The following is a 57,671-nucleotide window of genomic DNA, read 5'->3' on the forward strand; positions in this document are numbered from 1 at the left end:
GTTACAGATGGAACCGATCCAAACGATCCTTGTTCTTACGATCCAGCAAATGTTACAGAAACTCAATCAGGAGACTGGTTAGCAGCAGACTGTGATGGTGATGGTGTAACTAATGAGCAAGAAGTTACAGATGGAACCGATCCAAACGATCCTTGTTCATTTACTATAGGAAGTATTACAGAAACTCAATCAGGAGACTGGTTAGCAGCAGACTGTGATGGTGATGGTGTAACTAATGAGCAAGAAGTTGCAGATGGAACCGATCCAAACGATCCATGTTCTTATAATGCAGCAAACGTAACAGTAGTTCAATCAGTAGATTGGCTTGCTTTAGATTGTGATGGAGACGGAGTAACAAACGGACAAGAAGTAATAGATGGAACAGATCCATTAGATAATTGTGATTTTGAAGGTACAAGTCAAAATGCAACACCAGATGCTACATGGTTAGCAGCAGATTGTGATGGAGATGGTGTAACAAACGAAACAGAAGTTATAGACGGAACAGATCCAACAGATGGATGTGATTTCTTAACATCAAGTATCACTTTGACAGCAAGTCCAGAATGGAATGCATTAGATTGTGATAATGATGGATTAACAAATGGAGATGAGATTAATTTAGGAACAGACCCACAAGACCCAGATACAGATGGAGATGGAGTAATTGATGGAACAGAAGTTACAGATGGTACCGACCCATTAGATAATTGTGAGTTCGATCTAGACCATCAAACATTAACAGCAGATTCTGCATGGGAAGATGCAGATTGCGATGGAGACGGAGTAACAAACGGACAAGAAGTAATAGATGGAACAGATCCATTAGATAATTGTGATTTTGAAGTTACAAGTCAAAATGCAACACCTGACGCTACATGGTTAGCAGCAGATTGTGATGGAGATGGCGTAACAAACGAAACAGAAGTTACTGACGGAACAGACCCAACCGATGGATGTGATTTCTTAACAGGAAGTATCACATTAGCAGGAAGTCCAGAATGGAACGCATTAGATTGTGATAACGATGGTTTAAATAATGGAGAAGAAGTTACAGAAGGAACAGACCCACAAGATCCAGATACAGATGGAGATGGAGTAATTGACGGAACAGAAGTTGCTGATGGAACAAGTCCAACAGATGCATGTGATTTAGACATTACACATCAAACGGTAACACCTGATACTGCATGGGAAGATGCAGATTGCGATGGAGATGGAGTAACAAACGGACAAGAAGTAATAGACGGAACAGATCCATTAGATAATTGTGATTTTGAAGTTACAAGTCAAAATGCAACACCTGACGCTACATGGTTAGCAGCAGATTGTGATGGAGATGGCGTAACAAACGAAACAGAAGTTACTGACGGAACAGATCCTACCGATGGATGTGATTTCTTAACAGGAAGCATCACATTAGCAGGAAGTCCAGAATGGAACGCATTAGATTGTGATAACGATGGTTTAAATAATGGAGAAGAAGTTACAGAAGGAACAGACCCACAAGATCCAGATACAGATGGAGATGGAGTAATTGACGGAACAGAAGTTGCAGATGGAACAAGTCCAACAGATGCATGTGATTTAGACATTACACATCAAACGGTAACACCTGATACTGCATGGGAAGATGCAGATTGCGATGGAGACGGAGTAACAAACGGACAAGAAGTAATAGATGGAACAGATCCATTAGATAATTGTGATTTTGAAGTTACAAGTCAAAATGCAACACCTGACGCTACATGGCTAGCAGCAGATTGTGATGGAGATGGCGTAACAAACGAAACAGAAGTTACTGACGGAACAGATCCAACCGATGGATGTGATTTCTTAACAGGAAGCATCACATTAGCAGGAAGTCCAGAATGGAATGCATTAGATTGTGATAATGATGGATTAACCAATGGAGAAGAAGTTACAGAAGGGACAGACCCACAAGATCCAGATACAGATGGAGATGGAGTAATTGACGGAACTGAAGTTACTGATGGAACAGATCCATTAAACAACTGTGAGTTCGATCTAGACCATCAAACATTAACAGCAGATTCTGCATGGGAAGATGCAGATTGCGATGGAGATGGAGTAACAAATGAAGATGAAGTAGCCGATGGTACTGATCCATTAGACCCTTGTGATTTAGTTTATACAAGTCAAACGGAGCCAGTTGGAACTATTTGGTTAGATGCAGATTGTGATGGTGATGGAGTTGCTAATGGGCAAGAAGTTATAGATGGAACAGATCCTACCGATGGATGTGATTTCTTAACAGGAAGCATCACATTAGCAGCAAGTCCAGAATGGAATGCATTAGATTGTGATAACGATGGTTTAAATAATGGAGATGAGATTGATTTAGGAACAGATCCACAAGATCCGGATACAGATGGAGATGGAGTAATTGATGGTACAGAAGTAACTGATGGAACGGAACCATTAGACAACTGTGATTTTGATTTAATACACCAAACCTTAACACCAGATGCAGCATGGTTATTAGCCGATTGTGATGGTGATGGAGTAACTAATGAACAAGAATTAGAGGACGGAACAGATGCGTTAGATCCATGTGATTACGAAGTGTCAAATCAGGATGTTTTAGTTGTAAGTCCAGAATGGGAAGCTATTGATTGTGATGGTGATGGAGTAACTAATGGAGACGAAATAATAGATGGTACTAATCCATTAGATGTTTGTGATTTTGTATTTACTAGTCAAACACTACCTGTAGATTTAGAGTTTACCTCTGCAGATTGTGATGGAGATGGTGTAAGTAATGGTCAAGAGATAGAAGACGGAACAGACCCAACAGATCCTTGCGACTTTATTGTGTCAAGCCAAGATGTAGTAGCGTCTGATGAATTCAATAATAGTGACTGCGATGGTGATGGTGTTTCAAATGGAGATGAAATAATAGATGGTACAGATCCTTTAGATCCTTGTGATTTTGAGTTTACAAGTCAATTAATTGATTATGATACACAAGAAGTATTAGGAGTAAGTGACGAATGGTTACTTTTAGATTGTGATGGAGACACTGTTTTAAATGGAGATGAAATTTCAGATAATAATGGTAACGGAATTCCGGATTATGATGAATTCAATAATAATGATCCAAATTCTCCAGATGACCTTGAAATATTTGATATAATGACGCCAAATGGTGACGGACTAAATGATGTATTTGTTATAAGTGGTATAGAGCAATATCCAGATAATACATTAATTATTTACAACCGTTGGGGAGTTAAAGTGTATGACGTTGATGGATATGGAACAGGTGGAAGATTCTTTAGAGGTGTATCTGAAGGTAGAGTTACTGTTAAAGAAGATGATATGCTTCCTGTAGGTACTTACTATTACGTTTTAACGTACATTAATAAACAAGGTAAGTCAGTACAAAAAGCTGGACCATTATATTTAAATAGAAAATAAATTATCTAATACCAGTAACTCGAAAGAGTTACTGGTTTAAACTTATACAAATATGAAAAATTATTGCATATTCATTTTAGCATTAATGGGTTTAGGATTTTACTCTAACCAAAGTTATGCACAACAAGATGCTCAATACACTCAATACATGTACAACACTTTAAGTGTTAATCCTGCATATGCAGGGTCAAGAGATGTTTTAAGTTTTGTGGGCTTATACAGGACACAATGGGTAGGTCTGGATGGTGCTCCAGACACCTTCACCGCATCATTACATTCTCCTGTTGGAGAGAAAGTAGGATTAGGTCTTAATATTACGCAAGACGAAATATTTATTACTAGCGAAACCTACATAGATCTTTCTTTTAGTTATACTTTAAACTTAAGTAATGATGCAAAGTTAGCCCTAGGTCTTAAAGGAGGTGGTCACTTTTTAAATATTGATACTAATAAACTAAATACTGGAGCCTTTAATGTAGGTGACTCTGATGCCCAAATAAATATTGACAATAAATTCTCTCCTCAATTCGGTTTAGGAGTTTATTATTATACTAATAAATTTTATTTAGGTTTAAGTGCTCCAAATATTTTAGAAACAGAACATTTTGATGAAAATTCAGCAAACAATAATTCGTTTGCAACTGCAACTGAAAGAGTGAATTTTTATATAATGGCTGGTAGAACTTTTGATTTAAATGAAGATTTAAAGTTTAAACCTTCAACTTTAGTAAAATTTGTTGATGGGGCACCATTACAAGTAGATTTATCTGCTAACTTTTTAATTAAAGAGAAGTTAACATTAGGAGCTGCTTATCGATGGAGCGCTGCGTTAAGTGCTATGGCTGGTTTTCAAGTGTCAGATCAAATTATGTTAGGTGTGGCTTATGATAGAGAAACAACAGAATTAAAACAATATAACGACGGTTCTTATGAAATCTTTTTAAGATTCGAATTATTCAAAAGAAATAACCGTATGGTTAACCCAAGATTCTTCTAATTCAAAATACTAATTAACATGAAAAAAATAATTACAATATGTATTAGCTTATTTTTTCTTTCAATAAATGTTTTATTGGCACAAGAGAAAAAAGCTGAAAAAGAAGGAAATAAAGAATTTGAAAATCTTGCTTTTATCGAAGCTAGACAGTCGTATTTAAAAGCTGCTAACAATGGATATAAGTCAGATCAATTGCTGAAAAATTTGGCTGATTCTTATTATTTTAATGCAGATTATAAAAATGCTGCTAAATGGTATGGGCAACTCTTTTATTCTACCGAGAATATGGATCCCGAATACATGTATCGTTATGCCTTATCTTTAAAAAGTGATAAAAGATATTTAGCCTCTGATGAAGTTATGGAAATGTTTTATGCTACTAAAGGTGAAGATTACAGAGCAAACCTTTATATAAACGAAAGAAACTATTTAGAAGAAATTGAAATGCAATCTGGACGTTTTGAGATTATAAATGTCGATTTTAATTCGGAATTATCAGATTTTGCACCTTCGTACTATCAAGGAAGTTTGATTTATTCATCAAATAGAAATGAAAGACATGCAACTAAACGTGTGCATGATTGGAATGAACAACCTTTTTTAGATTTATATAAACTAAATAGTATAGAGGTTTTAGAAACTAGTAGCTCTAAGTTTAATAAACAAATAAATTCGATTTATCATGAGTCTACAGCAGTTTTTACTAAAGATGGTTTAACCATGTATTTTACTAGAAATAATTACACCAACAAAGATTATAAGCAAGACGATAATGGTACCAATAGACTAAAATTGTATAGAGCTACCAGAGTTGATGGTGAAAGTTCAGATTGGAAAGTTCAGGAATTACCTTTTAATAGTGATCAATACTCTGTCGCGCATCCAGCTTTAAGTCCAGATGAAAAAACCTTGTATTTTGCAAGTGATATGCCAGGTACAAATGGATTATCAGATTTATACAAAGTTGCTATTAACGATAGTGTCTTTGGTGAAATTAAAAATTTAGGAAATACAATTAATACGGAAGGAAGAGAAACATTTCCTTTTATAAGTAAGGATAACAAACTTTACTTTTCATCTGATGGACATCCTGGTTTAGGAGGCCTTGATGTATTTGTATCAGAGTTTAATGAGGATAATACTCTAGGTGAAGCATTTAATTTAGGACGTCCTATTAATGGCACTGAAGATGATTTTACTTTTATCATGGATAGCGATACCAGTTTAGGTTATTTTGCCTCAAATCGTGAAGGTGGCGTTGGTGACGATGATATATACAGTTTTAAAATGTATAGACCTTTAATAAGTAAGTGTCAACAATCAATAAATGGTATTGTATTAAATAAAGAGAATGATCAACCTATTGCAAACGCAACAGTGTTTTTATTAGATGAAAATAATAAGGTTATAAATGAAAAAACATCAAGAGCAGATGGTAGTTTTGATTTTGCTTTAGATTGCGGTCAAATTTATTCTATTAGATCAACTAAAGAAACATATTCTCCAGCCGAGAAAGTGTTTAATACACCTAACATTACTGGGTCTGTTGAGCGCACGTTATTTATGAAGCAGCAAGACGATTTACCTGCTCCATTAGGTACCGATATTGCACCTTTATTGGGAATTAATATTATATATTTTGACCTTGATAAATCTTTTATTAGAAAAGACGCTGAAGTTGAATTGCGTAAAGTTATTGACTTTATGAATGTGTATTCTAAGGTGAATATAGATGTTAGATCACACACAGATAGTCGTAACACAAATCAATATAATATTGATTTATCAGACCGCAGAGCTAAATCTACAATAGAATACTTAGTAAATGTTGGAGGTATAAGTAGATCTAGATTAACTGGTCAAGGTTATGGTGAGACTCAATTAAGAAACAAGTGTAGTGATGGTGTTTCTTGTAGTGAATCAGAACATCAATTAAATAGAAGAAGTGAGTTTATAATTGTAAAATAATTATAAAGAAATTAATAAAAAAAAAGCCTTCCTGTTTACGGAAGGCTTTTTTTATACACTAAAACTAATTTAGTTTTTAGGTTGATTCTGCTGTGCTGTTAATGCGTTTTTTGCAATCAATGCCATATTAAATTCAGGCTCAATAGCCAAAGCTTTTTCTAATATTAATAAGGCTGCACTAATATTTGTGTCTTTATTTTTATTTAATAATACTAAAGCATCTAAGTAATATAAACCTGCTTTTAAAGATACAGCATAGGGTTGCTGTGTTTCGTAAAATGTTTTTCCTTGGGTGTCTTTTACAGTCGCTAAACCTAAATCAATATATTTTTTAGCTTCCGTAAGGTTGTTTAAGTTTAAATAAATTTCTGCAATCTCATAAGCTACAGGAGCGTTTGGAGATTTGTCATGCATAGCCTTGAAAAAAGGAATAGACTTATTTAAATCTCCTAAAGCTTTTAAAGCAACAGCTTTAACCTCTAAAGCGATATCAGAGTCTGTAGTCTTTTGCTCAATACCAATGGTGTTTAGGGCTTGAGTGAATTTTCCTTCATTTAAATACACATAAGCTAAGGTGTCTTTTCTTGCTTCTGATGGCTTTAAAAGGTTTAGATGTGTCAATGCATTTATAATACCTTGTACATCACCTTGAGCCTTCATTTGTTTGTAATAGGCTTCATAATGTTTTGATAATGCGTCATTAGTTTGTGCATTTGCTGTAAGACCAAAGCATAAAATTACTAGATAAAGTATGTTTTTCATTTTAAATATTTTAATTGTTCCAAAACTATAATTTTTTTTGAAGTATTTTTCTTAAATAACTAATTATTAATAGGTTGATTTTAGTAGTTGTGTAAGCCTAGTTTTACGTTAAGCTTATTCAATATTGACTATTTAGTTTGTTAATGGTTTAGGTTAAAAGATTAAAAATCAGTAACTTTAAGTAAATAAAAAATTAAAATTATGGGAATTAAAAGTTTTGAAGGTCCAAGAAAAGGACAGCAGTTAGATAGTAATCAATCGTTAAGAGTTAGTGATTATATGACTAGAGATTTGATAACATTTAAATCCACGCAAAGTGTGGAAGACGTTATTGATACTTTAATTAAGTATAAAATTTCTGGAGGACCAGTAGTAAATGATAAAAATGAATTAATAGGTATAATATCTGAAGGCGATTGTATTAAGCAGATTAGTGACAGTCGTTATTATAATATGCCTACTGAAAATAATAGCGTTGAAAAACATATGGTTAAAAATGTTGAAACCATTGATGGTAATTTAGATGTTTTTGATGCTGCAGCTAAATTTTTAGAGTCTAAGCGTAGACGTTTTCCAATAGTTGAAGATGGAAAACTGGTTGGTCAAATTAGCCAAAAGGATATTTTAAAAGCAGCAATGCAATTAAAAGGTCATAACTGGAAATAGATTTAGAATGCTTATTGACGTTTTACTAAAGCATAAAAGTCGTTTTCTAAAGGTAAGTAGCCTTGGTCATAAACAAAGTAATATATTGTACCAGCTTTGGTAGTGTATGTGCTTGTAAAATAGTTAAAATCAAAACCTTTAGCTTCAAGTTTAGTTTTTGTGGTTTTGGTTTTTTGTTCTGGATTAAGACTTTCTAAAATGCGCCAATTTTTACGTAATCGATTGTTAATGTTGCGGATTAAGTTTTTACCATCTTTATTAACCTTGTTGTTGTACGCATTCCTACAGCCATCGCTGCAAAATTTTTTATCTATGCGTCCAACTATTTTGTCTCCACACTCTGGACAGGTTTTAATCATAATTTATTTATTTTCAATTTTGTACCAACGTAAATTTAATTGTTCATGTTCAAAATAAAAATCACTAACGTAGTGTAATCCTATTTTTAAAAGTGCATTATGTGAGGCTTGGTTACCAGCTTCAGTGGTTGCATAAAGTACAGGTAGTTTCATGGTATTAAATGCATAATGCACAGCAGCTTTGCCAGACTCGGTAGCATAGCCTTTTCCCCAATAACGTTCAATTAATCTATAGCCAACATCATAGTATTTTGTAAATCCATTCATGTTGTATTCTGTGTTTAATCTAATACCAGACCAACCAATAAAATCACCTGTTGCTTTTTCAATAACAGCAAATCTACCAATACCACGATCTGCATATTGTTGTTTAACACTGTCTAATATTTTTTTAGCTTCGGCTTTAGTTTTAATGGGTTTGTTACCCAAATATCTATGTACGTTTGGATTAGCATCTAACTCAAACATACCTTCTAAATCCGTAGTTCTTAATTCTCGAAGTAATAATCTTTCGGTTTCTATATTAAAAGTCATTAGTCTTTTTATAGTTAAATTTTACTTCTTCAGTTTGTCCATTTTCTTCAATTACAACGTAGATATTAATTTCGGTATCACTAATTCTTTCAAATGTAAATTGATCAAAATATGCACGATTATTATCTATTTTTATCAATTTAGCATCTATAGTTTCGTCCTTTTCTTCCCAACCTTTAAAGTCGTTACCAAAATGTTTAAGCTGAAAAATTAAGGTGTCATCCACTTGTCTAATTCCGCCAAGTTCGTAAAAAATAACTTTACCATCGTTGACTAGTTTAAAACTAAACATCATGGAGTCACCTAGAGGAGGACTCCATATTTCTTCAGTAATACCACTAAAAGCTTCACCTTTCCAGTGACCAGCTATCCATGAGACTTGACTTAAATTGGCTTTTGGAGACGTCATGTGGTCTTCAAATTTTAAAGTATTAGTTTGTGAGTAGCTTATTGAAATAAACAACAAAAGAAGTATGGTAATTGATTGTTTCATAATGTGTTAATTGTTTTACTAATATACGCTTTTTGCGTTTACAAACGACAACAAACGTTTACAACCGACATTAAATGCGTAACTACCGAATAAAATTAGGGTGTTGTTTCATCTTTGCAGTGTCAAATGGAACTAATGATATTTGGCTTTTTAAAAACCTTATCTTATGAATACGTTAAGAAACAAAGTACAGTTAATTGGAAATCTTGGTCAAGATCCAGAAATTATTAATCTTGAATCTGGTAAAAAGTTGGCAAGATTTACGTTAGCTACTAATGAAAGTTATAAAAACACAAAGGGCGAAAAAATTACTGATACGCAGTGGCACCAAATAGTTGCTTGGGGAAAAACTGCTGATATAATTGAAAAATATGTAGTAAAAGGAAAAGAAGTTGCTATTGATGGTAAACTAACGACTAGAACTTGGGAAGATAAAGATGGTATGAAACGATATACAACAGAAGTGGTTTGTAATGAGCTATTGATGTTAGGTAAGTAATTATAGTACTTATGGGTATAAAAAAAAGGAGGCTAATTAGCCTCCTTTTTAAATTTAAGTTTATTTTTCTTCTTCACTATTTTTCTTCTCTTTCTCTTTTTGTTGCTCTTGTTTTTTTAAAACTCTTTTTTCTTTTCTAGTTAAATCTTGATCGGTAAATGCATCTTTAAATTCTATGTCATCATCAATTTCGCCTTTAAAGGCACTAATCCAACCATTTTTAAATATACCTCCTATTGTAGGTAATATTCCAGATTGTATATTATTTAAATCACCTTCCATAGGTATTTTAGTTGCTATAGTATCTGTGCTTTGGTTTTTTAAAACAAATTTGAAAAAGCCTACGAAACCTTCCCAAATGACACCAAGAACACCATCGTCTTTTCCTATTAATTTAGAGTCTTTTAAAAGCGGTTTCATATAACCTTTAAAATAACCGTCTGCTATTGCAATTTCACTGTAAAGCCCAAATTTTCCTTCCTCAAAATCAATACCACTATAGTGTCTTGTAAATGGGTTAAGACTTGTAACATTTGCATCTTCTAAAGCGAAGGAAATATCCATGTCTGGTATTTCTTTTATAATATTAATATTACCATTTAATTTTACTTTACCTTCTCCAATTGAGGTTGCTGTAGCGGTAATAGGCGAGGGAAGTATGCGGTTATTTTCTTTAACGTTTCTTAAATTGTCTGCTTGAAGATTAATATTATTAAATTGTAGGTCTATGTTAGGCTCTGTGTTAAGCTCTATGTATGCTAATTTACCGTTATTAACCGTTAGGTGGTTAATATTAATAGGTACTAAGTCTGTTAGTGCTTTTGTCCAATCCTCCACGTCTGCATCATTAGCGGTATTGGTTTGATCTTCTTTTACATATATTATTTCAGGATTATACATTACAATCTCACTTACAATGTGACCAGTGAATAATGATTTCCACTCGATGGAAATATCTGTTTTAGGAAATTTTAAATAAGGGACTTGCGTTTTAGCGCTTACTTTATTTAAATACATGTTATTAATTACATAAGCACCTCTAATTAAAGCGATATCAATATCTTCTACCTGACCATAATAACCAGGTATATCTGCTAATACTTTATTGACGTTATTTTTTACTAGTATTGGTAAGTACAACCTAAATGCAATTAATATGACAAGGATAGTTATTGGTACTATATACCGTTTCTTTTTTATACCTCTTCCTTTATTTTGAGTTGTCATTTGCTATTAGTTTATAAAAAAGGCTCACGATTTGCGAGCCTTTATTTGTATTATTTGAATTATGAGATTTAGTCTACTGCATCTTCTACATCATCTGCTGCACTTTCAACAGCGTCTTCAACTTTTTCTCCTGTGGTCTCTTCTCTACACCCTGATAGCGTTATGGCTAAACAAAACATGACTAGAAAGGTATATGATAATTTTTTCATGGCTATATGTTTTATGATTTTTCTTTGGTTTTAATTTCGTCATCAGTAATTTTCACCTTTTTATCTTCGGTTTCCATCTTGATTTTATCGTCTTTGACTTTCATCTTTGCGTCGTCGTCTTTCATCTCTTGTATAACTTCTTCTTTCTCTGATTGCTCTCTACAAGCCATAAAAGAGGTAGTTAATACAGCTAAAGTCAATACGGTATAAATTAGCTTTTTCATAATTTTTGGTTTTTAGTGGTTGTTGTAAAGGGTAGGATTATCCTATGATGTCTTCTAACCTTTTAACTGTATTTAGTGCAGATTTTACAGTGGTTAATTGTGACTGCACAATGGTTTTGATTTCTGTGTCCGAAGCAAAGTTTTCTAACTGATCTTCGTATTCTTTAACACTAGCTTTTTCACCTCTAATACATTCTTCCATTAAGGCTTCGTCAGTGTCTGTGGTTAGGGTAGATTTTACATTAATCCATCCTCTATGTAAATCGCCTTTAATTGTTCCAGAAGCTTTAGGCTCTGCATTATGTTTTCTAATTTGAAAATCTAATTCTGTTGCAAATGTATTACGTTGCAACGCTTTTTGTTGTAACCAATTTTTTAAAGGTTCGCTTTGAGCTTTGGTCATAACTTGTTTGTAACCAGCTTCTGCATCGTAATTTTTTTGTAATAATTCTTGTAATGAATTTACTAAGTCTTGATTATTTTTTGTCGTTTTCATAATATTTTGTTTTTGTGTGTTATTATTTTTTTAGAATCTGTAACGTATCCCTAAAGCGATATCAAAATCTACATCGTCGCTGTAATTATCATCAAATCCTAATTCTGGTCTAAAGTCTAAGGATAGTTGTAAAGGGATATTAAAATTATACTCGATACCAATATCTCCTGCAACTAAGGCAAAAGTTCCGTCGTTGTTACCAGAGTCATAAGATCCGACTCCTGCACCAGCACCTACGTACCAATTAAAGCTTTCGTCTAGAGGCATTACCCATTGGTATAAACCTACTAACTTAAAAACATCTAAGTTGTCTGAGTCTCTCCAACCCAAGTCAAACTCTAGTCTATTATTATCGTTTAAGTGTCTTTGGTAAGAGATTTCTGCACCTAAGCCATCATTATCTCCTAATCTTAAACCTAAAGCATTTTTTGAAATGTCTTGAGCATTTACTGTAAAGGCTGTGATGGTTACTACTATTGCTGATAATATTAATTTTTTCATTCTATTATTGTTAGTTTATATATTACTTTTTATTGATTAATTAAGCTTTGGTTATACGCCTCGTCCACCTATTAATCTTAGTAATATTGCAATTACTGCGATTACTAATAAAATGTGTATTAATCCACTTGCGCTATAGACAAAAAATCCTAATGCCCATCCAATTACAAGTATTACTGCTATGATATAAAGTAGTCCTCTCATGATATTGTGTTTTAGTTGTTATTATTATTTAGTTGATTTAAATGATTCGATAATTTTTGATTTGGCAACTTCAGTGTTTCCCATAAGTTGTACCATTTGATTAGCTTGATCTAAAGATGTTGCTACTCCAGTTGCAAACCCACGATCAGTTACAACTCCCCAAGTATAGATACGGTCTGAGTTTTTGGCACTATTTAGATAAATACTAGAAATCTCTTTTTCCAAAATTTTTGAAGCCTGTGTTAACATAGCTATTTGACTATTAGCGTCTTCTAAACTATCTGCTGTACCTGTAAACACGTCTGTCGATGTTTTTACAGTCCATTGGTATATTTTAGTTTTCGCAACCTTTTTCTTTTCTGGATCTTTATTTATAATTGACGTATTGTTGTCAAATAATTGTGTGTCTAATACATCTAACTCTGCAGCATTTACAGAAAATAGTGTTGATGTTATTATGGCTAGGGTAAATATTAATTTTTTCATAGTTAGTTTGATTTTTTTATTAGCTGTTTGTGTTTAGGACATTTAAAATATTTTTTGTCTTATTTAAGCTGTCATTTATTTTAGAATCGGCTTTAACAATTAATGTTTTAAAGTCTTTACTGTTTGATGTTTCTGATAATTTATTTAATATAAATAATTGATTATCAATTATAGATTTAAGTTTATTTAGCGCTTTAAACTTGTCTTCTTCGGTTAAGTTTATTGTTGATTTATTTAAAGGTGCCTCAGCGTAATTTGGTATTGATATTAATTTATCTGTAGCTACTTCTTGTAAATCCTCTGCAAACTCTACATGTGTTTGCTCTATTTTTTTTGCTAAATCTATAATGCTATCTTTATTAATTACTTCTTGCAACGCTTTGGTTAGGTTAATAACTTCTTGGTTGTCTTTAGATAACATTAAAAGTAATTTAGCTTCATTTTTGTTTTTATTAATTGCTTGATTTGTTAATTCTGATTTTTGATTTTCTGAATTTTTATTTTTTATTAATTCATCACAAGAGTTAAAGCTTATCCCAATCATGATTACAATAAATATGAATAACACTGTAATCTTTCTGTTTTTAAAATACTTCATTTTTCAATTCTTCATTTTGATATTACAAAGATGCAACCGACTTCAAATTTTTACGTTACATCATTTTTTGTTTTGTTTATAGAATTATCATTTTAAATAAATTACTCTATAATTACATTGCAAAGATGAGATATAACAACACTTTTGCTGTTACATCATTTTAAGTGATGGTTATATGATTTCAACCTTTATTAAAATTTTAATTAAAATTGGGCACAAAAAAAACCTTACGTTGGTAAGGTTTTGTAACTAATATTACAGGAGTTTATTAGGCTATTGGTAAGTATACTGTAAATACAGCTCCTTTTTCTGGTTGACCACTAGCAGTAATGTACCCTTTGTGGTTTTCTACTATTTTTTTACAAATGGATAACCCTATTCCTGTACCAGAATATTGATCTTTATTGTGTAGTCTACTAAAAAGCACAAATATTTGGTCAGCATATTGATTGTCAAAACCAATACCGTTGTCTGTAAAAGTTATTTTATGGTAGTGAGAGTATTTAGGTTTTATGATATTATCCTCGTTTTCTGCTTCGACAATTTGATGTGTTATATTTATTTTAGGAATTTTCCCTTCCATTCTGTACTTGATAGCATTACCTATTAGGTTTACAAATAATTGCTGAATTTGAAAAGGTATAACGGTTATTGAAGGGAATGTGTCTGAGGTTATAACAGCATTTTCTGCCGAAATAACTTCTGCTAAATCCTGTTTTGCAGCTTCTAAAAGCAGGTTAATGTTAGACTCCTCAAAGACTTTGTCTGCTTTGTTGGATCTAGAAAATTGTAATAAATCGTCGATTAACAAACGCATTCTAGTAGCAGCGTTTTGTATACGATCAATATATTTGTTTCCTTTTTCAGAAAGCTTATCTCTTTCTTCGTCTTCTAATCTTGATAAAAACGTTTGTATTTTTCTAAGTGGTTCTTGTAAATCATGACTAGCTACATAGTTAAAAGACGATAATTCTTTGTTATTACGTTCTAGCTCTGCATTACGTTCTTCTAAAATTCTAAAGCTAATAATTTCATCGGTAATATCTGCAGTGGTCCCTAGTAATACGGTTTCGTCATCTTCATTTACAACAGATTTTCCGTAGGCTTTTAAATGTTTAATATTACCATTTTTATGTACAACACGGTAGTAAATGTAAGGTAACTCAACGTTTTCCTTCATCTGATCAACTTGCATGGTCAGTTTTTCTACATCATCTGGATGTACATAGGTTAAAAAGTTTTCAATGGTGGGTTTAAAAGATTGTGGTTGCTCGCCTAATAGTCTATATAAATTATCGGAATAAGTAAACTCGTCCTTTTTAATATTATAAGTCCAGCTTCCGTGTTTACTAACAATTTCTGATTGGTTTGTGGATTCTTTAAAAATCTCTAACTCCTCGTTAGTCGCTTTTAGACGTTTAATGTTTTTGTAAATACTATTGTAGGCAACATACATTAAGATTAAAGAGCAAAGTAATAATGAAAATAGTAATAATGGTGTTGCCATTAAGTCGCTTTCATATTCACTACGTCGTTGCTTCAATAAATTGTTTTGAAGTTTAATAATTCCTTTAATATTGTCTCTGATAGAGTCCATTAAGGCTCTACCATTTCTAAAATTTTCAATAAAATTTGGATCCTCAATATCACCTTTTGGTAAAGACCTGTATGAGGTTTGAAAAGCTAATAACCGTTTGTTAATAAGACTGTTTACCTTGATTAAGCTTTCTTTTAATATGGTATCATCTTTGGTTAATACTTTTAGCTCTGCAAAACTGTTATTTATTTTGCTTCGACCAGAAATGTAAGGTTCTAAAAAAACAGAGTCTTTGGTAATTATGTAACCTCGTTGACCAGTTTCTGCATCTTTAAGATTTGATAAAATCTGTTCTAGCTCGACATTTACTTTGTAAGTATGTGTAATTAACTCGGAAGATTTTGTTACTTCCGTAATACTTCTGTACGTTAAGGCTCCAACTACCAAAATTACTAATGCACTTATATATAAAGTGGTCCTTAAAAAAGAAATATTATTTGAAAGCGTCTTAATCATATTTTAAAAACGAAGTAAAAAGTTATCTTTATTCATGCTATTGGTATGATATTGCCAGTTAATGGTAACTACTTCCGAAAGAACTTTTTTTAAAGTTTTAAAATCACTTGGCTTTTTAATGTAAATATTAGCTCCTTGAACAAAAGTGTTTTCTATATCTTCTTCTGATGCTGAGGTAGAATAAATTGCAATTGCAATATCCTTAAATTTAGGATTCTGTTTAATTTCTTTTAAACATTCTAGTCCAGATTTTCTTGGCATGTTTAAATCTAAAAATAGGACATTAGGTAAAGTGGCATCATCGCTATTTAAGTAATCCATTAAATAGACACCATCATTAAATGTTTTAACTCTAGTTGTTATTTTAATTTCGTCAAAAGCATCTGTAAAAAACAATCTGTCATCTTCATCATCATCTGCTAATGTTATATTTATATAATCCTCTTGCATACTATTCTTGGTTGTTTTGTTGGTTAAATTCTCTTCTTTTAGCAATTATCCTTTGGAATGCAGAAGGTGTAATTCCTGTTGTATTTTTAAACTGAGTACTTAAATGTGCAACGCTAGAATAGTTTAACCTAAAAGCAATTTCGGTTAAACTTAAATCTTGTTTGATTACAAGTTGTTTGGCGTATTCTATTTTTTGAAGAATTATAAAGTTTTCAATAGATGTGTAAGTCACTTCCGAAAACAAGTTAGACAAATAGCCATAACTATGACCTAAAGTGTCTGCTAAATAAACTGAGCTTTTAACATTTACCACAGTGTCTTCATTAAAAACCATATCAATAATAGTATCCTTAATTTTTTGTACTAAGATGCTTTTTTGGTTTTCAACAATTTCTATCTGGTATTTATCTAAAGCAGCTTGTAATGTGGCTTGTTTGTCAGCGGTTAGTTTCTCTAACACTTCAATTTCTCCAAATCCAACAAGTTTATATTTAATGTCATTGTCCTTTAAGGTTTGTTCTAAAACAATTTGACAAATGGCATTAAAATCGAATTTAAAAAACAAGGTCATATTAAAAATTTAGTTGCAAAATAAAGATAATACTTATTAATAAACTAATCTATGCAATTTACTTTTTAATAATAATGTTGGTGATTTTAGCAATGTTTGACACGTTATATTTATTGGTGTTTTCAGTTGCTTTTTGATCCAAAATAAAGCTGTGTTTGGTAGTGTTAATAACTACATTTTGATTAGCGTTTGAAGCTACTTTAAAATGTGGTACTTTTATTTTTATGTCAAAATATTGGTCACCAACTTCTAAATCTAAAGTGTTGTTTTTAGTTGTTTTTGTATTTTTTACGGGTTCTAAATGACTCACAATTTCTACATCATTATTAGTAGACATTATTAATAATGGTGTAATACAAATTATTGTAACTATTAAAAGGAGTTTATTAGGTTTCATGTGTATTGGTTTAAAATAAATACTACTCTACTAACTATTTTTATAACCAACCAAGATCAGAATATGAAAATATTCTTAAAGAAGCTTTCAAGTAGTATTAATATTATAATACAAAGGTAAATTAGGACTCTAATTTAACTGTTACATAATTTTGCCAAGTTGTTATATGATTTCACAAAAGCATGAATTTTATATATAATTAAGGACTACCTTTGTCAGCTAAGTGTTATTTACAGAATACTTTACGCACATATGAAAGATGATATTAATTTTTATAAAAGTATTTTTAAAAACAAATTGCCTTTAACCGAGCTTTTAAAGGATGAAAGTTTGTTTTCCAGTGTGCCTAAAAATTGGACTATTGTAGTAACAGATATAAAAAACTCTACAGAGGCAGTTGCTAATGGTTTACATAATGATGTTAATTTATGTGCAACAGGAAGTATTATTACTGTTTTAAATACTATAAAAGGTATTGATAAAAAAATCCAAATTCCGTACTTTTTTGGAGGTGATGGTTCTACTTTTATTATTCCTGATGTTTTATTAACACCAGTTATGACTGCTTTAAATAATTATAGTCAGCATATAACTAATACCTTAAAATTAAATCTTAGAGTTGGTTACCTTCAGGTAGAAGAGGTATATAATAACAAGGTTACATTAAGGATTACTAAATTAAGACATAATAAGTACCTTACAACACCTGTAGTTTTAGGTAACGGAATGAAATTTGCTGAAAATTATATTAAGCAAAGTTTTGAAATAGCCGACACTATTAAAGATAAAAACATTGCGTTAAACCTAGAAGGTATGGAATGCAGATGGGACGAAATCTATCCAAATGAACCTCAAAAAAAAGTAATTTGCCTGCTTGTTAATTGCGAAGATGAAAAAAAGCAAGCTGAGATTTATGGCACAATAATGAATGAGATTAATTACATTTTTGGAGATTTAGATAATCGAAATCCAATTACTACTTTAAAATTAAAATTAAACACTTCGCTAGAAAAGATCCGTAAAGAGATGTATGTTAAAGTTGGTGAAAACCAATCAAAGTATTTAATTAATAATTGGTTAATTACAGTGTTTGGTAAATACTACTTTAAGTTTTTTAAAGCTGGAAAATTATACATTTATCGTGTCAGCCAATTATCAGATACTATTATGTTAGATGGTTCAATCAATACTGTAATTTCTGGTAATGAAAAGCAAATTAAGCGTTTGCAAATATTTTTAGATGATTTGGAGTCTAAGAAAAAAATCATTTACGGTTTACATACCACACATGCATCCATAATGTCTTGTTACATTGAAGATAGGGAAGAAAAGCACATCCATTTTGTAGATGGTACAGAAGGAGGATATACTAGTGCTGCCATTATGTTTAAAAACAAAGTAAACCAATTGGGTTTTAACTAAGTTTTAATTTAGAGATGTAAAACTCCTGTTTAGTTATTAAAAGTTCGTTTTTTAACGTATTTAATAAAGTGTATGCAGGTTTAGATAAAATACCAGATTTAATTTCTTTATTAACTTCATTTAAAAAATACGAGTTAAGTTTTAAACACTCATTAATAATAATCTGACTATCGCTTTTATAAAACTTACGTTTTATGTTAAACCATAACATGTTAAGCTTCATTAATACACTAGGCTTGCTTGGTTTTTGGACGGTAACTGTGTTTAATATGGATAATGACTGCTGTTTAAAAGCGTTTATAAAACTTAGTTTATTATCAATCCAAGATTTAACCATGTCGTTTTTGGTCTCAGATTTTAAATTTTGATAGGACAATTCTATCGTACTACTTACAGCAAGTAGATGCTGTATTGCATTGCTACCAACCTCATATCTAATTATATTATCCATCTTGTAACGTTTATTTTTCTCAAAGTTAAATACATAGTGTATTTTAAACCTTACAAGATTTTTGCCAAACGTTATATAATTTTATTTTTTATTTAAAATCATGTAAACCGGAAAATGATCGCTGTATCCACCTTTATAGCGTTTACCTACATAAGTTCTATAAGGTGTACCTTTATATTTGCCATCCATTTGTTTTAAAAAATCAGCATCATAAATATCTGCTTTTACAAATCTTAAGGTATTGGATTGACGTTCTAAAAAGTTATGTGTTAAAATAATTTGATCAAATAAATTCCATTCAAAGTTATGGCTTGTGGTACCTCTGTCAATAGATAGTAAGGTCTCCATTGGATTAAATAAACCTTGATTAGCTACTAATTGCTCAACACTATTACTTGCAGGATCATCGTTAAAATCTCCCATAATAATAATTTTGGCGTTAGTTATGTTTTCTTTTAAAGTGCCAACAATGGCTTGAAGATTGGAAGATGCTGTAATACGTTTGTATTCAGTTTCTATATCTCCTGTGCGTCTTGAAGGCCAATGGTTAACTAAAAAGTGTACAGGTTCATCCAAAAATAATCCAGATACTAATAAAATGTCTCTTGTGTAATCAGGCGACCCATCTGCTTCGGTAAAACTAAAGGTAAAGCTTTCAGAGTTTGTAACTTTAAATTTAGTCGTATCATAAATAAATGCAACATCAATACCTCGTTCATCTTTACTATCATAGTGTACAAATTGGTATGGATATTCCTTTAAATGTTTAGAGCTTATTAAATCTTTTAAAACAGCTTCATTTTCAATTTCGGCTAGACCAATAATTGCTGGATGCGAGTTGGTTTCTTTTCTTCCAATATTAGATATAGCATAACCAATTTTTCTTAATTTATTATTGTATCTTTTAATGGTCCAACGCTTTTCGGATGTTGGATTAAAATCAGTATCACGTGTTAAGTCATCTTTATAAATATCAAATAAATTTTCGATATTATAAAAAGCTATGGTCTGTATATTTGCTTTTGATTTAAAAAAATTAAAATTCAATGTTGTAAATTTAGAAGGCTAAAAATAGCGATTTTATTATGGATACAATTATGTAACTTTGTAGTATAAATTATTATATGTTAGAAAAAAAAGATATAGAGCTTGAAAAAGCAGTATTAATTGGTGTCGTTACTAAAGAGCAAAACGAAGAGAAATCGAAAGAGTATCTTGACGAGCTTGAATTTTTGACGTTCACTGCAGGTGGAGAAGTTAAAAAACGCTTCACCCAAAAAATGGAAATGCCTAATCCAAAAACATACATTGGAACAGGTAAAATGGAAGAGGTAAGGTTATATATAGAAGAAAATAATATAACCACAGCAATTTTTGATGACGAGTTATCCTCATCTCAAGAGCGTAATATAAGTAAGATTTTAAATGTAAAAGTATTAGATCGTACCAATTTAATATTAGACATTTTTGCACAACGTGCACAAACAAGTTATGCCAGAACGCAAGTCGAGTTGGCGCAATGTGAGTACCTGCTACCAAGACTTAGAGGTATGTGGACACACCTTGAGCGTCAAAAAGGAGGTATTGGTATGCGTGGACCTGGAGAAACCGAAATCGAAACAGATAGACGTATCGTACGTGACAGGATAGCCTTATTAAAAGACAAAATTAAAACTATAGATAAGCAAATGTCTGTCCAACGTGGTAATCGTGGACAAATGGTACGCGTTGCACTAGTTGGATACACCAACGTTGGTAAATCTACTTTAATGAATACCGTTAGTAAGTCAGAGGTCTTTGCCGAAAACAAACTTTTTGCAACCCTAGACACAACCGTTAGAAAAGTAGTCATCCAAAATCTACCCTTTTTATTAACAGATACCGTAGGATTTATACGCAAGTTACCAACGCAGTTAGTAGACAGTTTTAAAAGCACATTGGATGAGGTCAGAGAAGCAGATTTACTATTACACGTAGTTGATATTTCTCATCCAAATTTTGAAGATCACATTGAGTCTGTAAATAAAGTTTTAGGCGAAATTAAAAGTGCAGACAAACCAATAATCATGGTCTTTAATAAGATTGATGCTTATCAAGCAAAACCTTTTGACGAGACCGACTTAATTGCCCAACGTACAGAAGAGCATTATAGTCTTGCCGAGTGGAAAAAGACTTGGATGAATCGTGTAGGAGAGGACAACGCATTATTTATATCAGCATTAAACAAACGTAATCTAGAAGACTTTAAAAAGCGCGTTTATGATGAGGTTAGAGACATACACGTCACACGTTTTCCTTACAATCACTTCCTGTATCCAGATTATGATTACGATAATCTAGGCGAAGAAGAATAAAATAACACTAAAACCCAAACCACTAAGTTTGGGTTTTTTTATAAAAAAAAAAGAACTACTTAAATTTTGGGCAATTTGCTTTTGGCAAAAAAAGCCAAAAGCAACCAGGCTTTACACTAAATCTTTTTTTCGTGCCTCAAAAAAGGATACCGTTTCAATCCTTATCGCAATAATCCGCCAAGTTTAGTTTGCTTCCCAATGTAATTTAACGCTATTAGGTTAGCTAGTAAGTAAGTCTTGTAAATGCAATAAAGTACTTATAAAACAGAATTATTTAGATAATTTTGTAAACAAATAAAACTAATAATTTAGCGTTATAACAACACATGATACAACAAAAACTACACGTGTTATTTAAAAATAAATGGGTAAAAAGGGCTTCAATAGCCATAGTAGCAGCAGTCCTTTTAGCAGTTGTTTTTTACATCAGCATCTATTTTGGTGCATTTGGTAAACTACCAAACACGTCCCAATTAACAAATTTAAGACAAGCAGAAGCGACTCAAGTATTAGATAAAGACAATAAATTAATAGGTAAATATTATATCTACGATAGGCAACCTTTAACCTATAATCAGTTTCCTAAACACCTATTGGACGCACTAATAGCAACAGAAGATGTTAGATTTTATGAGCACAACGGAGTCGATAATATAAGTCTAATGCGTGTTTTTTTTAAAACCATTTTATTTCAGGACCAATCCTCAGGAGGTGGTAGTACCATAACCTTACAACTAGCAAAAAACTTATTTGGAAGAGATAAACATATTGCTTTTAGCACCATAATAAACAAAGTAAAAGAAGCAATAGTCGCAAAACGAATAGAAAAAATATACTCTAAACAAGAAATCCTTACACTATACCTAAATACAGTACCTTTTCCGGATAATACCTATGGTATAGAAAGTGCTGCACGTAAATTTTTTAATGTATCTGCAACAAACTTAACGTTACCACAAGCAGCAACTTTAGTTGGGACATTAAAAGCAAATAATTATTACAATCCAAGACGCAATTTACAAAGTAGTACAACAAGACGTAATGTAGTCCTAAAGCAAATGCTTAAGTATAATTACATAGATCAAAATCAATTTACACAAGCCAAACAAAAACCTATACTATTAGATTATCAATCCTTTAATCACGATTTAGGATTAGCACCTTATTTTAGGGCACAATTAAAAAAAGAATTAGCAACAACCTTACAAGCGTACAAAAAGCCAAATGGAGAGGCTTATGACTTGTATAAGGACGGTTTAATTGTGCATACAACGTTAGACTCTCAAATGCAAAAATATGCTGAACAAGCCATGCAATCACATTTATCAAAATTGCAGCAAGACTATGAAGCTTCTTATGGTGATAAAGCACCTTGGAAAACCAACAAGAAGTTAATCGACAAGGCTATTAAAACACTTCCAGAGTATAAACGATTTGAAGCTTCTGGTTTAGAGCATGAGCAAATTATAGATTCACTGTCTATAAAGCATGACGTCCAATTATTTGATTGGTCAGATACTAAAAAACATAATATCTCTACTATAGATAGTTTAAAACATCATTTAAAGTTTTTAAATACAGGTATGATCGCTTTAGATCCAAAGTCTGGAGCTATTAGGTCTTATATTGGAGGTATAGATTATCGCTTTTTTAAATATGATCATGTATCACAAAGTCAACGTCAAGTAGGATCTACATTTAAACCTTTTGTATATACAGCAGCAATAGATAATGGTATGGAGCCTTGTACCTATTTTTCTCCAGAAGTAGTAACTTACACGGATTATAAAAACTGGACACCTACCAATTCTGGTGTTTCAGACGTAGATCCACATATTAATTATAATCTAGAAAAAGCGTTAAGTCAATCGCTAAACACAATTGCTGTTAAGGTTTTAAATCAAGTTGGTATTGATAAGGTTTTAAAACAAGCAAAAAAATTAGGCATAACTAGTAAACTTCCAAACCAACCGTCTTTAGCCTTAGGTGTTGCTCAAATTAATATAAAAGAATTAGCAGGAGCATACGCTAGTTATGTTAACAATAGCCAATCTGTAAAACCATATTTTATTACTAAAATTGAAGATAAAAATGGTGTAGAAATTGTGTCGTTTAAACCAGAAGTAAATCCCGATAAAGCTTATAACGATTATACTAGACAGGTTATGTTACAAATAATGCAAGCCACAGTTAATTCTGGGACTGCAGCTAGATTACGATCTACTTATGGACTTAGTAATAGTATTGCAGGTAAAACAGGGACAACTCAGGATAATAAGGACGGATGGTTTGTTGGTATTACACCAAACTTGGTAACAATAAATTGGGTTGGTAATGATAATTATAATATAGGTTTTAAAACCACAGGAATGGGACAAGGTGCAAACTCGGCATTACCAATTTTTGCTAAGTTTTATCAAAAATTAAATGCAGATTCAAATTACAATACAATTACAAAAAGTCGTTTTGAATCACCTTCAAGTGAGGTTTTAGAGGCGTTGAATTGCGAAGAAGAAAAACGCGATGGGTTTTTTAAACGATTGTTTAGCAAAAAAGATAACGAGCGTCAATTTAACAAAGACAATTAGTGGTCAACGTAAATGGCTTGTTATGGTAACTTAAACATTTAGCGTTGTTTGATTTTAAGACACAAAAAAACGCGTTTCGATTAGAAACGCGTTTTTTATTTTATAGTGTTTATAGATTATAAGTTGTAGCTTAAACCTAATAACCAATAAGATTGTAATTTGTTATCAACGTTTCCAAAAGTTGGAACCGCTTGTAAAGGTAATGCTAAAGGATCATACTGGCCTAACTCATAGTTTAAAGCTTCTTGTTTGTTGCTTCTTAAACCAAAGTCAAAACCAACACCAATCATTTTCCATAACGTGTAGCTAAAAGAGTTTGTCCAAGTTACATTAGATAAATCTCCACTTTTGTAGCTTTGGAAAGTAGATAAGTTAGATTTAAAACTAACAGCACCAATTTGTCTTGTGTAATCTGCAACTATTTTTGCACCTAAAGAAGATTGAAAAACTGCATCATTTTCTGCAAATACGAAGTTGTAGTTTAAAGGGTGTACAACAACAATTAGATTTTCTAAAGGAGTCCAAGTTCCTCCAACTCCAACGTCTAAATATCCAGGATCGTTAAAGTTGTCTAATAACGTAGTTCTGTATTCTGCTAAACCAGAAACAGCAAAGTTTTTAGTTATGTTTCTTCCGTATAAAGAAGAGATGTTAAATACATCTGTCGTTGGGTTAAAACTGTCATCATCATTTGGATTGTCTTTATTATCTAATTTTACCCAGTTAAGGTTAGATGTTAAAGAGTTTCTCCAGAAAAATTTATCTTCAATTAAGTTAGCATATGCATTTAATGAGATTCCGATGTTTCCAGAAGAGTTGTTTGGTGTTCCTTGAGAATACCAATTGCTAAAGTTAGAAATACTTCCACCAATAGTACCAAAAAGACCTTTTCTCCAACCTGGAAGTGCGTCAATTTGTGCTTGTAATGCGTTAGCTTCGCTTTGTAAAGCATCTGCTGCTGCTTGTTTTTCTGCTTTTTGAGTTTGTAACTCTTCTTTTGTTTGGGCATTCATTGAAACCAATCCTAAAAAGAATGCTCCTACTACTAATAATTTTTTCATAAATCTTAAGTTTTAAATAAAACGGATGCAAATATACGCTTTAGTTATATTTTTTCTAAAATAGACAAATTATGTAATCGGTTAATTGTCAGTATTTTAAATAATAAACAGAGTTGTTAACGTTTGTACAAAGGGACAAAAGAACACGCCTCTCCATACATGATAGATTTAGCATATGGTTTAAGCTTGTTGGTTATCATAACATAAGCGTTTATAGGCACTGGCTTGTTACTACAACCTTTAATTATTACAGGTTTATCTTGGTATATTGTACCGTCAATAGCACTGATTAAGTCCTGGTAAATGGAAGTCTCTAAACCCTCTAGTGTTCCAATATGGCACTTTTCGACAAAAGGTTCTAAATTTACGACCAATAACATAAAAGCCCAATCCGGAATGATAGCATCTGCACTACAAGTGATAGCTACGTATTGATTTTGGTACTGACTCCAATCGTGATTTTTGATATATTCTCTAAAATCTTTTTCTTTTAAAACCAATTCTTGGAACAACCAATCTTTAATATCTAATAAAACACGTTGTCCTTGTGGATAGTAATCTTCAAGGTCTAATGTAATTAATTTACTATTTGCTACGCGATTAATAATTTCTTCAGCCATAATTTAAATATGTTATAATTATTGGTATCCTTCTGCTTGTAGTTTAAATAAGTCAGCATATAATGACTTGTTAGCCATTAGATCCTCATGTGTACCCATTTCTAGTACGCGACCTTCATCCAATACTAAAATTTTATTTGCTTGTCTTACTGTACTAAATCTGTGAGATATTATAATACTAGTTTTGTCTTCGGTTAAGCCTATAAAGCGTTCAAAAACATCGCTTTCGGCTTTAGCATCTAAAGCAGACGTTGGTTCGTCCAAAATCATCACTTTAGCATCTTTCATATAAGCTCTGGCTAATGCCACTTTTTGCCACTGTCCGCCAGACAATTCTTGTCCTTTTGCAAAACGTTTACCAAGTTGTTGGTCGTATCCTTTTTTAAGTTCTGACACCACTTGATTAGCTAAACTTAGTTCGGCTGCATTTTCAATTTTTTCTTGGTTATCAATCTGACTTATATCACCTATTGCAATATTTTCTCTAACTGTAAATTCGTATTTAAAAAAGTCTTGAAAAATAACACCAAAAAAAGCTTGGTATCGCGCTTTGTCAAAACGATTAATATTAATACCATCTAAAAGTATTTCGCCAGAAGTGGGTTCGTAAAAACGTAATAATAATTTGGTTAATGTGGTTTTTCCTGCTCCATTTTGTCCTACAAAAGCTAATTTTTCGCCTGCTTTAATTTTAAAACTGATACCTTTTAATATTTCGTTGTCAGATTCTGGGTAAGAAAATTTAACATTGATAAATTCAAATCCTTCTTTAATTTTTTCAGGAAGAGGTATATCTTCGTTATGTTTTGGTTGAATTGAAATATCTATAAATTCAAAATAATCTTTTAAGTATAAAGCGCTTTCTGAAATACGGGTAAATTTAGAAAAGAAGTCTTGTAAATTTCTAGTTAGTCTATTAAAAGCTCCTGACAAGAAGGTTAATTCTCCTAAAGTTATCACGCCAGATATTACACGATATATAATAAATAGGTAAGCGCCATAATAACTTAAAGTCCCCAAAACATTAAAAGCAAAACCTAAAGCAGATCGCTTTATAGCTAGTTTTTTATTGAGGTCGTAATACTCTTGAGATAGGTTTTTAAAACGATCTACAACAAAGTCAGTTAAACCAAATAGTTTAATTTCTTTGGCTGTTTTGTCATTGGCACCAATAAATCTTAAGTAGTCTAATTCTCGTCTTTCAGCAGTCCAACCTCGAGCTAGTGAGTATTGTTGTTGGCTAAACCAAATCTCGTTGATAAATGCAGGAATAATACTAAGCACTAAAAGTATAATTAAGTACGGTTCAAAATAGATTAAACCTGCGACCAAAGTTGCTATGGATATTAAGCTTTGTACTTCGCCTAATGCGTTAGACATTAATCCAACACGACTTGTAGTTTGTGTTCTTGCACGTTCTAGTTTATCATAAAACTCTGAGTCCTCTAATAAGCTAATATCAATTTGATTAGTCTTTTTAATAATCCTAACGGAAGTGTCAATAGAGTAGGCGTCGCCTAATAAACTATCTGTTAATTGTATGGCACGACTAACTAGATCTGACAGAACAATTAATCCAAACTCAATACCAACATAAGTCCAAAGTTGGGTTAAATCTGTAACTTCTAATTTAGTTTGAAGTATGATTTCATCAATAATTATTTTACCAATCCATAAAATAATTACTGGTAAAACTGCACCAATTAGCCTACAAAACGCTGAGCCTAAAAAAAGTTTTTTGTTGGTATTCCAGATTTCTTTGAAAAAACGAGGAATATAAATTAACGCACTAAACGATTTTTTTAAACTGGTTTTATTTTTTTCTTTTAACGATTTTGGTGCATGTCTAGCCATTTTTTAAGGTATTAAAGCATACCAAGTTCTAGTTTAGCTTCTTCGCTCATTAAGTCTTGAGTCCAAGGTGGATCAAAAGTAATTTCTACTTCGGCATCTTTAACTTCGTTTAAAGATTTTACTTTTTCTTCAACTTCTAAAGGAAGCGTTTCTGCTACAGGACAGTTAGGCGTAGTTAATGTCATTAGGATTTTTACATCATAATCCTCGTTAACAAATACATCATATATTAATCCTAGTTCGTAAATATCGACTGGGATTTCTGGATCATAAATAGTTTTTAAAACCTTTACTATTTTTTCTCCTAATTCTGCTGTATCTATAGTTGTATCACTCATAGTTATTGTAATTGTGTTTGATATGCTATGGCATATAATTTTATTTGTTTTATCATACTAACTAAACCATTTGCTCTAGTTGGTGATAAATGTTCTTTTAAACCTATTTGATCAATAAAATCAGTGTTGGCATCTAATATGTCTTTTGGATGTTGATTAGAGAACGTTCTGATTAATATGGCTATAATCCCTTTTGTTATTATAGCATCACTATCTGCAGTAAAAGTAATTTTATTGTCATCCATTTCGGCATGTACCCAAACTTTACTTTGACAGCCTTTAATGATGTTGTCTTCAGTTTTATACTCTGGTGCAATAAGGGGTAAAGTTTTTCCTAAATCAATCATGTATTGATAGCGTTCTTCCCAATCTTCAAACATTGAAAATTCGTCTACAATTTCATCTTGTATTTCTTTTATCGTCTGCATTTATCAAAATAATTTAGAATGCAAAATTAATCAATATTCAGTGATTAGTTGCTAAATAACTCTTAAAGATAGATTTGAATTTATTGATCTATTTTTTGATATCAGGTTTAGCTACTTCTAATATTTTAGACACTAAATCTGCTATTTGTTTAGGAGGATTACCTGCATCAAAAGTAGGTGTGCTATATTGTTCTCCATTTAATGTTACCGTCAAGTTGGATGAAGCTGCCCCATCGTATTGGTGAGCAGTACTTGGTGGTTCTAGTGTGTTTAAAGATTTGATATCTATAGCTTTAAATAGGGTAGTTATCGTGTCCCAGTCTTGCGTACTACATGCTTTTGTATTTTCCTTTTCTGATCTACTAAACTGAGAGGTTACTGTGGTTTGGTCTATGTTTATCATAGTATAAGTTCCTCTTGAAAAGGCAGTGTATTTAAAAGACAGTGATTGGTCCTGTTTTTGACCTGAAGTAACTATAACAGGTGTTGCATTTAGTACAACTGTGTCATTATTTAAAAGTGAAATAGTATTGTTTGCAACTTTAAAGTTTGTAGTTTTTTCTAAAGCTTTTAAATAATTTTGTTCTAAAGCGTTAGCCTCTTCTTGGCAGAATTTTTTAGTTGATGCTAAATTACTAAAAGTTAAAGTCTCATTATCCAAATTATACGTTCCAAAAAAATTGTTACATCCTGAGAATCCAGAAACGCGTTTATTTGCGTCATCAAACGATAGTGTTATTTCTTGACTTGTTATAGATTGATTGTCTAATAAAGTGACCTTATAATCACCACTTAATGTCTGAGTTGCTTTGTCCATATCTGGATTTAAATTGCTTTTTGAATCTTGAGTTGCACCACAACTATTAAGTAGTATAGAAAATAGAATTATAGTAAATGTTTTCATTATAAATAAAATATTGATTGTTTAACTTAATATTACAAAAAAGACGCCAAAGTTGGCGTCTTTTTAAATAAAAACAATAAAATATTAATTTCCTACTAAAGCAGCTCTTGCTCCTCCAGATTGAAATATGGTTCTCATTCTAGATTTTTGACCTTCTGAAAACATATACATGCAAGCATCATCTACATAATCCATATAATTCATTGTCATGTCTGTAGATCTACAGTTTACTGTAGGGAAAGAAGGACAGCCATAATTTGGTCCATCTGATGAAGGTGTATCTGCAACAAAGTCATCTTGTTTACATCTTCCATCTCCCCAAATATGACGAAGGTTTAAGTAATGCCCAACTTCGTGAGTTAATGTTCTTCCTTGGTTATAAGGTGCTGCAGAACCTCCTGGTAAGCTAGAGTAAAGTACTACTACACCATCCGTAGCTGATGGTCCACCTGGAAACTGTGCATAACCTAAGATTCCACCACTAATATTACAAACCCAAATATTTAAGTGAGTTGATGGTGTTACAGGTGGATAAGCAGCTTTTACTGCATCATTTGTGCTCCAAGCAGAAGTAGAATTTGAGTGTCTAAATGTTCCTGCTAGCGTAAAGTTTATCTCAGAATCTGCTACTAATCCAGCAAATTCAGACGGTACTTGATTTATATCATTATTTGATGCTCTAAAATCATTATTTAGAACATTAATTTGTGAGTTAATTTGTTGATCACTAACATTTTGTTGTGCATTACTATATACAACATGAACATAAACAGGAATATTAACAGCACCTAAATTGTCTACTGGATCACCTCCTCCAGAGCCTCCACCATTTCCGTTTCCATTTCCTCCTCCAGGTTTCCCTTTTGCACTGATTAGTGACCTAGTTTGGTATTCAATATCATACATTTTTTTGTCCAAACCAGGGTTTTCGTTAAGTAGTCTGTTTAAGTTAACCATCGAGTGACATACAGGTCTACCTTGAGCTTGTCTGGAAGTTTCGTCTACATCTGCATCAGTGTAAAGGTAAAAGTCAGACATGTTTATTTGTGTTTGATCTTGTGATAGGTTTTCTGATTTGTCATCACTACATGATGTAAATAGCATTGCAATAGTAGCCATGCATAAAAGTGTTTTCTTCATATGTATTAATATTTTGTTAAACATTTGTGAAATATATAAACTTTTCACTTTTTATTTAAATTATTAAAAAATTTTCGACAAAATACATATGAATATGAAAACGCTCAATATTTCTATTGAGCGTTTTTTAATATAATTTATAGTTGTTATTTTATGAAAGCATCATTTTTGCTTTTTTAACTCCAGAAACTAAAGCATCAATCTCTGCTTTAGTATTATAAAATGCAAACGACGCTCTTATGGTTCCGGGTATATTATAAAAGCTCATTATTGGTTGCGCACAATGGTGACCTGTACGAACAGCGATTCCCATTTTATCTAGTAATGTGCCAACGTCATAAGGATGAATGCCTTCTAATTTAAAAGATATTACAGACGTTTTATTTTTTGAAGTACCATAAATTTTAAGGCCTTCAATTTCTAACAATTTCTCTGTACCATAATCTAAAAGTTCTTTTTCATAAGTGGCTATATTCTCAAAACCAATTGCATTCATATAATCCAATGCTGCTCCAAAAGCAATACCACCACAAATGTTAGGTGTGCCAGCTTCAAATTTATGAGGTAAGCCTGCATAAGTTGTTTTTTCAAAAGTAACTTGGTCAATCATTTCACCACCACCTTGATAGGGTTCCATTTTATTAAGCCACTCTTCTTTTCCGTATAACATACCAACACCAGTTGGACCACAAATTTTGTGGGCAGATGTTACATAAAAATCTACATCTAATGCTTGTACATCAGGTTTAATATGTGGACAAGCTTGCGCACCATCTATCAAAACTGCAGCGCCAAATTTATGTGCTTGGTCGATTATGGTTTTTATAGGATTTATGGTTCCTAAAGCGTTTGATATATGATTTACAAAAACAAGTTTTGTTTTGTCAGACAGTAAAGACGTATAAGCATCCATATCTAATTGGCCTTCCAAAGTCATTGGTATTACCTTAAGTTTTGCTCCAGTTTTTTCGCAAAGCATTTGCCAAGGTACGATGTTACTATGATGTTCTAAAGCCGAAACGATAAGCTCATCATCTTGGTTTATTAATTTGATAAAACCATTAGCAACTAAGTTAATAGCATGTGTTGTACCAGAAGTAAATATAATCTCCTGTGCTTTTTTAGCATTAAAATGGTTTTGTATTGTATGTCTAGCTGCTTCATATTTGTCTGTCGCTTCTTGACTTAGTGCGTGGACGCCACGATGTATATTAGCGTTGTAATTAGAGTAGTAATCTACAATAACATCAATAACCTGTTGTGGTGTTTGTGATGTTGCTGCATTATCAAAATACACCAACGGTTTACCATTTACTTGTCTTTTAAGTATTGGAAAATCTTTACGTATTAAATTGATATCTAACATAATTGAAAATAAATTAAAACTCTTTAGCTACAAAATTAAAAAGTTGTATAAAAAGATAAATACACATTGCTAATGTTATACTAAGTGATAAAGCCACGTGTATCAGCTTTATATTGCCTTTAGCCATTAAGTTAATTAAATTTTTAAATACAAATACAGATAAAACTAGTAACATGTAAGTACATGACAGACCTACAAAGGTTAGTAATATACCATCAAAAAAACCACCTTTTGTAAAGTAAAACAGTGTGCCTGTTACAGCTGCTATTACCAAACAAATACTAATTAATTTAATAAAGGTTTTGTTTGAAGTGTTTAAAATATCCATATTTTTTACAAGTCAAAACCTATATTAACGCCTAATTTATTTGCTATAATTTTAGTTATTCGTTGTTTTAATTCTGGAATTTTTACAGACTTTAAAACGTTGTTACTAAAAGCGTACATTAACAATCCTTTAGCTTCTTTTTCTGGAATACCTCTAGATTTCATATAAAATAAAGCACTTTCGTCTAGTTGACCTATGGTACAACCATGAGAACATTTTACATCATCTGCAAAAATTTCTAGTTGAGGTTTAGAGTTTATCGTTGCTTTATCGCTTAATAATATGTTATTATTTGATTGGAATGCATTGGTTTTTTGTGCCTCTTTATTTACTACAACTTTACCATTAAAGACTCCAGTTGAGCTGTCGTTAAAAATTCCTTTGTAGTCCTGATGACTTTCGCAATTAGGCTCTATATGATGGACTAAAGTGTTGTGGTCAACATGTTGTTTATCTCCAATAATGGTAACTCCATTTAATGTAGAGTCCATATATTCTCCGTTTTGATAAAAGTTTAGATTGTTACGTGTTAACTTTCCTCCAAAACTAAACGTATGTACAGATACATGGCTTTCGCGTTTTTGCTCAACAAAAGTGCTGTCTATTAATGATGCATTAATGTTGTCATTTTGCACTTTATAGTAATCAACTATGGCACGTTTGTTAGCAACAATTTCTGTAACAGAGTTTGTTAAAACAGGATTGTCTGTCAAACTTTGGTGACGCTCTATAATTTGTACGTGAGAGTTTTCGTCAACAACAATTAAGTTACGTGGTTGTAGCATTAATGCAGCTTCATTTCCTGTAGAAAAATGTACTATTTGGATAGGTTTAGCCACCACTTTGTTTTTAGGAATGTGTATGTAGGCACCTTCTTTAGAAAAAGCTGTATTTAAAGATGTTAATCCTTCTTTACCTGCTACTTTATTAAAGTAGTTTTCAATAATTAATTGGTATTTAGGTTTGTGTAATGCCGAAGACATTAGGCAAACATCAATACCATCATGAGTAGTTTGAGATAAATTAGAAGAGTATTTACCATCTATAAACACGATTTTGTAAGTGTCAATATCATCTAGAAAATACTTTTTAATATCACTGTACTCTAAGGTGTTATCTTGTTTAGGAAACAAGCTATAGTCGTGTTTTAAAACACTACTTAAAGAGGTGTATTTCCAAGCTTCGTCCTTTTTTGAAGGAAAGCCTTTAGTTTCAAACATTTTTATTGCTTCGCTTCTAACATCATGTATTTTAGACTCTAAATCGACTTGATTTTCGAATGCTAAAAAAGAGGATACTAATTTTTCTTTTAAACTCATATTTTAAGTCTTCGGTATTCAGCTATTAAAAAACAGGGTTTGTTAGTTAATACTGTAACGTATTATATTTATTTGTGTTTTTAGCGGTAAGTTATCTGTTAGATAACATTACCATTGCAAACTTTTTAAGCGTCTACTTCTTCTTTGATCCAGTCGTAACCTTTTTCTTCTAACTCATGTGCTAGTTCTTTTCCTCCAGACTTAACAATACGACCATTGTATAGTACGTGGACAAAATCAGGTACGATATAGTCTAATAAACGTTGGTAATGAGTAATGACTATTACAGCATTATCTTTACTTTTTAGTTTATTTACACCATTGGCTACAATACGTAAAGCATCGATATCTAATCCTGAATCAGTTTCATCTAAAATGGCTAATTTAGGTTCCAACATAGCCATTTGAAAAATCTCGTTACGTTTCTTTTCTCCACCAGAGAATCCTTCGTTTAAAGATCTAGATAAAAACTTACGATCAATTTCTAAAAGTTCAGATTTTTCACGAATCATTTTTAGCATTTCGTTAGCTGGCATATCAGGTAAGCCTTTAGCTTTTCGTGTTTCGTTAATTGCAGTTTTCATAAAGTTAGTCACGCTAACTCCAGGAATTTCTACTGGATATTGAAACGATAAAAACACACCTTTGTGTGCACGTTCCTCTGCTGCTAATTCGTCAATATCTTCACCTTCTAAAAGAATAGTTCCATCTGTTACTTCATATTCTTCTTTTCCTGCTATTACTGAAGCTAATGTACTTTTACCAGAACCATTTGGTCCCATTATAGCATGTACTTCTCCTGCTTTAACTTCAAGGTTAATACCTTTTAAAATAGATTTATCTTCAACACTTGCGTGTAAATTTTTTATTTGTAACATACTGTTTATTTTCCTAGTTTGATAACGTCGTTTTTATTCGGGTCTAAAGCGCTAACGCTTACTATTTTATTTATTTTTAATTTAAAAGGCCAGCTATCTTCATTTTCTTTTTTAGGAATTAACTCTCCTAAAACTTCTACAGTCACCATATCTGTTGGCTCTTTTTGGTATTGTTTAGCTTGTTCTGCCAATGTACTTACTTGGTCATTTAAGACCACACCATGTATATCATTACCTACTTGAAATACTGCTGCGTTTGCATAGTATACAAAATCTCCTTTAAAGGTTGTGCCTTGATCTTTTTTGCAACTTACAAATGCAATAAAAATTAAAAGAATAGCTATTTTTTTCATGCTTATATTTATTGAATAGGCTCTGGAGCGTGATTTAAACTATTGTAATCTTTTGTTGAATGCTGAATAATCACTCGTGCTCCTTTTTGTTTTGCAAAAGCTTCAAAAGTTTCCATAGATGCTTTTGTGTCCTCTACACTAAAGTTGAAACTTGGTACGATATGATTAGTTCTGTTTTCTTCAAAATGATATAAATCTCCTGCTAAAAATAATGGTCCTTCTTGCTCTAAATCTAAAAATAAAGATTGATGACCTGGTGTGTGACCTGGAGTTGACTTGATAACTACTTTACCATCGCCAAAGACATCTAAATCTCCATTGATTTTTTTAGTTGTTTTTAAATCCTTAATAGCATTGTAGTTATCAGGATTGTTTTTTTGTTGCTCTATACTTGTTACAAAGTCATATTCTACTTCTTGAACAATCCAAGTGGCATATGCCAATTTAGATGCAGATCCAGAGTGATCAAAATGAGTGTGTGATAAGGCTATGTAATCTATATCCTTAGCTTCTAATCCTATAATTTTTAGTTGCTCTTCAATACCTTGATTTCTAGAAACAGTAAACGCACCATCAGGAGTAGTAAATGGTTGTTGTCCTACTAAACCTTCTGCTAATCCAGCATCCCAAAGCAAATTGCCTTTTGGGTGTTGTACTACAAAAAACATATCAGCAAAAGTTTTGCTTTCACCTTTATACAAATCGTCTTGAGAAAAGATCTCTAATTTGTTTACCTGAACTGTTCCTCCATCAAACATAAATAGTTTGATTGGTTCTGCTTTTGTTTGGGTAGTAACCTCTGTTTGTTTATTATCTTTTTTACAAGCTACCATAAAGGTTAAGCTTAATAAAATTAGGGTTAGTTTTTTCATAGTATTTAAATTATCCAACAGATCCTTCTAACGAGATTTCTAATAGTTTTTGCGCTTCAATAGCAAACTCCATTGGTAGTTTATTTAGTACTTCTTTACTAAATCCATTTACAATTAAAGCAATTGCTTTTTCAGTATCTATACCACGTTGGTTGCAATAAAATATTTGGTCTTCACCAATTTTGCTTGTTGTTGCTTCGTGCTCTATTTGTGCAGTCTTATTTTTAGCTTCTATATATGGGAAGGTGTGTGCACCACACTCGTTACCCATTAACAAACTATCACATTGTGAAAAGTTTCTAGCATTGTCTGCACGACTACTAATTTGAACTAAACCACGATAAGAGTTTTGTGATTTTCCTGCAGAAATACCTTTGGAAATAATAGTTGATTTGGTGTTTTTACCCAAATGAATCATTTTAGTTCCAGTATCTGCTTGTTGGTGATTGTTAGTGACAGCAATAGAGTAAAATTCGCCTACAGAATTATCTCCTTTTAGTATACAACTTGGGTATTTCCAAGTTACAGCACTTCCTGTTTCAACTTGAGTCCAAGAGATTTTAGCATTTTTTTCGCATAAACCACGTTTAGTTACAAAGTTGTAAACACCACCTTTTCCTTCGGCATTTCCAGGATACCAGTTTTGTACTGTACTGTATTTTATTTCAGCATCATCCAAAGCAATTAGCTCTACAACTGCTGCGTGTAATTGGTTTTCGTCTCTACTAGGCGCAGTACAACCTTCTAGGTATGATACATAACTACCTTCATCTGCTACTAATAATGTGCGTTCAAATTGTCCTGTACCACCTTGATTAATCCTGAAGTATGTTGATAATTCCATTGGACATTTAACACCTTTAGGAATATAACAAAAAGAACCGTCACTAAATACAGCACTATTTAATGCTGCATAAAAGTTGTCTGTTGTTGGTACGATGGTACCAATGTATTTTCTGACTAATTCTGGATGTTCTTTTATGGCTTCAGATATTGGCATAAAAATAATACCTTTTTCTGCTAAAGTCTTTTTAAATGTTGTGGCAACAGACACAGAGTCAACAACAATATCCATAGCGACATTGTTCATCTTTTTTTGTTCGTCTACAGATATTCCTAGCTTTTTATACATTGCTAGTAAATCTGGATCTACATCATCTAATGTCTTGTTTGGGTCCACAGCAACAGGAGCAGAGTAATATGCAATTGCCTGAAAATCTGGTTTGGTGTAATTTACATTAGCCCAATCCGGTTCTTCCATTGCTTGCCACACTTTAAATGCTTCAAGTCTCCATTCTGTCATCCATTCTGGCTCTTCTTTTTTCATAGAAATAGCACGAACGATATCTTCGTTTAGACCAATAGGGAATGTTTCAGATTCAATATCTGTAAAAAAACCATATTCGTATTCTTTGGTTTTTAATTCTTCTCTAAGGTCGTCCTCTGTATATTTTGACATAATTTGTCTATCAGTTTAATTATAGTGAAAATGATTCGCCACAACCGCAAGTACGGTTAGCGTTAGGGTTATTAAACACAAACCCAGTTCCGTTTAATCCGCCAGAGTATTCTAAAGTGGTACCTATAAGATAAAGAAAACTTTTTTTGTCTACAATAATTTTAACGTCATTGTCTTCAAACACTTTGTCTTCATCTTCTTTTGCTTTGTCAAATTTTAAATCATAAGACAATCCAGAACAACCACCACTTTTTACACCAACGCGAACGTAGTCTGTGCTTGGGTTAAAGCCATCATCATTCATCAATTCGATGACTTTCTTTTTAGCGGTATCAGAAACTTTTATCATACTTGTTAATTAGATTTTATCTAAATAGAGTGCAAAGATACAACATCAGTCGCTTTTTACCATATCAACTAACATTATATTAGTATATGGTTTTATAGGTTTTTCTTATTCAGGAATAAATGCTGGATTGTTTAAAAAAGAAGGGTCAGAAAGCGTTAGCAAAAAGGCCTTTAGGTCAGCTTTGTCTTGTGTTGTAAGATTAACACCTCCTTGTGTCACTTTTTTCATTAAAGGATCAATGGTTGAAGACGCTTGTAGCCCTGTACTGTAATGCTCTATAACTTGATCCAATGTTGCGAATCGACCATCATGCATATAAGGAGCAGTGTAGGCTAGATTACGTAAAGATGGTGATTTAAATTTACCATTATCATTAGGATTACCAGTTATTAAACCAAATCCTAAATCTGAAAATGTGGCATCCAAACCGTTGTTGTGAAACTTATTATCTGTCCAAAGTGGATTGTTTGGATTACCATGACAATGAAAACAATCACCTCTAGTTTCGTCCATAAAGACATCTAATCCATTTTGCTCTTGTGGTGTTAGGGCTACTTCTCCGTTAGAGAATTTATCAAATTTTGAGTTTCCTGAAATTAAAGTGCGTTCAAATTGAGCGATTGCTTTTGTTACTAAAGTTTTAGTAATTGTTGAGGATCCAAATGCTTGCTGAAACAATTGTGGGTATTCTGGGTGGTTGTTAAGCTTAGCCTCTATTGGTTGCCAGCTATCGTTTCCAAGCTCGTTAGCATCTATTACTGGTTCTAGCGCTTGGCTTTCTAATCCTAATGCGTGTCCATCCCAAAAATATCTGTCGTCAAAATTCCAAGCTAAATTAAATAGAGGCATGCTATTTCTGGTGCCTTCAATGTTTGTCACACCAACACTAAACTGATTTGGATCAGCAAAAGCATGTTGTGGTGAATGGCAACTAGCACACGCTTTGGTGTTGTTAACGGATAATATGTTGTCAAAAAATAACTGTTTGCCTAATGCCACACCTTCCACAGTTAATTTGTTACTCACAGGAATTATGGGATCAATTAATTTGTCTTCAAATAGTGAAGGTATTTCTAATTGAAACGGAATAGGTACATAGGCGTTGTCATGCGATGCTTCCTCGGAAGAGCAACTAAAAAGAATTATAAAAAATAGGCTGTATGTTAACCAGTGTTTCATTAGTTATTGTGTGATTTCGCCAATAGTAAACACACTTAAAATGTTTTCTTGCATCATTTTTTGAGCGTCATAATTAGGCATTAAAGGTGTGTCTAATACGTTTAAGTCCCATGTGTTAGGATTTGTAAATAGCTCAGCGATATTCATTTTAACCTCTATAGTAGCTTCATTAGTGATAATTATTGGTGTGTCTAATACTATGGTTGCAAAATTTTGTTCAAATAATCCATCTTCAACTCTTGCTGTACCATTATGATAGTTAAAAGGTAAAGGGTCTGGTGTGTCTACATTATACATACCATCAAATTGTAAAAAATGATAACCACCACCTAACATTTCTGGCCAATTCCAACTGGCTGTATTTAATAATGGATAGGCTCCATTAATATTATCTTCTTCATCAAAACCCCAGACAAAGCTTAAAGTGTAAGTTCCGGAAGGAATTCCATTTATGTCTGGCGCAAAATTGTATGTCTCTTCTACTGCTAAGTCTGTAAATTTAAAGCCTTCAAAACTGTAGGTGTCTCCTGCTGTATTTGTTAGTTTGAATTTAGATGTTAAATATCTAAATCTAACCATGTTTATTACTTCACCATTAGCATTTGTAACTGTTTCTGTTTCTAGATTGCTACTATTAATTAGAGTGTCATTCCAATCATGAGTAAATTTAAAGTTAACGCTTGCAGATAATGTTGTGTTGTCATCCATATCCTCGTTACAAGAAAATGTAATTGCTAAAAGCAATATAAGGGCAATTGTTTTTTTCATTTTTATTTTATTTCAATTAAGAGTAAGTCTGTAAATCCTTTATTTTCAGTTATATCAAAATCATTACTGCTGGATTCTCCAACAGATATTATTGTGCCATTATTAAGTTGCGTAATTCCGTATAAAAAGTCAATGTTACTACCTCCAATACTTTGTTGCCATTTTAAGCTACCATTAGCGTCGATTTTCAAAACCCAACCATCATTTTGGCCTTTATTATTAGTTAAATTTCCGGTTAAACTTCTTGAGCTTCCGCAGATAACAAATCCATTGTCTTGAGTTGAAGAGATTGCTCTACCAACGTCAAAATCTTCTCCTCCATATGTTTTTTCCCAAAGTAATTCTCCTTGCGGAGAAATTTTTATTAGCCAGACATCTGCAGCTCCAAAATTTGTGCTTACGTCAATATCTTCGCTTCTGGTATCTCCTATAATTAAATAGTTTCCGTCTCCTGAAGGTATTATTGCTCTTGCTTCATCAATTTCATCTCCTCCAAAATTTTTCTCCCATTCTAAGTTACCTGAGCTTGAAATTTTAACAACCCAATAATCATATGACCCTTTATTGTTGGAAATATCTGTATCTGCACTATCTGAAGAACCTACAATAATAAAACCTTGATCTGTTGTCTGAATAACATCGTAGGCAGTGTCTGAGAAAAAACCACCAAAGTATTTACTCCATTCTAACGTTCCGGATTGATCCAATTTTACAGCCCAATAATCTCCGCCAGCATGTAATGTTTGGTTGTTTCTGGTATTTCCTGCTCCATTGGATGCTGTAACATCTAAAACTCCGGTTACAAAGAAACCATTGTCGCTAGTTTGTATAATAGAGTAGCCTGTATCTATACCTGAAAAGCCATACGTTTTTTGCCAAATCAAGTTACCTTGAGCGTCTATTTTTATAATCCAAAAGTCTTCCTGCCCATTATTGTTAGTGATGTCTCCATCGTTACTGTAAGTAAATCCAATTATTGCATAACCTCCATCGTTGGTTTGAATAATGTCATTACCTCTTTCGTCACCTGATCCTCCATATGTTTGAGACCATTGTAATTGGTTGTCTTGATTGTATTTTACAACCCAAACATCATAACTGTTATCTAGTTTAGTTGTTACGTCACCATCTGTTGACTGAGTAAAACCTAATACAATGTATCCACCATCTGTTGTTTTTTTGACTGCTTGTCCGCTTTCGTTTTTGGAGCCACCAAAAGTTTTTACATTTTCGATAACACCTTGAGTGGATGTGGTGATATTTGGTGATGCGTTATCAGTATCGTTATTACACGATAATAGGATTGCGGCTAAACAAATAATTATTGTTTTATGTATTGTTTTGTGCTTCATTTAATTAATTGCTTTTACGAACAATTAGTAGTCCTCCTTCAATATCTCCTATAATTATATTGCCACTTTCAAAATAAGGATAAATACTCCAAACACCATTAAATGCAGCACTATTACTTGATGGATAAGTGTCAAAATATCCGGTTTCTGTCATAGAATTAGTTGTAGATGCTATGTTGGAAATATCTAAAACTCGTAATCCTGCTCTGTAATTTGCTAAATAATATTCGTTACCCTTAACGTAACCATTGTGGTCAATTGCAGCTGTTGGTCCAAGATAGGTTGCGTGTGCAATTGGATTGTCTAAGTCTGTAAAGTCGAAAACAAGTGTTTTAGTATTAAAACCAAAATTAAGTTCGTCTTGTTCGTCACCTAAAATAAAATATTTTTGGTCTTCTGTAAACCAACCTTGATGCGCATAAGCGGTTTGAGGGTAGGTAAAACTGCTTATTTCTATGACATTGGATTTATCTGTAACATCTAATATTACGACTTGATCTGTGTTACCATTGCTACCAACATAGATTTGTTTTCCAGTATAATCTAAATCAGGACCAGAATAAGTGACTACTTGTGCGTCATGCGTGTATCCTACAGCTGTGTAATCTCCCAAATTTACCGGATTTGTAGGATTGCTAATATCCACAAATATAGGTCCTCCGCCATTTGTAGAGGTGCATCCTACAAGGTAAGCCACACCTTCAGATTCGTTAATTACAATATTATGGCAGCTGCCAACGTCATTAAATAGAGCGTCTTCAGTAAAATTTTGTGGCGCGTTAATTACATTTCTTAATCGCGTTAAATCAAAGACTTGCATACCATGTGCTCCAACATTATCTGCTACTATAAATGCATGATTATTATAAGTTTTAACATCTCTCCAGGCGTTTGATCCAGCACTTGAGTTTAATCGACCTAAAAATATTGGATTTATTGGGTCAGTTACATCCACAAAAGCTGTACTATTTGATAATCCAATAATGGCATATTCTTTTCCTTCTAAAGGGTCTGTCCAACCCCAAATGTCACTTCCTTCTTGGTTAGTGCTACCGCTTAATATATTAACATTAATTTGTCCTAATAAATCATAACCATTGCAAGGATAAGGTCCTGCCATACCATCTACACATGGATACAGAGGAGCATTTTCTACATCACATGCATCTCCAATTCCGTTATTGTTTTCATCTTCTTGTCCAAGATTAGGAGTTAAAGGACAGTTGTCTAAATTATTAGGGATTCCATCGTTATCTAAGTCATCATCACAAACATCTCCAATACCATCGTTGTCAGCATCCTCTTGATTAGGGTTTGCTATATTAATACAGTTGTCAATATTATCTGCTATACCGTCTTGATCAGCATCTGCAATTGTTGCTATAGGTGTACCTGTTCCGTTTTCGTCATCTTTAGAACAACTTTGGTATATGATAAAAAAACAAAGAACGCTTAGGCTAAGCAAAAATGGTTTTACTGTTTTAGAAATGTTTTTCATGGTGTTAATTGTTGACTATTAGTTTTTTGGAAACAGAATTGTTGATTTTTACTAAATAAATTCCGTTAGATAAATCAGGAATAGGTAAAACGTACGAATCTGTGTTTATATTGCTTTTAGAAATTAGCTTTTTACCAAGTATACTATAAACTTCTACTGTGTTTATAGTAGCTGAAGCTTTAATTGTTACACTAGATTGTGTAGCTGGATTTGGAGATATAGAAATAGTGTTGTCAAATTCAAAAGTTTGTGTGCTTAAAGGATTATCGCTAGCACGTACTACAAATAATCCTCTTTCAATATCACTCACTATAATATTTCCACTTGAAAAATATGGGTAAATACTCCAAGCTCCATTAAAATTGGCGCTATTACTAGAAGGAAATGTATCAAAATATCCAATTTCTGAATTAGTGTTGTTGGTAGAAATTAGAGTAGGAATATCCAATACACGTAAACCTGCTCTGTAATTTGCTAAATAAAACCTGTCGCCTTTAACATAACCATTATGGTCGATTGCTGTAAATGAAGCTTCGTAAGTTGAAATTAATACTGGATTATCTAAATCTAACATGTCAAAAACAAATGTTCTGGTTCCGAAACCAAAATTTTGCTCATCTGTTTCGTCACCAAAAATAAAATATCTGTGATCATCTGTAAACCAACCTTGATGTGCATAACCTGGGTTAGGATAAGAGATTTCTGAAATAAATTGAGGATTGTTTTTTTCTGTTACATCTAATAATACAACTCTGTCATTTGAGCCACCATTACTAGCTAGTAAAATTTCGCGACCAATATAACTAGATACACCACTTACTGTAGGGCTTGTTACGTTATTATCTGTTCCGTTGTAGGTTATAACTTGCGCGTCATGTGTGTACCCTTTTTCAGCATAACTACCAACTACAGTTGGGCTTGATGGATTTGTAACGTCTACAAAAACAGGTCCTCCACTTGCAGCTCCACTACAACCAACTAAATAGGCTATGCCTTCAGATTCATTTATAACAATATTATGGCAACTTCCAATGGTTAAATCGCCAGAGCCTCCATTTCCAGTAAATCGTAATACTTGAGGACCATCAAAGGTTAAATCGCTATCCACTCCATTTCTTAAAATGGTTAAGTCAAAGACTTGCATGCCATGAGCACCTACACCATCTGCCACAATGTAAGCATGGTTATTGTATACTTTAACATCGCGCCAAAACGATGTGTTATTGTTTACGGTTTCTATTCGGCCTAAAAATATCGGGTTTATTGGGTCACTAATATCTACAAAAGCAGTACTGTTAGTGGTTCCTATAATGGCATATTCTTTACTGTCTAATGGGTCTGTCCATCCCCAAATATCACTTCCTTCTTCATTACCTAAAGTTGTAGCTAATGTAGAGATTGGAACTCTAGATAATAAATCATAACCATCACAAGGATAATTAGTTGTAACACCATCAATGGTATGCGATGCAAATCCGCCTACACATGGACTTTGTGCAAATATTATAGAGCTAGTAGCTAATAATAAGATAAGGAGTAATTTTTTTGAAATATTCATTAGGTTAAGTTATTCATAATTTTTGGACACAAATTAAGCAGAAATAGCGATAAAACTTACTTTTAACTTGTTAAATTGATGGATTAATTACATTTGATACCTCTTGTTTTTAATAATTAAACAATTTAAATGCTTTTTTTGTTAAGATTAAATTAAGCTTAGTATTTTTGCAGTATGATAGAAGATAAAAACCAACAACGTACAGATTTAAGCCAATTAGGAGAATTTGGATTAATCGATCATTTAGCTAAAAGTTTTGAGGTAACTCAAAAATCTACAATTATGGCAATAGGTGATGATGCTGCTGTTTTAGAATTTGATAAAGATAGAGTAGTAGTGTCTACAGATTTTTTAGTTGAAGGTGTCCATTTTGATTTAAGCTACATGCCTTTAAAGCATTTAGGTTACAAAGCGGTAATTGTCAATTTATCAGATATTTATGCCATGAATGCAGAGGCGACTCAAATAACAGTGTCGATTGCTGTATCTAATCGTTTTCCTTTAGAAGCTATAGAGGAGCTTTACGCTGGTGTGCAAACTGCTTGTAAGTTATACGATGTTGATTTAGTTGGAGGTGATACGACCTCTTCGACTTCTGGATTAATTATCTCTGTGACTGCAATTGGTCAAGTAAAAACAGGTAAAGAGGTTTATAGAAGTGGAGCCAAACCAAACGATTTATTAGTAGTGTCTGGAGATTTAGGAGGTGCTTATCTAGGTTTGCAAGTTTTAGAACGCGAAAAAGAAGTTTTTAAAGTGAATCCTAATAATCAACCTGATTTAGATGGGTATACTTATATAATAGAGCGTCAATTAAAGCCTGAGGCAAGAAAAGACATTATTAAACTATTAGAAGATTTAGAAGTTAAACCTACTGCTATGATTGATATTAGTGATGGCTTATCTTCAGAAATTTTACACTTGTGTAAAGCCAGTAAAGTAGGTTGTGATTTGTATGAAAATAAAATACCTTTAGATCCTCAAGTTATTTCTACTAGCGAAGAGTTTAATATGGATAGTACTACTATTGCTTTAAGTGGAGGAGAAGACTATGAGTTGTTAATGACCATATCTCAAGAAGATTTTCCTAAAATTAAAGCGAATCCACATTTAACTGTAATAGGTTATATTACAGATGAAGCTTCAGGTGCACATTTAGTTACAAGAGGTGATCAAAAAATACAACTAACAGCTCAAGGCTGGAATAGTTTTGAAACTAACTAAGATGTCATTTTTAAAACAGGTGATTGTATAATTTGACTGTTGCTATATCTTGTTAATTTGTTTTGATGAATACGCTCTAACATTGAGTTAATTTCTTTATACTTTGGTGTCAAGTCGGTTAAGTATCCTTTGCTGTTTATAGTCATTTCTTTTTTGCAATGACAGCACTTATACTCTTTAATATGATAGGTTACTTTTTTGCTTACGCTAAAATTGTGTCCAAAAACAGAACAGTATAAACGTCCTTTTAGTGATGGTTTTTGTTGTGCATTATTCATACTTATAGGCCTTTTTGTAATCAGATAATTATGGTTAGGTCTTAGAAATCTGATAGATAGCGATTCCGAATATATGAACAATATTTTAAAAATCGGTCAAAAAGCTATATTCATTCGCTAAAACGCACTATTTCTTGTAGAAATTCTTCTTTATTTTCTATGTGAGACATGTGTCCACCATCTAGAATAGTAATTGTAATACCGTTTAATTGTTCCAGATGAAGTACGTCCGATTTGGATAAAATAGGATCGTTTTTACCTGCTATAATTAACTTTTTACAGTTTAGGTTTTCTAAAATTGCAGTTCTGTCAATTCTAATTTTCATGCCTTCTTGCGTGGCAACGTAACTTTGTAGTGGTGTTTTTAAAGCTTCGGTTTTAATGTGTTCAATTTCTTTTTCAAAACGTAATCTGTTATCTTCAAAAAACAGATTGCTTATAGACATACTCACTAGGTTTTCATAATTGGATTTTGCGACTTTAATGGCTCTGTTTCGAAGTAAGATACGCTCTTGGCTATCTGCAAATGGCGTCGAGTTCATTAAACACAGCCCTTTTATTAGTTCTGGCTTAATTTCGGCGAAAGCCAAAGCAACATAACCACCTAAGGAATGACCAATAAGTGTTGTGCTTGTAATATTTAAATGTGTCAATACGACGTTTATTGCATTTGCAAAGTCTTCCATAGTATGCACATAGCCTAAACATTCCGTTTTGCCATGACCTAATAAATCTATGGTAATAACTTGATGTGTTTTTTCTAATACTGTCACTGTGTCTTTCCACATTGTGCTGTTTTCTAAAAAACCATGTAATAATGTGACGGTTTTACCTTGTCCCGAAACAGAGTAGGCAATTGATATCCCTTTGTAAGTTAAAATCATAGCCTGCAAAGATAAGATTTGTACTGTTTTTAGTCTGTTGTTTTGAGTAAGTATTTACTATATTTGATTGCCAAGATGCTAAATAATATAATTATGAGATTAAATACGATTCTTTACACTTTTGCTTTTTTAACATGCATGACGCTATCTGCTCAAATTGAGGAAGATAAGCTAGACCAACTTGTTGAAAACACCTTAAAAACTTTTGATGTTCCTGGAATATCTGTTGGTGTAATTAAAGATGGTAAAGTAGTGTATGCTAAAGGACATGGCGTGAGTGCATTATCTAATAAAAAAGCAATGGATAAAAGCACTTTGGTTGGTGTAGCTTCCAATAGTAAAGGGTTTACTTGTTTTGCATTAGCTATGATGGTGGACCAGGGTAAGCTTAATTGGGATGATAAAGTTAGGCAACATATTCCAGAATTTAAACTACAAGATGCTTGGGTAACAGAACAGTTTACGGTTAGAGATTTAGTTACGCATAGAAGTGGAATGGGACTTGGTGCAGGAGATTTAATGTTTTTTCCGGAAGCTAGTTTTAAGGTGGAAGATGTTATTAAAAATGTACAACATTTGGAGACAGAAAGCTCTTTTAGAAGTCAGTTTGCTTACAATAACAACATGTTTATTATTGCTGGAGAAGTTTTAAAACGTGTAAGTGGTTTGTCTTGGGAAGAGTTTATTGAAACCAAAATTATGAAGCCTGTAGGGATGATTAATAGTAAAGCGTCTTACAATCGTGTGACTGATAAATCTAATATTATTGAAGCACATACATTAGCAGATGGCAAATTAGTGCAAATTCCGCATGATTGGAGTCCGACTGCAAATCCAGCTGGAGGTATTGTTAGTAATGTGGATGATATGTTGACTTGGGCTCAGTTTTTAATGAATGATGCTGTGACTACAAAGGGAGAACGTTTGCTTAGCGAAAAACAGTTTAATGAACTTTGGCAATTGCAAACACCTTTAAAAGTAAGTGCTAATGATAGTTATGATTCTAATTTTAGAGGTTACGGTTTAGGTTGGTTTGTAACTGATGTAAAAGGTGGATATAAGCAAGTATATCACACTGGAGGATTATTGGGTACAGTGACGCAATTTACTATGATTCCGGATTTAGATTTAGCAATTGTAGTATTAACTAATCAGATGAACGGTTCGGCTTTTAATACCATTACTAATACCATTAAAGATAGTTATTTAGGTTATGAAGACCGTAAATGGTTAGAAAAATTAGGTCGAAATAACAAGGAGTGGTACCAATATAACGATAGTCTTAAAACTGTAGTTTTTGATCAGGTAGCTAAAATGAAACTTAGTAGTAAAACTATGGATGTATCTGCTATTACAGGTACCTATACTGATGCTTGGTTTGGAAATGTTAGTATTACACAAAGTGGAAATGATTTACGAATTACTTCAGAGAAATCTAATACATTAAAAGGGAGCGTGTTACCATACAATGCAACTACTTATATTGTTAAATGGGATAATAGAAGTTACGATGCAGATTGTTTTATGCAATTTAGTTTTAATGAAAAAGCTAAAGCGGTAAGCGCAACATTAAAGCCAATTGCTCCTGTAACAGATTTTAGTTTTGATTTTGAAGATTTAAAATTAATTAAGCAAGACTAATTTTGAATAAAACGAAAGATCTTTTAATAACAAGCTTTGCATTATTTTCGCTTTTTTTTGGAGCAGGAAATTTATTATTGCCTCCACTTTTAGGTTATAATGCTGGTCAAAATTGGTTTTGGGTAACCTTAGGTTTTGTTATAACAGCAGTAGTAATACCTATTATTGGTATTTATGCGCATGCTAAATTACAAGGGACTTTATATGACTTTGGTAAAAAAGTGTCTCCAATATTTAGTTTTATTTATTGTGTTTTAATTTATCTTATTGCAGTAGCTATTCCGTCACCACGCACAGCAGCAGCAACACATGAGATTGCAATACATCCAAATTTTGGTACTTCGCCTTTATTAACTAGTAGTATATACTTTATTTTAGTATTGGTTTTTGCTTTAAATCGCTCTAAAATATTAAACATAATAGGTAAGTATCTGACGCCTTTTATAGTAATTATGTTGTTGTTGGTTATTGGTATTGGTTTGTATTCCGCACAAATGCTTACTAACCCAACGCAAATGGATACTCCAATTGTTGTTGGTATTTTAGAAGGGTATCAAACTTTTGATGCTATTGCAGCAGTAGTCGTTGGGGCAGTTATTATTATCTCAATTAACATTAAAACTGACGCTACTTTTGAAGCTAAAAAGGACCTGATTAAAAAATCAGGGTTAATTGCTGGTTTTGGTTTGTTTATAATTTATGCAGGATTAATTGCAGTTGGTGCTTCATATGGAGCCGAAATTGAAATTAATAGTAGTATAAACAACGACATGCAACGTGCTAACCTATTAACAGGTATTAGTGTTAAGGCTTTAGGTGATTTTGGATATGCAGTGCTAAGTGTTTTAATTGCGTTGGCTTGTTTTACAACAGCTGTTGGTATTGTGACAGGTACTGCAGATTATTTTAAAGGTTTAATAAATAACTCTCAGACGGTTTATGTGGTAACAGCAATAATTGCTAGTGTGTTTGGTGTTGTGGTTGGGCAATTAGATTTTAATACCATTATAGTTATTGCTTTACCAATACTTTTATTTATTTACCCAATAACTATTGTATTGATTATTCTAAATGCAATACCAAATAAATATGCTACATCTTTAGTTTTTAGAGTTGTTGTATTATTGACGTTTGTGTTTAGTATTCCGGATGTTGTAGGTGTTATAAGTCCTTCAAAAAATTTGTCAAACGTGGTCAGCTTAATTCCTTTTACTCAATATAGTTTAGGATGGTTTTTACCAGCGCTTTTAGGATTTATTTTTACTAATTTACTAGTTAAAAAGACTTGATTTTTAAGTATAAGTTTTTAACTTTGTATAACAACTAAAACATAATGTTATGAAAAAAGCAGTATTAACTTTAGTATTTTTAAGTGTATGTTTTATGTCTTTTGCTCAAAGCCAGCCCAAAGTAGGTGATGTTTTAGAGGTAAAAGCTCCTAAGGGAGAGCACTACAATCATATTGATTTTCCAAGATTAAACATTTTAGTCAAACGTGGTAAGCTAGCAAGTTATAAGCCTGTTGTAAATACTGTCGTTTTGATTGATGATGTAGTTGCTAAAGAAAATAAAACCTACGTTGTTTTAAAGAAGAAAGATGGCACTAAGTTTTTTGGACTTCAAACTACTGTAGAAGCGGATTATCAAAAGGCTTTAGATTCTGGTGAGTTGACTAAGGTTAACCCTTAGTTTTTTAGGTTTTTAATAACTGAAAATGCTTTGTCAACCACATGGTCCTCTACTAATACAGTAAACTCGTTTGTGGTCGAAACGACTTCGTAAATCGGAATGTTTTCCCAAGCTAACCGCTTAAATATTTGGTAATATAATCCAGATATTTTGGAGTTATCTTTTGGTAAGCGCACGCTTATTGCAGACAGACCTTCTTGTAATCCAATTTGTTTTTCATTAGAAAAACATTTAATAACTTTTTTATTTTCCGAACTTGAAATAATAATATTACTTTCAAAAATTCCTCTTGTAAAGGCGTAAAAAATATCTTTATTAGCTTCTACTTGATCTAAAATTTTGGTGTGACTTTGTATTAGGGTTTCAGAATTCTGAAATGTAAAATCACTTAAGTTAGAGCGTACCGTGATATCTCCTAAATTCTGTAGCGTACTTTTTAATTTTAAAGAATGACGTAACGTGTTTGGTGTGTTGTATCTGCGTAAAGCCATCATAATAGCTCCAGATTTTACGGGTTTACGTAACATGGCACTAATTGGCGCGTTCAATTCTTCTGCTAAAGCAGAATAATTAATAATACTTCTAGACAACGCTTCTTCTAAAAACGGTTGCGTGATTAATATGTCTTCTACGCAAGAGGCTATGGTTTTCATTATGTTAACTATTTAACAATTTGTGTAAAAATAGTACAATTTTTTCATTTTTATGGCTAGCTAAAAGTCCCTAAGTAATTTAGCAGTATAAATGTAAATAATATGCTGGTATTAAAGTTTGGAGGAACATCTGTTGGGTCTATTGAAAATATGGTTAATGTTAAAAATATCATTAATAATGGACAACAAAAAGTTGTGGTTTTATCTGCTATGTCAGGTACCACAAATGCCTTAGTCAAAGTTGCGGATTACATAAAAAATAATAAGCCAGAGGACGCTTTAATTGTTATTGATGCACTTAGAAACACCTATAACACGACCGTAAAAACTTTAATTACAACACCAGAAATTTATAAAACGGTTTTTGTGTATGTTAATAATGCGTTTAATTCACTTGAGGTTTTGGTCAATAGATTGTATGACGATTTATTATACAATCAAATAGTGTCACAAGGCGAGTTGTTATCAACATTTATCTTTAGCCAATATTTACATCAAGAAAATATAAATGCTGTGTTATTACCAGCTCTGGATTTTATGCGCATTGATAAAACAAATGAGCCTGATAATTATTACATACAACAAAATTTAAACCGTGTAATTAATGAGTCGCCAAAAGCAGAGATTTATATCACGCAAGGTTTTATTTGTCGTGATGTAAAAGGAAATATTGCCAATTTGCAACGAGGAGGAAGTGATTACACTGCTACTATAATTGGAGCTGTATTAAAAGCAGAAGAAGTGCAGATTTGGACAGATATAGATGGTTTTCATAACAATGATCCACGATTTGTAGAAAATACTACAGCTATTTCTAATTTGTCTTTTGATGAGTCTGCGGAGTTGGCCTATTTTGGAGCCAAAATATTACATCCGCAAACCGTTGTGCCTGTGCGTGAATTAGATATTCCTGTGCGATTGAAAAACACCATGTTACCAGAAGCACATGGTACATTAATAACAAATCAAGTCCATGGTGATGGTATTAAGGCTATAGCTGCAAAAGATAGTATTACAGCTATAAAGATAAAGTCTGCCAGAATGTTACTTGCACATGGTTTTTTAAAAAAAGTATTCGAAATTTTTGAGCGTTATGAAACGTCTATAGACATGATTACAACATCAGAAATTGCTGTGTCATTAACTATTGATGATACCACGCATTTAAAGGCTATTGTTGAAGAATTGGAACGATTTTCAGTAGTTGAGGTTGATAATTATATGAGTATTGTATGCTTAGTTGGTAATGCTATAATATTTCATCCAGACACGCCTAATTTGTTTCAAATATTACAGGATGTTAGCGTGCGAATGATATCTTATGGAGGAAGCAATAATAATATATCATTGCTTATTAATACAAGTGATAAAAAAGAAACCTTGAAAAAGCTACAACGCTATGTTTTTGAGAGTCATACAATATTGGTCTAAAATAAATAAAAGCAAACTTTAGGGTTTGCTTTTTTATGAGGTAAACAAAGTTATATATTATAATTTAATTATTTATAATTAAACATTTTTGATTGACTATTTAGGTAATCACACAAAACAGATAAATTAGTAACAGGCAACTACAATTAATTTATATTGAAAGCTTAATGTGAAACTACTTTAAGTCCAATAATTGAGGTGATTAATGTTGTGATAAAAAACAGTCTCCAAAATGTTGCAGGTTCTTTAAAAACAAAAATCCCAACCAATACTGTGCCTACAGCTCCTATACCTGTCCAAACTGCGTATGCAGAACCTATTGGTAAATGTTGAGTTGCTTTTAGTAAAAGTCCCATACTTATGCTTAAGCAAATTACAAACCCAATATACCAATAGGTGGACTCCATTCCTGTAGCTTCTTTTGCTTTTCCAAGACAAGTTGCAAAAGCGACTTCAAAAAGTCCAGCAATGATTAATAATATCCAATTCATTTTTAAGGTGTAATTTATTGTTTGTACATGCTGTATAGCTAAAGAATTTAACCTTACTTAGAGTAGGAGTTTAAAATATCTAATGCTTTAGTAGTGTCCTTTATGTCTACAAAGATATGATCGTGATAATATGCTGCAACCACATTACAACTAATGCCATTTTTAGACAAAGCTTCAGAAAATGCTGCAGTTAAACCAACTGCTTCTAGGGACGAGTGTACTGTTAGCGTTATCCAAGACGCAATAAAAGTATAATCTAAATTTAGTTGGTCTGCAACTTCTTTTTTAGCAATAATGGTAGTGCTTTCTTCTTCCCTAAAAGTCATTATAATTTGACTTAAATTAATTTGATTTCTATGGTCTGTTTTACAAAACACAAATTCGCCTAAATTATGTTTAGGTTTCAAGGTTTTTAAAAGTGTTTTTAGATTTTTTTCTCCACTCATTTATTAGTTTTTTTTGTTAATCTCTGTAGTTCTATTAAAGTTGCAATACCAACGCTATAAGCAGATTGAGGATTTTGACCAGTTATTAATCGTTTGTCAATAACGACGTGCTTGGTAAATGGTGCTGATTTTTCAAAAATTGCTCCACGTGCTATTAATTGATCCTCTAATAAAAATGGAACGACATCTTCTAGTTTTACTTTTATTTCCTCTTGGTTTGTAAATGCGTTTACTTTTTTACCATCAACAAGATATGATCCGTTACTTAGTTTGATATTAACAAGTCCTGCAGGTCCATGACAGATAGCGCTTACAATACCATTGTTTTCATAAATTTGCTTAGCAATTTCAGCTATTTCTAAATTATCTGCAAAGTCCCACATTGCGCCATGACCTCCTGCATAATGTATAGCCACATAGTCCTTTGGGTTAATTTGATTAGGTGTGTTGGTGTTTTCTATTTTGTTACGATAGGTAAGGTTATTCCAAAATTTGTTGTTTATGGAATCTGTTAGGTCAAATGCATCTACAGGTGCTTTTCCTCCTTTTGGACTTACAAAATCTATTTCGTAGCCAGCAGTATGCAATACATCCCAAGGATGCGAAACCTCTCCTAAATAATAGCCTGTTTTTTCACCAGTGCTTCCTTTTTTATCATGGCTAGTAACTACAAATAGCACTTTTTTTAAAGGGGTGTTTGCAGCTGTTTTGGTTAAATTTTCTTGATTGTTTTTATTATCACAGCCTATAAAAAGTATTGTAAATAGTAAAATGAAAGGTAGTGATCTGTTTTTTATCAAATTTGACATATTTAAAGCTGTATTTAAATTAAAGTTTTAACTATTCTAAAATTAAAAGGGGAAATTTTTCAGGTAACTTTTAATTTAGAGTAATATTGAAGACAAAAGTCTTAAATATTTAAGATAAACTATTTAACAAATGATAAAAACGAAAGTTATTTTATATTGGCTCTTATTCTGCTTAAGCTAACCTGTGTAATACCTAAATAGGATGCAATATGTGATAATTGTACACGTAGCAAAATACTAGGATAATTTTTGATTAGTGATAAGTATCTATCTGTCGCAGTATTAAATTGTAAAGCGATAAGGCGTTTTTCTGATTTTATAAGTTCTAATTCTGAAAATTTTCTTCCCCAATTAGCAATTTGGATATCCTTTAAAAATAGCTCTTGAAGTTTTTCTGTCTTTAATTCGTACAGTTCGCAATCTTCCAATAGCTCAACATCTTCATAGCCTTTTTGATTATTAACATAGCTTTGCATGGATACAATAGGATCACCTTCTTGGCCAAACCAAAAAGTAATTTGGTTGTCCTCGGAGTATGCGTAGGCTCTTGCTATTCCTTTTTTTATAAAGTATATGCTATTTTCAATTTTATCTGCTTTAAATAAAATATGTCCTTTAGTAAACTTGGTTTCAATTATTGACTCTTTTATTAAATTTTTAGATGTTGTAGAAAGAGGGTGTATGTTGTCAATAATTTGGTTTAATTCCATAGCGTAGTAATATATTGTATTTAAGATAACCTTTAACGGATTTAAAAAAAAGCGAGCTCTAAGCTCGCTTTTTTAATATTAAAATATAAATTTTACTTATTCATTATATCCTCAATCTCTTCAATTTCAATTGGGATCTCTCTCATTAAATTAAAAGGTTCTCCTGATTTTTGGATAACAACATCATCTTCTAATCTAATACCAAAACCTTCTGCAGGAATGTAAATTCCAGGCTCAACAGTAAACACGTTGTTAGCTTGCATTGGCTCAGTTAAAATTCCGTAGTCATGCGTATCTAATCCCATATGGTGTGACGTACCATGCATAAAGTATTTTTTGTAAGCTGGCCAATCTGGATTTTCGTTTTGTACATCTGCTTTATCTAATAAGCCTAAACCTAATAACTCACTAGTCATTATTTTACCAACTTCTACATGGTAATCTGCCCAGATTGTTCCAGGAACTAACATTTTTGTAGCTTCGTTTTTAACTCTTAAAACAGCATTGTAAACTGCTTTTTGTCTGTCGTTATATTTACCAGAAACAGGAATTGTTCGTGTCATATCACTAGCGTAATTAGCGTATTCTGCTCCAGCATCAATCAATATTAAATCACCAGCTTTACACTCTTGATTATTTTCTATATAATGTAATACGTTGGCGTTATTACCAGAACCAATTATTGGTGTATATGCAAACCCTTTAGAACGATTATTTAAAAACTCATGCATAAACTCGGCTTCAATGTTGTATTCCATTACGCCAGGTTTAACAAAGTTTAAAACACGTCTAAAACCTTTATTTGTAATATCGCAAGCGGTTTGGATTAAGTCTAATTCAATTTGATCCTTTACAGATCTTAAGCGTTGTAATATTGGATTGCTTTTAGCAACACTATGTGCAGGATATTTATCTTTTATCCATTTAGTAAAACGGTCTTCTCTTGTTTCGGTTTCTACATTAGCTCTGTAATGTTCATTGGTGTTTATGTAAACGGTTTCGGCTTGTGTCATCATTTCAAAAACAACTTTTTCTAAGTCTTGTAACCAATAAACGGTTTTAATTCCGCTAGTAGCCAATGCAGCCTCTTTAGTTAGTTTTTCACCTTCCCAAACAGCAATGTGTGCATTGGTTTCTTTTAAAAATAAAACCTCTCTGTTTTTGGGATTTGGACAATCCGGAAATAAAACCAAAATACTTTCTTCTTGATCAACACCACTTAAATAAAAAATATCGCGTTGTTGTTGGAATGGTAAAGTGCTATCTGCACTAATTGGATAAATATCATTAGAGTTAAAAAAGGCAATACTTTTTGGCTTCATTTGAGAAGCAAAATTTTTACGGTTTTTTATAAATAATGACGAGTCGATTTTGTGATATTTCATAAGAAAAATTTAATTTTTAATTTCCACAGTAGTGAAAAAATGTATTCATAAAATTTGAGTTATAATTTTTTCCGTCAAGCGGAAATTATAACTAGCTGTAAAAATAAGAACTTTAAGATAGATAAGTTATAAATCCATCTTAAAATCTGTTTGCTTTAAGGTTTTTACTTTGTTAATTTTACTTTTATCTGTATCTTCAAAACTTATAATAAACAACCATGATTTATAGACTTTTTTTATTTTTATTTGTCGTTACTTCTGTAAGTGCACAACAAACTACGTTGGCAGATAAAGCCCAATTACAATCAAACTCAATAGTTAAAAATGTAGCGTTTCAAAACATTGGACCAACCGTTATGAGTGGTCGTGTTGTAGATTTGGATGTAAACCCAGAAAACCCATCAGAGTTTTATGTTGGATATGCTTCTGGAGGTGTGTGGCAAACCATAAATAATGGGACAACTTTTGAGCCTATTTTAGATAATTCTCAAACCCAAAATGTAGGTGATATTGCTGTGCATTGGCAAACCAGAACTATTTGGGTTGGTACAGGAGAGAATAACGCGTCTAGATCGTCTTATGCAGGAGTTGGTATGTTAAAGTCTACGGATAATGGTCAAACTTGGCAACATGTTGGATTACCCAATTCTCAACATATTGGACGTATATTGATTAATCCTAATAATGTTAATGAAGTGACTGTTGGTGTCACAGGTGCTTTATATTCTAAATCTGAAGACAGAGGTGTTTATAAAACCACAGATGGTGGCCTTAATTGGACTAAAACATTGTACGTGGATGATGTCAGCGGAATTATTGATATGCAACATGTACCTGGAAATTATAACACCATGTTTGCTACTGCATGGACAAAAGATAGAAAGGCTTGGAATTTTGATGGAAGCGGAAACAACTCGGCTATTTATAAAAGTATCGATGCTGGAGATACTTGGGATAAAATATCTACAAAAAACAGTGGTTTTCCAGTAGGTGATGGTGTCGGACGTATTGGATTGGCTATTTACGATAATGATAATATTTACGCAATACATGATAGTCAATTTAGACGACCGTCAAGCGGAAATAATGCAGTGAGACGAGGTTTACAAAAAGATGATTTTAAAACAATGAGCACGACTGAATTTTTAAATTTAGACGATAAAAAACTGAATGGCTTTTTAAAAATGAATGGTTTTCAGGAAAAATACAGAGCAGAAAACGTGAAGCAAATGGTACGCAGCGGAAATGTTAAGCCAATTGATTTAGCTCATTATTTAGAGGATGCAAATTCAATGCTATTTGATACACCAGTAATTGGAGCTGAAGTTTATAAAAGTACAGATGGTGGACAAACGTGGTCTAAGACACACAGCGATTATTTAGACGATTTATATTATAGTTATGGGTATTATTTTGGACATGTATATGTGTCTCCAGCAAATCAAAATGACATTTACGTTTACGGAGTGCCAATTTTAAAATCTAAAGATGGAGGTAAAACGTTTACGTCTATAAGTGCAGAAAATGTACATGCAGATCACCATGCGCTTTGGATTAACCCTAAAAATCCTAACCATTTAATTAATGGTAATGATGGAGGTGTTAATATTACTTATGATGATGGTGTTAATTGGATAAAAAATAATTCGCCATCTGTAGGACAGTTTTACGCTATAAATGTAGATAATCAAGAACCGTATCGTGTGTATGGAGGCTTGCAAGATAATGGCGTCTGGGTTGGAGCTAATAATGCACCAGAAGATAAAAGTTGGCACCAAAATGGAGAATATCCTTGGAAAAGTTTAATGGGTGGAGATGGTATGCAAATCGAAATTGACAATCGTAATCCAGATATTGTGTATACAGGCTATCAATTTGGAAATTATTATAGACTAAACAGAGCTAATGGAGAGCAAACTTATATTCAACCAAAACATGAGCTAGGCGAAAAACCATATCGTTTTAATTGGCAAACACCAATTTATTTGTCGGATCACAATCAAGATATTTTGTACTTAGGTGGTAATAAATTAATGCGATCTTTAGATCAAGGTAATACCTGGAAAGCTATTAGTGATGACTTAACACAAGGTGGAAAATCAGGGAATGTGGCTTACGGAACATTGACTACAATAAGTGAATCTCCTTTTGAATTTGGTTTATTGTACGTTGGAAGTGATGATGGATTAATACATGTGTCAAAAAATCAAGGTGCAACTTGGGATAACATTTCTGCAAATCTACCTAGCAATTTATGGGTAACACGCCTAGTGGCTTCAATGCATAAAAAGGAACGCGTTTATGCAACATTAAATGGTTACCGATTTGACGATTTTTCTACCTATGTTTACATGAGTGACGATTATGGTCAAACTTGGAAGTCTATAAGTGCTAATATTCCAACAGCTCCAGTAAATGTAATTGTAGAAGATCCTGTAAAGGAAAATATACTGTAT

At 32.4% G+C, this 57,671-nt stretch carries 60 protein-coding genes (1 of these 60 running past the window's edge); 14 read left to right on the top strand and 46 right to left on the bottom strand.

The window, feature by feature from the left end:
- From V6251_RS14365 to V6251_RS14375, 3 genes are all read left to right on the top strand, one after another.
- On the top strand, positions 1-3,441 hold a 3,441-nt coding region (locus V6251_RS14365), incomplete at its 5' end, for a T9SS type B sorting domain-containing protein (RefSeq protein WP_341588871.1).
- Positions 3,442-3,493: 52 nt separating this feature from the next.
- Positions 3,494-4,438, top strand: a complete 945-nt coding sequence (locus V6251_RS14370; protein ID WP_341588872.1) for a PorP/SprF family type IX secretion system membrane protein — start codon at positions 3,494-3,496, stop codon at positions 4,436-4,438.
- An 18-nt stretch (positions 4,439-4,456) separates the two neighbouring features.
- Positions 4,457-6,406: an OmpA family protein gene (locus V6251_RS14375; protein ID WP_341588873.1), complete on the top strand. Its 1,950-nt coding sequence runs from the start codon at positions 4,457-4,459 to the stop codon at positions 6,404-6,406.
- 69 nt (positions 6,407-6,475) lie between these two features.
- Here V6251_RS14375 and V6251_RS14380 read toward each other — a convergent pair whose 3' ends face one another.
- Positions 6,476-7,168 carry a tetratricopeptide repeat protein gene (locus V6251_RS14380; RefSeq protein WP_341588874.1) on the bottom strand — a complete coding sequence of 231 codons (693 nt, stop codon included), beginning with the start codon at positions 7,166-7,168 and terminating at the stop codon, positions 6,476-6,478.
- A gap of 201 nt (positions 7,169-7,369) precedes the next feature.
- On the opposite strand from V6251_RS14380, the gene V6251_RS14385 reads away from it, so the two are divergent.
- Positions 7,370-7,834, top strand: coding sequence for a CBS domain-containing protein (locus tag V6251_RS14385; protein ID WP_341588875.1), 465 nt, complete (start codon positions 7,370-7,372; stop codon positions 7,832-7,834).
- Positions 7,835-7,845: 11 nt separating this feature from the next.
- On the opposite strand, the gene V6251_RS14390 is transcribed toward V6251_RS14385, so the two are convergent.
- The 3 genes from V6251_RS14390 to V6251_RS14400 are packed head-to-tail and all read right to left on the bottom strand — an operon-like array spanning position 7,846 to position 9,220.
- Complete coding sequence (locus V6251_RS14390; RefSeq protein WP_028282374.1) at positions 7,846-8,193, bottom strand: hypothetical protein; 348 nt, start codon at positions 8,191-8,193, stop codon at positions 7,846-7,848.
- Positions 8,194-8,196: 3 nt separating this feature from the next.
- Complete coding sequence (locus V6251_RS14395) at positions 8,197-8,727, bottom strand: GNAT family N-acetyltransferase (RefSeq protein ID WP_341588876.1); 531 nt, start codon at positions 8,725-8,727, stop codon at positions 8,197-8,199.
- Positions 8,717-9,220 carry a DUF6265 family protein gene (locus V6251_RS14400; protein WP_341588877.1) on the bottom strand — a complete coding sequence of 168 codons (504 nt, stop codon included), beginning with the start codon at positions 9,218-9,220 and terminating at the stop codon, positions 8,717-8,719. The genes V6251_RS14395 and V6251_RS14400 overlap by 11 nt, the downstream gene beginning before the upstream one ends.
- Before the next feature lie 166 nt (positions 9,221-9,386).
- On the opposite strand from V6251_RS14400, the gene V6251_RS14405 reads away from it, so the two are divergent.
- Positions 9,387-9,719 (top strand): single-stranded DNA-binding protein, encoded by a 333-nt coding sequence (locus V6251_RS14405; RefSeq protein WP_145004476.1) that lies wholly within the window; start codon positions 9,387-9,389, stop codon positions 9,717-9,719.
- A 60-nt stretch (positions 9,720-9,779) separates the two neighbouring features.
- Here the strand turns inward: V6251_RS14405 and V6251_RS14410 are convergent, their stop codons facing one another.
- The 12 genes from V6251_RS14410 to V6251_RS14465 form a co-directional block, all read right to left on the bottom strand.
- The gene (locus V6251_RS14410) at positions 9,780-10,946 is read right to left on the bottom strand and encodes a DUF748 domain-containing protein (RefSeq protein ID WP_341588878.1); all 1,167 of its coding nucleotides are present in this window, start codon (positions 10,944-10,946) and stop codon (positions 9,780-9,782) included.
- 68 nt (positions 10,947-11,014) lie between these two features.
- Complete coding sequence (locus V6251_RS14415; protein ID WP_186439219.1) at positions 11,015-11,155, bottom strand: hypothetical protein; 141 nt, start codon at positions 11,153-11,155, stop codon at positions 11,015-11,017.
- A gap of 11 nt (positions 11,156-11,166) precedes the next feature.
- The gene (locus V6251_RS14420) at positions 11,167-11,379 is read right to left on the bottom strand and encodes a hypothetical protein (RefSeq protein ID WP_145004470.1); all 213 of its coding nucleotides are present in this window, start codon (positions 11,377-11,379) and stop codon (positions 11,167-11,169) included.
- 37 nt (positions 11,380-11,416) lie between these two features.
- Positions 11,417-11,875 carry a ferritin-like domain-containing protein gene (locus tag V6251_RS14425; protein WP_341588879.1) on the bottom strand — a complete coding sequence of 153 codons (459 nt, stop codon included), beginning with the start codon at positions 11,873-11,875 and terminating at the stop codon, positions 11,417-11,419.
- A gap of 30 nt (positions 11,876-11,905) precedes the next feature.
- Positions 11,906-12,376 (bottom strand): outer membrane protein, encoded by a 471-nt coding sequence (locus tag V6251_RS14430; RefSeq protein WP_341588880.1) that lies wholly within the window; start codon positions 12,374-12,376, stop codon positions 11,906-11,908.
- Between the two features lie 51 nt (positions 12,377-12,427).
- Complete coding sequence (locus V6251_RS14435; protein ID WP_143404008.1) at positions 12,428-12,580, bottom strand: lmo0937 family membrane protein; 153 nt, start codon at positions 12,578-12,580, stop codon at positions 12,428-12,430.
- Between the two features lie 24 nt (positions 12,581-12,604).
- Complete coding sequence (locus V6251_RS14440; RefSeq protein ID WP_341588881.1) at positions 12,605-13,066, bottom strand: hypothetical protein; 462 nt, start codon at positions 13,064-13,066, stop codon at positions 12,605-12,607.
- Positions 13,067-13,085: 19 nt separating this feature from the next.
- A complete protein-coding gene (locus V6251_RS14445) occupies positions 13,086-13,664 on the bottom strand; it encodes a hypothetical protein (RefSeq protein WP_341588882.1) in 579 nt (192 codons plus the stop codon).
- A 268-nt stretch (positions 13,665-13,932) separates the two neighbouring features.
- The gene (locus V6251_RS14450) at positions 13,933-15,717 is read right to left on the bottom strand and encodes a CHASE3 domain-containing protein (protein ID WP_341588883.1); all 1,785 of its coding nucleotides are present in this window, start codon (positions 15,715-15,717) and stop codon (positions 13,933-13,935) included.
- A 3-nt stretch (positions 15,718-15,720) separates the two neighbouring features.
- Positions 15,721-16,167, bottom strand: coding sequence for a response regulator (locus tag V6251_RS14455; protein ID WP_341588884.1), 447 nt, complete (start codon positions 16,165-16,167; stop codon positions 15,721-15,723).
- Between the two features lies 1 nt (position 16,168).
- The gene (locus V6251_RS14460) at positions 16,169-16,738 is read right to left on the bottom strand and encodes a helix-turn-helix domain-containing protein (protein WP_341588885.1); all 570 of its coding nucleotides are present in this window, start codon (positions 16,736-16,738) and stop codon (positions 16,169-16,171) included.
- A gap of 58 nt (positions 16,739-16,796) precedes the next feature.
- Positions 16,797-17,135 (bottom strand): hypothetical protein, encoded by a 339-nt coding sequence (locus tag V6251_RS14465; RefSeq protein WP_341588886.1) that lies wholly within the window; start codon positions 17,133-17,135, stop codon positions 16,797-16,799.
- A gap of 252 nt (positions 17,136-17,387) precedes the next feature.
- Between V6251_RS14465 and V6251_RS14470 the strand changes: the two genes are divergently transcribed.
- Entirely contained in the window at positions 17,388-18,557 is a 1,170-nt protein-coding gene (locus V6251_RS14470) for a DUF3095 domain-containing protein (RefSeq protein ID WP_341588887.1), read from the top strand.
- Here the strand turns inward: V6251_RS14470 and V6251_RS14475 are convergent.
- Together V6251_RS14475 and V6251_RS14480 are read right to left on the bottom strand one after the other, a co-directional pair.
- A complete protein-coding gene (locus V6251_RS14475; RefSeq protein WP_341588888.1) occupies positions 18,550-19,008 on the bottom strand; it encodes a hypothetical protein in 459 nt (152 codons plus the stop codon). The genes V6251_RS14470 and V6251_RS14475 overlap by 8 nt on opposite strands.
- Before the next feature lie 81 nt (positions 19,009-19,089).
- Positions 19,090-20,055, bottom strand: a complete 966-nt coding sequence (locus V6251_RS14480) for an endonuclease/exonuclease/phosphatase family protein (protein ID WP_341588889.1) — start codon at positions 20,053-20,055, stop codon at positions 19,090-19,092.
- 77 nt (positions 20,056-20,132) lie between these two features.
- On the opposite strand from V6251_RS14480, the gene hflX reads away from it, so the two are divergent.
- Complete coding sequence (gene hflX / locus V6251_RS14485) at positions 20,133-21,362, top strand: GTPase HflX (RefSeq protein WP_341588890.1); 1,230 nt, start codon at positions 20,133-20,135, stop codon at positions 21,360-21,362.
- 326 nt (positions 21,363-21,688) lie between these two features.
- Positions 21,689-23,950: a penicillin-binding protein 1A gene (locus tag V6251_RS14490; protein WP_341588891.1), complete on the top strand. Its 2,262-nt coding sequence runs from the start codon at positions 21,689-21,691 to the stop codon at positions 23,948-23,950.
- 116 nt (positions 23,951-24,066) lie between these two features.
- Here V6251_RS14490 and V6251_RS14495 read toward each other — a convergent pair whose 3' ends face one another.
- The 20 genes from V6251_RS14495 to V6251_RS14590 all read right to left on the bottom strand — a co-directional run bounded on the left by V6251_RS14495 (position 24,067) and on the right by V6251_RS14590 (position 43,574).
- A complete protein-coding gene (locus tag V6251_RS14495) occupies positions 24,067-25,011 on the bottom strand; it encodes a DUF3078 domain-containing protein (protein ID WP_341588892.1) in 945 nt (314 codons plus the stop codon).
- A 116-nt stretch (positions 25,012-25,127) separates the two neighbouring features.
- A complete protein-coding gene (locus V6251_RS14500) occupies positions 25,128-25,631 on the bottom strand; it encodes a DUF2480 family protein (RefSeq protein WP_341588893.1) in 504 nt (167 codons plus the stop codon).
- Between the two features lie 18 nt (positions 25,632-25,649).
- Positions 25,650-27,485: an ABC transporter ATP-binding protein gene (locus V6251_RS14505; protein ID WP_341588894.1), complete on the bottom strand. Its 1,836-nt coding sequence runs from the start codon at positions 27,483-27,485 to the stop codon at positions 25,650-25,652.
- Positions 27,486-27,496: 11 nt separating this feature from the next.
- Positions 27,497-27,823: a DUF59 domain-containing protein gene (locus tag V6251_RS14510; protein ID WP_028282352.1), complete on the bottom strand. Its 327-nt coding sequence runs from the start codon at positions 27,821-27,823 to the stop codon at positions 27,497-27,499.
- Between the two features lie 2 nt (positions 27,824-27,825).
- On the bottom strand, positions 27,826-28,251 hold the full coding sequence (locus V6251_RS14515; protein ID WP_028282351.1) for a SufE family protein: 426 nt from the start codon (positions 28,249-28,251) through the stop codon (positions 27,826-27,828).
- A gap of 88 nt (positions 28,252-28,339) precedes the next feature.
- Positions 28,340-29,155, bottom strand: a complete 816-nt coding sequence (locus V6251_RS14520; RefSeq protein WP_341588895.1) for an META domain-containing protein — start codon at positions 29,153-29,155, stop codon at positions 28,340-28,342.
- A gap of 84 nt (positions 29,156-29,239) precedes the next feature.
- Positions 29,240-30,295 carry a zinc metalloprotease gene (locus V6251_RS14525; RefSeq protein ID WP_341588896.1) on the bottom strand — a complete coding sequence of 352 codons (1,056 nt, stop codon included), beginning with the start codon at positions 30,293-30,295 and terminating at the stop codon, positions 29,240-29,242.
- Between the two features lie 151 nt (positions 30,296-30,446).
- Positions 30,447-31,661: an aminotransferase class V-fold PLP-dependent enzyme gene (locus tag V6251_RS14530; protein WP_341588897.1), complete on the bottom strand. Its 1,215-nt coding sequence runs from the start codon at positions 31,659-31,661 to the stop codon at positions 30,447-30,449.
- Positions 31,662-31,674: 13 nt separating this feature from the next.
- On the bottom strand, positions 31,675-31,989 hold the full coding sequence (locus tag V6251_RS14535) for a hypothetical protein (RefSeq protein WP_341588898.1): 315 nt from the start codon (positions 31,987-31,989) through the stop codon (positions 31,675-31,677).
- Between the two features lie 5 nt (positions 31,990-31,994).
- Positions 31,995-33,308 carry a Fe-S cluster assembly protein SufD gene (sufD, locus tag V6251_RS14540; protein WP_341588899.1) on the bottom strand — a complete coding sequence of 438 codons (1,314 nt, stop codon included), beginning with the start codon at positions 33,306-33,308 and terminating at the stop codon, positions 31,995-31,997.
- 125 nt (positions 33,309-33,433) lie between these two features.
- Positions 33,434-34,186, bottom strand: a complete 753-nt coding sequence (gene sufC / locus V6251_RS14545; protein ID WP_145004400.1) for a Fe-S cluster assembly ATPase SufC — start codon at positions 34,184-34,186, stop codon at positions 33,434-33,436.
- A 5-nt stretch (positions 34,187-34,191) separates the two neighbouring features.
- Positions 34,192-34,539: a hypothetical protein gene (locus V6251_RS14550; RefSeq protein WP_341588900.1), complete on the bottom strand. Its 348-nt coding sequence runs from the start codon at positions 34,537-34,539 to the stop codon at positions 34,192-34,194.
- A gap of 8 nt (positions 34,540-34,547) precedes the next feature.
- Positions 34,548-35,411, bottom strand: a complete 864-nt coding sequence (gene mzmL, locus V6251_RS14555) for a quorum-quenching N-acyl-homoserine lactonase MzmL (RefSeq protein ID WP_341588901.1) — start codon at positions 35,409-35,411, stop codon at positions 34,548-34,550.
- A gap of 10 nt (positions 35,412-35,421) precedes the next feature.
- Entirely contained in the window at positions 35,422-36,870 is a 1,449-nt protein-coding gene (sufB, locus tag V6251_RS14560; RefSeq protein ID WP_145004391.1) for a Fe-S cluster assembly protein SufB, read from the bottom strand.
- Positions 36,871-36,889: 19 nt separating this feature from the next.
- A complete protein-coding gene (locus V6251_RS14565; RefSeq protein WP_028282341.1) occupies positions 36,890-37,219 on the bottom strand; it encodes a HesB/IscA family protein in 330 nt (109 codons plus the stop codon).
- A 105-nt stretch (positions 37,220-37,324) separates the two neighbouring features.
- On the bottom strand, positions 37,325-38,398 hold the full coding sequence (locus V6251_RS14570; protein WP_341588902.1) for a cytochrome-c peroxidase: 1,074 nt from the start codon (positions 38,396-38,398) through the stop codon (positions 37,325-37,327).
- 3 nt (positions 38,399-38,401) lie between these two features.
- Positions 38,402-39,166, bottom strand: a complete 765-nt coding sequence (locus V6251_RS14575; protein ID WP_341588903.1) for an MbnP family protein — start codon at positions 39,164-39,166, stop codon at positions 38,402-38,404.
- Between the two features lie 2 nt (positions 39,167-39,168).
- A complete protein-coding gene (locus V6251_RS14580; RefSeq protein ID WP_341588904.1) occupies positions 39,169-40,518 on the bottom strand; it encodes a hypothetical protein in 1,350 nt (449 codons plus the stop codon).
- A 4-nt stretch (positions 40,519-40,522) separates the two neighbouring features.
- Positions 40,523-42,016 carry a choice-of-anchor B family protein gene (locus V6251_RS14585; RefSeq protein WP_341588905.1) on the bottom strand — a complete coding sequence of 498 codons (1,494 nt, stop codon included), beginning with the start codon at positions 42,014-42,016 and terminating at the stop codon, positions 40,523-40,525.
- Positions 42,017-42,020: 4 nt separating this feature from the next.
- Entirely contained in the window at positions 42,021-43,574 is a 1,554-nt protein-coding gene (locus tag V6251_RS14590; protein WP_341588906.1) for a choice-of-anchor B family protein, read from the bottom strand.
- Between the two features lie 174 nt (positions 43,575-43,748).
- Between V6251_RS14590 and thiL the strand changes: the two genes are divergently transcribed.
- Entirely contained in the window at positions 43,749-44,798 is a 1,050-nt protein-coding gene (gene thiL / locus V6251_RS14595; protein ID WP_341588907.1) for a thiamine-phosphate kinase, read from the top strand.
- Here the strand turns inward: thiL and V6251_RS14600 are convergent.
- Entirely contained in the window at positions 44,795-45,076 is a 282-nt protein-coding gene (locus tag V6251_RS14600) for a hypothetical protein (RefSeq protein ID WP_341588908.1), read from the bottom strand. The two genes, thiL and V6251_RS14600, sit on opposite strands and share 4 nt — an antisense overlap.
- A gap of 110 nt (positions 45,077-45,186) precedes the next feature.
- Complete coding sequence (locus V6251_RS14605; protein ID WP_341588909.1) at positions 45,187-45,960, bottom strand: alpha/beta fold hydrolase; 774 nt, start codon at positions 45,958-45,960, stop codon at positions 45,187-45,189.
- Positions 45,961-46,053: 93 nt separating this feature from the next.
- Here V6251_RS14605 and V6251_RS14610 point away from each other — a divergent pair, with 93 nt between their 5' ends.
- From V6251_RS14610 to V6251_RS14620, 3 genes are read left to right on the top strand one after another with little or no spacing between them, the layout of a single operon-like run.
- Positions 46,054-47,601 (top strand): serine hydrolase, encoded by a 1,548-nt coding sequence (locus V6251_RS14610; RefSeq protein ID WP_341588910.1) that lies wholly within the window; start codon positions 46,054-46,056, stop codon positions 47,599-47,601.
- Between the two features lie 2 nt (positions 47,602-47,603).
- Positions 47,604-48,890, top strand: a complete 1,287-nt coding sequence (gene brnQ, locus V6251_RS14615; RefSeq protein ID WP_341588911.1) for a branched-chain amino acid transport system II carrier protein — start codon at positions 47,604-47,606, stop codon at positions 48,888-48,890.
- Positions 48,891-48,939: 49 nt separating this feature from the next.
- Positions 48,940-49,290, top strand: a complete 351-nt coding sequence (locus V6251_RS14620) for a hypothetical protein (RefSeq protein WP_341588912.1) — start codon at positions 48,940-48,942, stop codon at positions 49,288-49,290.
- Here V6251_RS14620 and V6251_RS14625 read toward each other — a convergent pair.
- Positions 49,287-49,943, bottom strand: a complete 657-nt coding sequence (locus tag V6251_RS14625) for a hypothetical protein (RefSeq protein WP_292950134.1) — start codon at positions 49,941-49,943, stop codon at positions 49,287-49,289. The two genes, V6251_RS14620 and V6251_RS14625, sit on opposite strands and share 4 nt — an antisense overlap.
- Positions 49,944-50,045: 102 nt before the next feature.
- On the opposite strand from V6251_RS14625, the gene V6251_RS14630 reads away from it, so the two are divergent.
- On the top strand, positions 50,046-51,374 hold the full coding sequence (locus tag V6251_RS14630) for an aspartate kinase (RefSeq protein WP_341588913.1): 1,329 nt from the start codon (positions 50,046-50,048) through the stop codon (positions 51,372-51,374).
- 164 nt (positions 51,375-51,538) lie between these two features.
- Here the strand turns inward: V6251_RS14630 and V6251_RS14635 are convergent, their stop codons facing one another.
- The 5 genes from V6251_RS14635 to V6251_RS14655 all read right to left on the bottom strand — a co-directional run bounded on the left by V6251_RS14635 (position 51,539) and on the right by V6251_RS14655 (position 55,215).
- The gene (locus V6251_RS14635) at positions 51,539-51,865 is read right to left on the bottom strand and encodes a DMT family transporter (RefSeq protein ID WP_341588914.1); all 327 of its coding nucleotides are present in this window, start codon (positions 51,863-51,865) and stop codon (positions 51,539-51,541) included.
- 53 nt (positions 51,866-51,918) lie between these two features.
- Positions 51,919-52,311, bottom strand: coding sequence for an ACT domain-containing protein (locus V6251_RS14640; RefSeq protein WP_341588915.1), 393 nt, complete (start codon positions 52,309-52,311; stop codon positions 51,919-51,921).
- On the bottom strand, positions 52,308-53,120 hold the full coding sequence (locus V6251_RS14645) for a type 1 glutamine amidotransferase domain-containing protein (protein ID WP_341588916.1): 813 nt from the start codon (positions 53,118-53,120) through the stop codon (positions 52,308-52,310). Before V6251_RS14645 ends, V6251_RS14640 begins: the two co-directional genes overlap by 4 nt.
- Before the next feature lie 146 nt (positions 53,121-53,266).
- Positions 53,267-53,830, bottom strand: a complete 564-nt coding sequence (locus V6251_RS14650) for a Crp/Fnr family transcriptional regulator (protein WP_341588917.1) — start codon at positions 53,828-53,830, stop codon at positions 53,267-53,269.
- 92 nt (positions 53,831-53,922) lie between these two features.
- Entirely contained in the window at positions 53,923-55,215 is a 1,293-nt protein-coding gene (locus V6251_RS14655; protein ID WP_341588918.1) for an aminopeptidase P family protein, read from the bottom strand.
- Between the two features lie 218 nt (positions 55,216-55,433).
- Between V6251_RS14655 and V6251_RS14660 the strand changes: the two genes are divergently transcribed.
- Positions 55,434-57,671: the 5' portion of a WD40/YVTN/BNR-like repeat-containing protein gene (locus tag V6251_RS14660; RefSeq protein ID WP_341588919.1), read on the top strand. Its footprint extends 573 nt past the window's final position; only the first 2,238 of its 2,811 coding nucleotides appear in the window; the start codon lies at positions 55,434-55,436; the stop codon falls past the right edge of the window.

This window comes from Olleya sp. Ti.3.14 (assembly GCF_038154885.1).
In the GTDB taxonomy this organism is placed as follows: Bacteria; Bacteroidota; Bacteroidia; order Flavobacteriales; family Flavobacteriaceae; genus Olleya.

What these genes read in the sequence shown, in the direction of transcription:
- V6251_RS14370 (WP_341588872.1), top strand. Translation starts at nt 3,494, where the DNA reads ATGAAAAATTATTGCATATTCATTTTAGCATTAATGGGTTTAGGATTT.
- V6251_RS14375 (WP_341588873.1), top strand. Translation starts at nt 4,457, where the DNA reads ATGAAAAAAATAATTACAATATGTATTAGCTTATTTTTTCTTTCAATA.
- V6251_RS14380 (WP_341588874.1), bottom strand. Translation starts at nt 7,168, where the DNA reads ATGAAAAACATACTTTATCTAGTAATTTTATGCTTTGGTCTTACAGCA.
- V6251_RS14385 (WP_341588875.1), top strand. Translation starts at nt 7,370, where the DNA reads ATGGGAATTAAAAGTTTTGAAGGTCCAAGAAAAGGACAGCAGTTAGAT.
- V6251_RS14390 (WP_028282374.1), bottom strand. Translation starts at nt 8,193, where the DNA reads ATGATTAAAACCTGTCCAGAGTGTGGAGACAAAATAGTTGGACGCATA.
- V6251_RS14395 (WP_341588876.1), bottom strand. Translation starts at nt 8,727, where the DNA reads ATGACTTTTAATATAGAAACCGAAAGATTATTACTTCGAGAATTAAGA.
- V6251_RS14400 (WP_341588877.1), bottom strand. Translation starts at nt 9,220, where the DNA reads ATGAAACAATCAATTACCATACTTCTTTTGTTGTTTATTTCAATAAGC.
- V6251_RS14405 (WP_145004476.1), top strand. Translation starts at nt 9,387, where the DNA reads ATGAATACGTTAAGAAACAAAGTACAGTTAATTGGAAATCTTGGTCAA.
- V6251_RS14410 (WP_341588878.1), bottom strand. Translation starts at nt 10,946, where the DNA reads ATGACAACTCAAAATAAAGGAAGAGGTATAAAAAAGAAACGGTATATA.
- V6251_RS14415 (WP_186439219.1), bottom strand. Translation starts at nt 11,155, where the DNA reads ATGAAAAAATTATCATATACCTTTCTAGTCATGTTTTGTTTAGCCATA.
- V6251_RS14420 (WP_145004470.1), bottom strand. Translation starts at nt 11,379, where the DNA reads ATGAAAAAGCTAATTTATACCGTATTGACTTTAGCTGTATTAACTACC.
- V6251_RS14425 (WP_341588879.1), bottom strand. Translation starts at nt 11,875, where the DNA reads ATGAAAACGACAAAAAATAATCAAGACTTAGTAAATTCATTACAAGAA.
- V6251_RS14430 (WP_341588880.1), bottom strand. Translation starts at nt 12,376, where the DNA reads ATGAAAAAATTAATATTATCAGCAATAGTAGTAACCATCACAGCCTTT.
- V6251_RS14435 (WP_143404008.1), bottom strand. Translation starts at nt 12,580, where the DNA reads ATGAGAGGACTACTTTATATCATAGCAGTAATACTTGTAATTGGATGG.
- V6251_RS14440 (WP_341588881.1), bottom strand. Translation starts at nt 13,066, where the DNA reads ATGAAAAAATTAATATTTACCCTAGCCATAATAACATCAACACTATTT.
- V6251_RS14445 (WP_341588882.1), bottom strand. Translation starts at nt 13,664, where the DNA reads ATGAAGTATTTTAAAAACAGAAAGATTACAGTGTTATTCATATTTATT.
- V6251_RS14450 (WP_341588883.1), bottom strand. Translation starts at nt 15,717, where the DNA reads ATGATTAAGACGCTTTCAAATAATATTTCTTTTTTAAGGACCACTTTA.
- V6251_RS14455 (WP_341588884.1), bottom strand. Translation starts at nt 16,167, where the DNA reads ATGCAAGAGGATTATATAAATATAACATTAGCAGATGATGATGAAGAT.
- V6251_RS14460 (WP_341588885.1), bottom strand. Translation starts at nt 16,738, where the DNA reads ATGACCTTGTTTTTTAAATTCGATTTTAATGCCATTTGTCAAATTGTT.
- V6251_RS14465 (WP_341588886.1), bottom strand. Translation starts at nt 17,135, where the DNA reads ATGAAACCTAATAAACTCCTTTTAATAGTTACAATAATTTGTATTACA.
- V6251_RS14470 (WP_341588887.1), top strand. Translation starts at nt 17,388, where the DNA reads ATGAAAGATGATATTAATTTTTATAAAAGTATTTTTAAAAACAAATTG.
- V6251_RS14475 (WP_341588888.1), bottom strand. Translation starts at nt 19,008, where the DNA reads ATGGATAATATAATTAGATATGAGGTTGGTAGCAATGCAATACAGCAT.
- hflX (WP_341588890.1), top strand. Translation starts at nt 20,133, where the DNA reads ATGTTAGAAAAAAAAGATATAGAGCTTGAAAAAGCAGTATTAATTGGT.
- V6251_RS14490 (WP_341588891.1), top strand. Translation starts at nt 21,689, where the DNA reads ATGATACAACAAAAACTACACGTGTTATTTAAAAATAAATGGGTAAAA.
- V6251_RS14495 (WP_341588892.1), bottom strand. Translation starts at nt 25,011, where the DNA reads ATGAAAAAATTATTAGTAGTAGGAGCATTCTTTTTAGGATTGGTTTCA.
- V6251_RS14500 (WP_341588893.1), bottom strand. Translation starts at nt 25,631, where the DNA reads ATGGCTGAAGAAATTATTAATCGCGTAGCAAATAGTAAATTAATTACA.
- V6251_RS14505 (WP_341588894.1), bottom strand. Translation starts at nt 27,485, where the DNA reads ATGGCTAGACATGCACCAAAATCGTTAAAAGAAAAAAATAAAACCAGT.
- V6251_RS14510 (WP_028282352.1), bottom strand. Translation starts at nt 27,823, where the DNA reads ATGAGTGATACAACTATAGATACAGCAGAATTAGGAGAAAAAATAGTA.
- V6251_RS14515 (WP_028282351.1), bottom strand. Translation starts at nt 28,251, where the DNA reads ATGCAGACGATAAAAGAAATACAAGATGAAATTGTAGACGAATTTTCA.
- V6251_RS14520 (WP_341588895.1), bottom strand. Translation starts at nt 29,155, where the DNA reads ATGAAAACATTTACTATAATTCTATTTTCTATACTACTTAATAGTTGT.
- V6251_RS14525 (WP_341588896.1), bottom strand. Translation starts at nt 30,295, where the DNA reads ATGAAGAAAACACTTTTATGCATGGCTACTATTGCAATGCTATTTACA.
- V6251_RS14530 (WP_341588897.1), bottom strand. Translation starts at nt 31,661, where the DNA reads ATGTTAGATATCAATTTAATACGTAAAGATTTTCCAATACTTAAAAGA.
- V6251_RS14535 (WP_341588898.1), bottom strand. Translation starts at nt 31,989, where the DNA reads ATGGATATTTTAAACACTTCAAACAAAACCTTTATTAAATTAATTAGT.
- sufD (WP_341588899.1), bottom strand. Translation starts at nt 33,308, where the DNA reads ATGAGTTTAAAAGAAAAATTAGTATCCTCTTTTTTAGCATTCGAAAAT.
- sufC (WP_145004400.1), bottom strand. Translation starts at nt 34,186, where the DNA reads ATGTTACAAATAAAAAATTTACACGCAAGTGTTGAAGATAAATCTATT.
- V6251_RS14550 (WP_341588900.1), bottom strand. Translation starts at nt 34,539, where the DNA reads ATGAAAAAAATAGCTATTCTTTTAATTTTTATTGCATTTGTAAGTTGC.
- mzmL (WP_341588901.1), bottom strand. Translation starts at nt 35,411, where the DNA reads ATGAAAAAACTAACCCTAATTTTATTAAGCTTAACCTTTATGGTAGCT.
- sufB (WP_145004391.1), bottom strand. Translation starts at nt 36,870, where the DNA reads ATGTCAAAATATACAGAGGACGACCTTAGAGAAGAATTAAAAACCAAA.
- V6251_RS14565 (WP_028282341.1), bottom strand. Translation starts at nt 37,219, where the DNA reads ATGATAAAAGTTTCTGATACCGCTAAAAAGAAAGTCATCGAATTGATG.
- V6251_RS14570 (WP_341588902.1), bottom strand. Translation starts at nt 38,398, where the DNA reads ATGAAACACTGGTTAACATACAGCCTATTTTTTATAATTCTTTTTAGT.
- V6251_RS14575 (WP_341588903.1), bottom strand. Translation starts at nt 39,166, where the DNA reads ATGAAAAAAACAATTGCCCTTATATTGCTTTTAGCAATTACATTTTCT.
- V6251_RS14580 (WP_341588904.1), bottom strand. Translation starts at nt 40,518, where the DNA reads ATGAAGCACAAAACAATACATAAAACAATAATTATTTGTTTAGCCGCA.
- V6251_RS14585 (WP_341588905.1), bottom strand. Translation starts at nt 42,016, where the DNA reads ATGAAAAACATTTCTAAAACAGTAAAACCATTTTTGCTTAGCCTAAGC.
- V6251_RS14590 (WP_341588906.1), bottom strand. Translation starts at nt 43,574, where the DNA reads ATGAATATTTCAAAAAAATTACTCCTTATCTTATTATTAGCTACTAGC.
- thiL (WP_341588907.1), top strand. Translation starts at nt 43,749, where the DNA reads ATGATAGAAGATAAAAACCAACAACGTACAGATTTAAGCCAATTAGGA.
- V6251_RS14600 (WP_341588908.1), bottom strand. Translation starts at nt 45,076, where the DNA reads ATGAATAATGCACAACAAAAACCATCACTAAAAGGACGTTTATACTGT.
- V6251_RS14605 (WP_341588909.1), bottom strand. Translation starts at nt 45,960, where the DNA reads ATGATTTTAACTTACAAAGGGATATCAATTGCCTACTCTGTTTCGGGA.
- V6251_RS14610 (WP_341588910.1), top strand. Translation starts at nt 46,054, where the DNA reads ATGAGATTAAATACGATTCTTTACACTTTTGCTTTTTTAACATGCATG.
- V6251_RS14620 (WP_341588912.1), top strand. Translation starts at nt 48,940, where the DNA reads ATGAAAAAAGCAGTATTAACTTTAGTATTTTTAAGTGTATGTTTTATG.
- V6251_RS14625 (WP_292950134.1), bottom strand. Translation starts at nt 49,943, where the DNA reads ATGAAAACCATAGCCTCTTGCGTAGAAGACATATTAATCACGCAACCG.
- V6251_RS14630 (WP_341588913.1), top strand. Translation starts at nt 50,046, where the DNA reads ATGCTGGTATTAAAGTTTGGAGGAACATCTGTTGGGTCTATTGAAAAT.
- V6251_RS14635 (WP_341588914.1), bottom strand. Translation starts at nt 51,865, where the DNA reads ATGAATTGGATATTATTAATCATTGCTGGACTTTTTGAAGTCGCTTTT.
- V6251_RS14640 (WP_341588915.1), bottom strand. Translation starts at nt 52,311, where the DNA reads ATGAGTGGAGAAAAAAATCTAAAAACACTTTTAAAAACCTTGAAACCT.
- V6251_RS14645 (WP_341588916.1), bottom strand. Translation starts at nt 53,120, where the DNA reads ATGTCAAATTTGATAAAAAACAGATCACTACCTTTCATTTTACTATTT.
- V6251_RS14650 (WP_341588917.1), bottom strand. Translation starts at nt 53,830, where the DNA reads ATGGAATTAAACCAAATTATTGACAACATACACCCTCTTTCTACAACA.
- V6251_RS14655 (WP_341588918.1), bottom strand. Translation starts at nt 55,215, where the DNA reads ATGAAATATCACAAAATCGACTCGTCATTATTTATAAAAAACCGTAAA.